This is a genomic window from Streptomyces sp. NA04227 (assembly GCF_013364195.1).
In the GTDB taxonomy this organism is placed as follows: Bacteria; Actinomycetota; Actinomycetes; order Streptomycetales; family Streptomycetaceae; genus Streptomyces.
In genome coordinates, this window is the sequence record NZ_CP054918.1 from 1506895 (window position 1) to 1564565 (window position 57671).

A 57671-nucleotide genomic window follows, 5' to 3' on the forward strand; every position below is an offset into this window, starting at 1 on the left:
TCGACGCGGCCCGCGAGACCGCGGCCGAGGCGGTCGGCTGCCGCCCGGACGAGCTGGTCTTCACCGGCTCGGGAACCCGTGCCGTGCACACGGCGGTCGCGGGCGCGCTGGCCGGGCGCCGCCGCACCGGATCCCACCTGATCGTGTCGGCGGTCGAACACTCGTCGGTGCTCCACAGTGCCGAGGCGCACGCGGGTGCGGGCGGTTCGGTGACCGAGGTGCCGGTCGAGCGGACCGGTGCCGTACTCCCCCGGTCCTTCGCCGAGGTGCTGCGCCCCGACACCGCGCTCGCCTGCCTCCAGTCGGCCAACCACGAGGTCGGCACCGTCCAGCCGGTGGCCGAGGTGGCGCGGCTGTGCCGGGAGGCCGGGGTGCCGCTCCTGGTGGACGCGGCGCAGTCGCTGCCGTGGGGTCCGGTGGACGCCGACTGGTCGCTGTTGACGGCGAGTTCACACAAATGGGGCGGGCCCGCGGGCGTGGGACTGCTCGCGGTGCGCAAGGGGACGCGCTTCGCGCCCCGGGGTCCCGCGGACGAGCGGGAGTCGGGGCGGGCCGCCGGTTTCGAGAACATCCCGGCGATCGTGGCCGCCGCCGCCTCGCTGCGCGCGGTACGGGCCGAGGCGGCCGAGGAGGCGGCACGGCTGCGGGTGCTCACCGGGCTGATCCGGGCGCGGGTGCCGGAGCTGGTCCCGGACGTGGAGGTGGCCGGTGACGCCCGGGAGCGGCTGCCGCACCTGGTCACCTTCTCCTGTCTCTATGTCGACGGGGAGACCCTGCTGCACGAGCTGGACCGCGCGGGCTTCTCGGTCTCCTCCGGTTCCTCGTGCACGAGTTCCACGCTCACCCCGAGCCACGTACTGCGGGCGATGGGGGTGCTCAGCGAGGGCAACATCCGCCTCTCGCTGCCGCGCGGCACCTCCCGGGAGGAGGTCGAGGAATTCCTCCGGGTGCTGCCGGGGGCGGTGGCCGGGGTACGCGAGAAGCTCGGGGCTCCGGTTGCGGCGGCGCCCGCCGGTGCGGCGGCGGAGCTGGTGGTGGACGCGCTCGGCAAGCGGTGCCCGATCCCGGTGATCGAACTGGCCAAGGTGATCGGCGAGGTCCCGGTGGGCGGCACGGTCACGGTGCTCTCCGACGACGCGGCCGCCCGCCTGGACATCCCGGCCTGGTGCGAGATGCGGGGCCAGGAGTACGTCGGCGAGGAGCCCGCCGAGCGGGGCAGCGCGTATGTGGTGCGGCGGGTGGACTGAGGCGCGGAGGCGCGGGCTGCCCGTACCACTGGGATGAGCGCGACGGGCCAGCCGTATCAGTCGAGATACACGCGGCGGGCCGCCCGTAACCCCCGGGATTCCGGGAGACGGGCGGCCCGCGACGCACGTGCGACGGTGCTCAGGCCAGGTGCTGCTGCACCTCGGCGGCGGCGTCGTGGCCGTACGCCTTGGTGAAGCGGTCCATGAAGTGGGTGCGGCGCAGCTCGTACTCCTGGGTGCCCATGGTCTCGATGACCAGGGTGGCCAGCATGCAGCCGACCTGGGCGGCGCGCTCCAGGCTGACGCCCCAGACGAGGCCGGAGAGGAAACCGGCCCGGAAGGCGTCGCCGACGCCGGTCGGGTCGACCTTGGCCTCCTCCTGCGGGACGCCGACCTCGATCGACTTCTCGCCGGCCCGGTCGATACGGACACCGGCGGCACCGAGGGTGGTGACGCGGTGGCCGACGCGGCCGAGGATCTGCTCGTCGCTCCAGCCCGTCTTGGACTCGATGAGGCCCTTCTCGTACTCGTTGGAGAAGAGGTACGTGGCGCCTTCGAGCAGGGCGCGGATCTCCTCGCCCCCCATGCGCGCGATCTGCTGCGAGAAGTCCGCGGCGAAGGGGATCGAGCGGGTACGGCACTCCTCGGTGTGCCGGAGCATCGCCTCGGGGTCGTCGGCGCCGATGGACACCAGGTCGAGGCCGCCCACGCGGTCGGCGACCTTCTTCAGCTCGATCAGCCGGGCCTCGCTCATGGCGCCGGTGTAGAAGGAGCCGATCTGGTTGTGGTCGGCGTCGGTGGTGCACACGAAGCGGGCGGTGTGCAGGACCTCGGAGATACGGACCGACTCGGTGTCCACGCCGTGCCGGTCGAGCCAGGCGCGGTACTCGTCGAAGTCGGCTCCGGCGGCGCCGACGAGGACCGGCGAGGTACCGAGCTGGCCCATCCCGAAGGCGATGTTGGCGCCCACGCCGCCCCTGCGCACCTCGAGGTTGTCCACGAGGAAGGAAAGGGAGACCGTGTGCAGCTGATCGGCCACCAGCTGGTCGCTGAATCGGCCGGGGAAGGACATCAGATGGTCGGTGGCGATGGAGCCGGTGACTGCGATTCGCACGGCTATGCGCTCCTGGACGGCGAGAGAGGCGAGAAGAAAGGTCGTCTCACGCTATCGGTTTACCCCGCCTCCGGCCGACCCGCCAAAACTACCCGATAGTAGGTCTTTCTTCGTCCTGTATCCGGTGCCTACCGTTCCGTTATGACGAACCCCAAGTCGCGGGAAACCGCCCCGCAGGATCTCGACTGCGGCTTCGACGCCCTGCGGGGCGACTGTGCCGAGATGGCCGACCGCTGGCCCGGCGCCCCGGCCGAGAAGAAGACCGGTCACGGCGAGAAGGCGCGGATCGAGAACATCGTGGTGCCGGAGCGCTCTGCGCACCTGGTCGAGGGCATGTCGGAGTACGGGGACTGACCGTCCCGGCACAACTTTCCCTCGCTCGCCCGAAGTCGGAGGGAACCGATCGTCCGCCTCTCCCGTCACACTGCTGTCCGCCGCGGAGGAACGCGGAGGTGAAACGCAGGCGATGGGAGCAATGCGGTGAACACCGACGAGAAGCGGAACGAAGCGACGGGCGAGCCGAAGCGCCGCACCTGGTTGGTCGCCGCCTCGGTGGCAGCGGCTGTCCTGGTGATCGGTGCGGGCGGCGGTATCGCCCTGCAGAACGCGGGAGACGACAAGGACTCGTCCTCCAGCGCCGACGGCAAGCAGGACAACCCGCCACCGCTCGCCCTGGAGGGCCTGGCGAAGGCCTCCGGGGACTCGGGCCGTGGCGGTCCCGGCATCGCTCCCGGTGAGCCGAACCCGAACGGCACGGTCTACCGCGCCGCCGGCGAGCTACCGAAGGGCCCGGACTCCGGCGCCGTCTACCGCACCAGCGGCAAGGTCGCGGCCGAGGACGTGACGCGGCTGGCGAAGACGCTCGGTCTGGAGGGCACGCCGCACCTGAACGGCAAGACCTGGCAGATCGGCGGCAACGACACCGACAGCCCGCGGCTCCAGGTGGCCCTGGAAGCGCCCGGCAGCTGGACCTTCCAGAAGTTCGCGCCGCCCGGTGGCGACAACTGCCCCAAGGGCAAGATGTGCGCGAGCACCGACTGGGGCAAGAACGATGTCGTACCCAACGAGGACCTCGCCAAGAAGAAGGCCGCGCCGGTGCTGAGGGCGGCCGGGGTCGGCAAGGCCCAGCTGGAGGCGAGCGAACTGACCGGCGCCTCCCGGGTGGTCAAGGCCAACCCCGAGATCGGCGGTCTGCCCACGCAGGGCTGGACCACCTCGGTCAACGTCGCCTTCGACGGCTCGATCACCGGCGGCCACGGCTATCTGAAGACGCCCGAGAAGGGCGACTCGTACCCGCTGCTCAGCGCCAAGCGGACGCTGGACGAGCTCAACCGCACGGGCGGTACGTACCGTTCGGGCAAGGGCGGGTGCGCGGAGCCGGTGCCGCTGGGCGCCGAGGAGGGCACCGACACCAAGGGCGGCGCGCGGCTGCCCCACGACGGCACCGACTCCAAGGACACCAAGGACTGCAAGCCCGCGAAGCCGCACACCTCGACCGTCAAGAAGGCCGTGTTCGGTCTCTCGGCGCAGTCCGAGAAGGGCCGCCAGATCCTGGTGCCGTCCTGGCACTACTCGGTCCGGCCCGAGGGCGCGACCAGTGACTTCACGGTGGTGCACCCGGCGATCGACCCGCGCTTCCTGGCCCAGCCCTCGACGGGTGCGCCCGCCGACCGGCCGAGCCCGCGGCCGACGGGGCCGAACGCCCCGCTGAAGGACGCGAAGATCGAGAAGTACACGGTCAAGGGCAAGGAACTGACCGTCCACTTCTACGGCAGCGTCTGCAAGAAGTACTCGGTCTCGGCGAAGGAAGAGGGCGGCAAGGTGACGGTGCGGGTGACCGAGCCCGCCGCCAAGCCCGGCAAGGTCTGCGTACAGATGGCCAAGAAGATGGACCTGTCCGTACAACTGGACAAGCCGCTTGCCGAGCGCGAGGTCGTCACCAAGCTCGGTGACGTGGTGGCGCCGAAGTAACCCGCGTCACCGAAAGGTAACGCGAGCGCCAGCACGAGCAGCGACCGAGAGCAGCACAATCGGCAGGACCGGCCGGGCCCGGAAGCGGGGCCCGGTACGCCAAAACCGTGCGGGTAGGCGTACCGGTGCAGCTGGACTCCCGGCCGGGTTTCCGCACCGCTCTTGTGGGGAGAGCGGTCCGGGAACCCGAAGGCGGCGGCCCCCCTTTCGCAGGGGGGCCGCCGCCTTGCGTTGCCCGGGTGCCGACAGACCGGGGGCCCGGCGCGGACGATGCCGCGCCGGGCCCCTGGTACGGCCGAAGCCGCTGGGCTCAGCTGAAGGAGTCGCCGCAGGCGCAGGAGCCGGTGGCGTTGGGGTTGTCGATGGTGAAGCCCTGCTTCTCGATGGAGTCGACGAAGTCGACCGTGGCGCCGCCGAGGTAGGGGGCGCTCATGCGGTCGGTGACGACCTTGACTCCGTCGAAGTCCTTGACGACGTCGCCGTCGAGCGAACGCTCGTCGAAGAAGAGCTGGTAGCGCAGGCCGGAGCAGCCACCGGGCTGGACGGCGACGCGCAGCGCGAGGTCGTCACGGCCTTCCTGGTCGAGCAGGGCCTTGACCTTGGCCGCGGCGGCGTCGGTCAGAACGATGCCGTCGGTGACGGTGGTGGTCTCGTCCGATACGGACATCTACATCTCTCCCGGGTTGTACGGAGACTGCTTGCCGACAGTGAGAACCGCCGGGGCCGCGGATTCATTCCGGGCCGAGCGCCGATGCCGACGCTGCGTTGTCCACCCATGCTCGCACATCGGTCCGGCACGGTCACGGGGCTGTGGACAGCACCACGGCCGCGACGCCCAGGCGTCCCCGGGGAGTCTCCGAAGTGGCGTTTTGGGTCCCGGGTGGTTGCCGTCGGGGAATGCGTCACATTGACATGAGGGCCATCGTCAAACTGACGTGAAGCAGTTATGATAGATAGCGTCAATTCGACGAGAACCCTCTTCACCGCTCCCCGAGAGGCCCATCACGGCCTCCGCGGCGCCACCGGAGAGGGCTCGGTCCGCGAGAAGAAAGGGTGCGTGCCGTGACCACCGCCCCAACCCGTCAGGAGCTCGACGTCCAGCCCACGCCGCTCGCTCTGCTCCTGCTCGGCCGGGAGGCCGACCCCAAGAGCGAGCGCGGCGTCGAGTGCCCCGGCGACCTGCCCTCCCCGTCCGACCCGGACCTGGTGGAGCGGGCTCGCGCGGCCAAGGAGAAGCTGGGCGAGAAGGTCTTCGTACTCGGCCACCACTACCAGCGCGACGAGGTCATCCAGTTCGCGGACGTCACCGGCGACTCCTTCAAGCTGGCCCGTGACGCGGCGGCCCGCCCCGAGGCCGAGTACATCGTCTTCTGCGGCGTGCACTTCATGGCCGAGTCCGCGGACATCCTCACCACCGACGACCAGCAGGTGATCCTGCCGGACCTGGCGGCGGGCTGCTCGATGGCCGACATGGCCACCGCCGAGCAGGTCGCCGAGTGCTGGGACGTACTGACCGAGGCGGGCATCGCCGAACAGGTCGTCCCGGTCTCGTACATGAACTCCTCCGCCGACATCAAGGCCTTCACCGGCAAGCACGGCGGCACCATCTGCACCTCGTCCAACGCGAAGCGCGCCCTGGACTGGGCCTTCGAACAGGGGGACCCCCAGCAGACAAAGGTCCTCTTCCTGCCCGACCAGCACCTGGGGCGCAACACCGCCGTACGCGACATGGGCATGTCCCTGGAGGACTGTGTCGTTTACAACCCGCACAAGCCGGGCGGCGGCCTGACCACCGACCAGCTGCGCGCGGCCAGGATGATCCTGTGGCGCGGCCACTGCTCGGTGCACGGCCGCTTCTCGCTGGACTCGGTGAACGACGTACGGGCCCGCATACCCGGCGTGAACGTCCTGGTGCACCCCGAGTGCAAGAACGAGGTCGTCGCGGCGGCGGACTACGTCGGCTCGACCGAGTACATCATCAAGACCCTGGAAGCGGCGCCCGCCGGTTCCAAGTGGGCCATCGGCACCGAACTGAACCTGGTCCGCAGGCTGGCGAACCGTTTCGCGGACGAGGGCAAGGAAGTCGTCTTCCTCGACAAGACGGTCTGCTTCTGCTCCACCATGAACCGCATCGACCTCCCCCACCTGGTCTGGGCCCTGGAGTCGCTGGCCGAGGGCAAGACGGTCAACCGCATCCAGGTCGACAAGGAGACGGAGAGCTTCGCGAAGCTGGCGTTGGAGCGGATGCTGGCGCTGCCGTAACCGGCCGCCGTATTACGGCGTTTCGCGGCATTACGAACGTTTCACGGTATTACGGAGGGGCGCCCGGTCGAACCGGGTGCCCCTTCGCCGTGCCGTAGGCAGTCAGTCCGGCCAGGCGGGCGGGCGTCCGGAGTAGGTGACGACGAGGAGGATGTCCTCGATCCGGTCCTCGCGGAGCCAGCGGGCGACCTGTTCCGTGTCGGGGAGAGCCAGTCGCCAGTCGCCCACGGGGGAAAGGTGGGCGAAGTCCGGCCAGACACCGCGCCGGGTGCTGATCAGACCGTCCAGGGTGGACGTGGCGGCGCCGTTCGCGCTCTGGCCGTCGGGGGTGGCCAGGTGGAGGCTCTTGACCGGGATCTCCTGGGTGAGGCCCTCCTTGCGGACGAAGTAGACAAGGACCTGTTCGATCCCGAGCTTGTCCAGGTGGGGCGCGAAGTGCCCGCGCTCGGTCCGCAGATGGACCACCATCCGCTCCTCGGGGGGCAGTTGGTCGGGGTTGTGCAGGTCGTACCAGGCGTCGGGGTACGCGTCGCGCACGCTGAAGGGTCGGTCCCAGGTGGCCTTGGGCAGCGACTCGATCACCTGCCGGCGGTAGTCGGGGCTGTCCAGTGCGGTGTAGTCGACGGTGAACAGCACATCGGTGATCGACTCGTAGGAGAAGGCGTTGGCCGGTTTGGGCATCCGCAGCTCCCAGCGCGTGTCCACGCCGACCCCCTCGAACGGCAGCAGCAACTCGCTCTTCTCCGGCTCCAGTTCGATCACCCCGCTGGACTCCATACCGGTGCTCAGCGCGACGGACTCCGGGGCGCGCTGAAGAACGGTGCTCTGCCCGGTCTGCGGGCTGATCACGACACGGGACAGGCCGAGGGTGCTGAGGGTGGCGCGGATGCCTTCGGTCGGCGGTACGAGGGCGACGACGGAGGTACGTACCTGCCGGATCAGCCGCATGTAGTGACCGGGGAAGTCGCGGTCGAACAGTTCCATGGGCGTGGGGAAGGTGAACACCCCGGTCTCCCTGAAGCGTTGGAACTCCAGCGGGTACAGCCGGGCCAGGGACAGCGTCCTGCGGATCTGCAGGCGGCGTCGGTCGGTGGCGAACGCGTGGTCGTCGAGCCGCTGGATGTCCTCGCTCAGCCGGGCGGCGCCGGTCAGCCCGCGCCGGTCGGGCGCCGCGCCCGCGAGGGGTTCCGCGACGGGCGACCAGTAGTCGTCACGGAGCTGGACGGGCGACACCTCCTGCCGTTCGAAGGCCAGTTGCTGCTGCGCGAGGCGGGCCGTGGTGGTGGCCTGCTGGAGGAAGAAGCGGTAGCTGGACTCCAGTTGCTGACTCATCCACTCGTACAGGGCGGCGTCGAGGTACTCGCCGCTGAGGAACTCCAAGGTGTCCCGTGCCTGGTCGGCGGCGCTCTTGGCGACCGAGCGCTCGGTGATGGCGACGTCGAGGTGGTCCTGGGCACGCCTGGTCTGCGCGGCGCCGATGGCGGCGTCCTGATCGGCCACCAGCTTCTCCAACTGCCACTGGTCCTTGCGGCGTTCGATGGCGGCGTAGAAGGAGTTGACCTGACCCGAGGTCCGGGCACCGATGGCGGCCACATTGGCGGCCGCGTGGCCGACCAGGCTGAGGGCGGTCACGGTGGCCAGGGTGAAGGCCGCAGCGTACATCATCGTGCTGGCCGCGGCGGCCTGGGTGAAGGTCTGAAGTGCCTGGACCTCCGCCTCCATCATCGCGGCGATGCTCGACGCGCTGCCCTCGGCGTAGTAACTGGACACGGTGGCCTGCTCCCACTGGTTCAGTCCCGCGTCCAGCCATCCCTGGTAGGTGGAGGACTGCAACTGGGCGCGGCGCTGCTGGAGTTCGGCCAGGGTGATGTCGTGACCGGCCTCGATCACCCGTGCGTCCAGTACGCGGACGTTGGCCACGGCCATCGCCAGTTCCTGCTCGGCCTTGAAGCGGGTGTACCGCTCGGTCTCGGCCGCCTCCATCGCGCGCAGCATGCCCGCTTCCAACTGGGCGGCCATGGCGGTGAGTTCCTTGGCACGCCGGATCAGACTGGAGTACCGGTACTGCGTGGGCTGGCGCCCGGAGGCGGTGGGGACGCTGATCGTGGTGCCGAGCGCGGTCGGCATCCCGCTGACGGCGTCGGTGGGCGCCGCGTAGGTGTCGACGGGCCGCTGCATCCCGGCGATGTTCCGGCAGGTGCGCAGCTTGTGCAGGCCGAGCCGGGCGCTGGTGCGCAGGGCGTCCACCGCGGGGTTGGGCGGTACGCAGAAGGCCACGGGGGCGTCGGGGACGAACACGGCCTCCAGCGGCGCCAGTATTTCCATCGCCAGGCCCGGATCGGCGGCGGCGACCGCGGCGAGTCCGGCGGAGGCCGGGGAACCGACCACCCGGCGGTCCGCGGGAGGTGCTTCTCCGGTGAGCAGGGGCAGGCCGTCGGGTTCCGGCGGGCGGTCTGGTTCCGGCGGGCGGTCTGGTTCCGGCGGGCGGTCGGGCGTTGGCGGACCGTCGGGGACCGGCAGGCCGTCGGGCGTCGGCGCACCGTCGGGGGTGGGCAGGCCGTCGGGGACGGGCGCGCCGTCGGCGACGAGCAGGCTGTCGGGAACGGGCGCGCCGGGCGGCGATGCCGTCGGCGTGCCGTCCGCACCGCCCACACTGCCCACGCCGCCCACGCTGCCCGCGCCGTCCGCGCCGCGCAGCCAGGGCAGTCGGGTCGCCGGGTCGTTGAGGCGGGCGACCGGAGTGCGGGTGATCTCGTAGACGGCGCGGTCGAAGGCGGTTTCCGCGGTCCGGGCGACGCGTTCCAGCGCGGTCTCCACGTCGGGCACGCTGGCGACAGCGCCGCGGGCCACCGTGGTGGCCGCCCTGCCGTCCGCCACGACGTCGCCGAGGACCGGTGCCCGGGTGGACTTGGCGCGGGCGGTGGCGATGATGTCCCTGGCCCGGGACAGACGTCGGGCCCAGGGAGTCCGTCCGGCGCCGTGCAGAGCCTTTCCGGCGGCGGCGACGGCGGTGCGCAGGGCGGCGGGGTCGACGATGTCGGCCGCGTCCGCCCGCAGCCCTTCGACCGCCCGGTGCACGACGACCGGCGCCTCGGACGCGACCCTGAGGGCGGCGATGATCCGTCCACAGGTGTCGTCGGCCTCGCCGAGACCGGCCGAGGCGAGGACTTCCAGTACGTCGGCGTAGGCGGTCCTGGCGCGAGGCAGCGATTCGGCGTTGTCCCGGGTGAACTCGGCGTTGCCCAGGTCGCACAGGCACTGGGCGATGGCGGTGACGGTGAAGCGCGTGTAGCAGTTCTTCCGGGTGGCCGCGATGCGGTGCGGGGCGAGCGGGTCCGCCAGCCAGCCGTCGGCGTGCCACTGCATCGTGTCGGCCCGCGTCTCCTCGATGCGCAGCAACGGGGCGATCTTCCGGTCGGCCTCGGCGGCGGTGTAGTCGTAGCAGATCCGGAACCAGTCGAGCGCGGCACGGTGCTCGCCGGATCGCGCCAGCGCCTGGGCGAGGGTCAGCGGGACGAGATAGGAGATCTCCTTGACGTAGCCCTTGTTGGGCACGGTGGTGTTGGCCTGTTCGATCGCGGTCAGGACCTGGCGGCGTGCCTGGAGGGCCGGAGCCTGCTGCGGTGCGGGGAAGTCGAAGGCTCCGGTGAAGGTCGGCACCGCGGGGACCGGTGTGTCGAGGGTGATCGCCGCGCCGGGGCCGCCGCGCTGTACGCGGCCGTAGAACTGCTGGTCCGGCTGGTTGTCGTCGGTGAACGCGAACCAGCTCTGAAACCCGTACTTGTCCCCGAACAGCAGGCCGGAGTTGGGCAGGATCCGGACCGAGGCGGGGACGGTGCTGCCGACGTCCGGGAAGGGGGCCTGAGCCCATCCGTCCGCTCCGCGTCGGAAGATGCGCGCCCGGGGCAGACCGTCGGGCCGTTTGGTCAGGATGTACAGCTCGTTGGTGATGAAGCCCTCCCCGGGGTAGGGGGCGACCAGGAGCAGGGCTCCCCGGAACTCCTCACCGGAGGCGAAGTCACCGCCTTTCCAGGTGTAGCGGTTCGGGGCGGTCAGTGTGCGCGGCGGCCAGCTCACGGCGGAGAGCTGGAGATAGGTCAGGTTGGTCCCTCGCCGGAAGACCGCGAAGAGGGCGTCGTTGCCCTGGTCGGCGACGGCCATCAGCTCGTCGGTGGCCGGCCAGCCCGTGGTGGAGAAGCCGTCGCGTTCCCAGCCGTCGCCGCTCTCCGCGAGCTGGCGTTCCATCCAGTCGCCGCTGAAGTTACCCACGACGTCCGCGACCCGGATGAACAGTTGGGGGGCGAAGGACCAGTTCCACGCCTTGGGTATCGCGCCCGCGTACACCTCGGCACGCGCCGTCAGCGCCGCGGTGAACTTGGTGGCCTGGGAGTCCGGGAGTTCCAGGTCCCTGGGCGGCTCCCAGGTGTGTGACTCCAGATCCATCCGGACGAAGGTCAGGGTCTCCACATTGCCGGGGAGCCTGCCCGGGCTCTGCTTGAGAAAGACGTACATGTACCGCTCGCCGGTGGGCAGTTGGTACGGGGTCGCGCCGATGACCTCCTTGACATGGCCCTCGCCGGTGGGGACCTGCTGCCAGTAACTCTGCGGTTGCCCGGCCGGATACGCGGCGTCCGCCAGCGACCAGTAGACGGCGCCGGACTTCTTGGAGCGGGCGAAGAGGAACTGCAGGCAGCTGTAACCGCCGGTGGGCACCGTGGTGAGCGCCGATGTCGAGCAGGCCACCTGAAGTGAGCAGACGTCCTCCAGATAGCGGCTGTACTGCGTCGCCGCGGCCCTGGCACTGTCCGGGGTGGCCGGACGGGATCCGAGCCGTCCGAGCAGAGCGGCGAAGGCGGGCGTCTGCGGGGTGTGCAGCCCGGGCAGCAGCAGGTTCTCCGGCCACAGATGCACGAACATGGCGGCGCGCCAGGTGGCGTAGGAGCCGATCCACTTCCACTCCGCGTCGAACTGCGGGGCGGCGAGGGACAGTTGGGGCGAGGCCCGGAACCGGTCGGCGCGGGCGGCGAGCAGCATCGACTGCAATGCCTCGATGGCATGTGCCGCCCTGGTCGTGCAGGCGCAGTCGGAGGTGCGGACGTCGACGAAGAGCTGCTGGGACAGCAGTTCGCCCCGCTCGGCCAGGAGCGCGTCCTCGGGGCGGGTGTCGCCGTCCGCCCCGCCGGCCAGCACCAGCGCGTCCCGCAGCGCGGGCATGGTCTCGCGCTCGGTCTCGCCCACCGCTTCGCCGACGCCCGTGATGGCGGTGGTCCGGTCGGCGATACGGGCGGCCAGTACGTCGGTCCATTCCGCGAGTGCGGTGGGTTCGGCACGCCACCGTGACGCGGGGGACTTCACGGTGCCCTCGGACCGGGGCGGGCGGAAGTGGTCGGGCGACAGGGTCACCCCCTGCTCCACCTCCTGGGTGTGCCAGGCGGGGAAGCGGGCGTGCTTCCAGGCGCGTACGAGAATGTCGAGCACCGATTCCCAGTCCTGCTCGTCGACGGTCTCCCCGGCCACCACCAGGGTGTGCACCCGCGCGAGTTCGTCGAGTCCGGCCTCGGTGAGAAAGAGTTCGGCCAGCTCGTCGGTGATGTCCTTGCCCTCCCCGCGGTCCTCGACCAAGGCGCGGATCGCCTGGCCGGAGACGGCGAAGGCGTCCTGCAACAGGGAGTTGAAGGTGGTGAGCGCCGGGGGCGGCGGAGTGGTGGCGACGATCTGCGCCAGGTGCGCGTACCGCTCCGCGAGCAGGTCCGTGCGCTCCTGCCAGAGGGTGGCGGCGGGCCCGGACACCGGGTCGGCGAGCAGCTCGGGCGGCACGACGTCCGGGTCGATCGCGGGTCCCGTGTACAGGCGTCCGGCTTCGTCCTGCGCGGCCCACACCGTACGCAGGAAGGCGAGCCGCCAGGCGGTGAACCGGGGAACGGCGACGATCTCCACGGGGGCGTCGGCCGAGATGTCGACGGTGTAGGCGATGACGAGCGAGCCGTGCAGTCCGCTGCCGCCGCTGGGCACCAGGGTGAGCGCCGCCGAGGGCGCGTCGGCCCGCCCGGAGGCCACCCGTGCCGTGCACGCCTTGTCCCGGAAGAGCTCGGCGACGACCTCCCCGGAGCCGGTGACCTCGGTGAGGGTGAGGTACACGGAGCCGTCGGGCGAGGTGTTGCGGCCCCATGCGACGTCCTCCAGCCGCCAGCGCGGCAGTTGTTCGTCGGTGTCGTCGAATTTCGCGCCACCGGACAGCCGGTCGCGTGTGGTGTCGGCGAGTCCGAACAGCGCCTCCAGGGCGGACTCCGTAAGTACCGTGCCGGTGGCGGTCGGGGTCAGGGCCAGGCAGAGCCGGCTGATCTCGTCGCCCTCGGCGGGTGCCGGTCTGGTGAGGGGGATCCCGAGCCGTTCGGCGAGCGCCGTGCGTGCGGCGGCCTGCTCCTCGCTCTGGCCGTCCTCCGAGGGGGCGAGCGTGCGCAGTTCCTCGTACGCGGTGCCCAGCCTGGTGAGCAGTGTCCGGTAGGCGGCGACGCGGTAGCGATGCTCGGCTTCGTCGAGTGCGCCCTGGTGGGCGGGCGTGGGCGCCGCGGTGCGCAGGTGGGCGCGTAGCGACTCGATGACCAGGCGCAGGGTGCGCACCTGCTGGTCGGCGGCCCGGCAGGAGACGGGCAGTTCCGAGAACGGCTGGTGGTGGGCGGCCTGGAGTGCGGCGGCGTCGACGGGGGCGCCGCTCGCGTCGCGGAGATGGCCGGTCGCGTAGTGCAGCAGGTCGGCGAGGTAGGCCAGCGGGCCGAGGGCGGAGGAGCACTCGTTGCAGGAGCAGCGCACGGGCAGCGAGGCTTCCAGTGCCTCCTCGGGTGACTCCCTTTCGAGCTCCGGAGTCTGAGGGTCCGCGGGGTCCCCGGGCTCGGCCGGTGCCTCGCCCGCCGGTGTCTCGCCCGCCAGCGCCTCGCCCGCGGCCGCTTCTCCGGCCGGTGCCTGAGGCTCCTCGGTGGGCGCCGGGGTGACGTTGTCGGCGGCCGAGGTGAGTTCGTCGGCCAGCACGCTGCTGAGAAATCGCTTCTGGGCCGCTGCCGTGTGGTGCAGCCGGGCAGCACGGAAATCTCCCAGAAGCTCGCCCGCGCGGCTGACGAACTCGGTGCGCGGGGCGTCGGCGATCGCGGTGACGGTGTCGTAGCCGAGTTCGATCAGACCCGTGCGCGCCGAGGCGTCGGGGACGGCACGGGCGAGGTCGGCATGAGACTCCAGCCTGGCCACGGCATCGCGGTCGACGGACAAGGGGACGTCGGGTTGCTCGTGCAGTCCGCGCTCCAGGTGCCGCAGCGAACTCAGGGTGGTCAGCCCCGAGGTGTACAGGTACAGCGCGAGGTCGTCCGCCACGTCGATGCCGTCGGCGGCCAGGGAGCGGTCGGCCGCGCCGACGGTGACGGACGACGGGCCCTGCCCCACCTCGGGCGCGATCTCCACGCTCAGATGCTCCGGGCGGGCCCCGGCGCCGGAGGGTTCGGGCGTGTGCGGGGACGGCGGCTCGACGATCAACTCCTCTACGTCCACCGGTTCGTCGGGGGCGGCGTCGGAGTTGGGGGCGGCGTCGGGTAGGGCCGGATCGGGAGGCGGATGCGGGTGCGGCGCGAACCCGGCGGGGGGCGGATGCGGCGCGGCCCCGGCGGGGGGTGGATGCGGCGCGAACCCGGGCTGCGAGTGTGCCGCGAACCCGGCGGGCGGTGAGGCCAGGGCGTGCCGCATGTCGTCCGCCGCTGTCGGCAAGCCGCCGTCGGCCGGTGGGAAGGGCGGTGTTCCCGCCGCGCCTGCCGGGCGGCCCCCGGGCCCGGATTCGATGTGAGCGACGGAGGTGACCACGATCGAGGCGGGTGCTCCGCGCGATCCGGCCGGGGCGGTGGCACCGGGGAAGGGGGTGAGCCGGATGCGGTGGGCGGCGTCGCCGGGCTGTGCCGAGTAGTTCAGGCGGGCGAGGCCGCGGTGGTCGGTGAGCACCGTGCCCAGGTCACCGCCGTCTCGGCCGCCGTCCAGGTCGGTCGCCCGGACCACGGTCTGCGCCAGAGGGCCGCCGGTGGTGCCGTCCCGCAGCCGTATCTCCACGCGTACGGTCTCCTCGGTGATCCGGCGCAACTCCCGTACCGCCTCGTCCACTCGGGGTTCGAGGTCCGAGCTGATGCTGCGTGCGGAGATGGCCTGGTGCAGCGCCTCGCTCAGGGTCTCGGAGTCCAGGGCGGCGAGCCGTGGGAGGTCCATGGGTTGACCGGTGCGGCCGAGTCCGTAGAACACCTCCGGCGCGATCCCCGAGTCGGCGGCGAGGCGGGCGGCCTGTTGGGCGAGCTCGATGAAGTGGGGGTCGATGCCGGTGCTGTTCGCGAGGAAGTCCACGTCCTCGGAGGTCAGGTTCTGCACGGCCACACCGCGCAGCGCAGGCCCGATCTCGGCGAGGACCGTCTCGAAGGCGTTGCGCTTTCGCGCACCGTCGGCGACGGTGAGGAACAGCTCGGTCACCGGTGGCGCGTCGAACACGACCCCGGTTCCGTCCAGTTCGCGCCCGTCGGCGACGACACTGCTGAGCGGCAGCTCACGGCGTCCGCTGAGGACCCGCGCCAGCAGGTTGGTGCCGTTCTGCCCGACGCCGGGCCGCAGAGGTGCGTCGTAGTCGAGGGCGAAGGCCCCGTCCTGCTCCGTACGGGCCTGCCCGAGCCTGCGTTCGTCGTGGGGGCGTCGGCTGGGCAGGCCCTTGTCGTAGGCGACGACGGTGGCACCGGGGACGGGCCGGCCGTCGGAGTCGCGCACCTGCCCCCGTACCGAGTGCCGCTCAGCCATCTGCTCGTCCTTTCTGTGCTCTGCCCTGTCCTTCTGTGCTCGGCCCCGTGCTCAACGCCCGTACGCGGAAACGCCCAGGAAGCGGAACAGGGATGGGTACTGGATCTCGTAGGTCGCGTACTCGACGGAGGGGTCCAGGCCCCACTCGCGCTCCGCGTGCTCGACCCAGGCCCGGTAGGTGGTGATCTCGATCTTCATACCCTTGTCGGGCCCGGTGGTGACCAGGAGGTCCGGCGCGGTCGTGAAGCGGCCTTGCGCATCGCGGGTCTGGCCGACGGAGACGATGCCGCGTTCCTTGCCCCAGTCCACGGCCGCGCGTTCCACGGCCTTGCCGAAGACCTTGCCGACCGACCGCGTCATTTCCGCCTTGGTCGAGTTGCCCGAGGAGAACTGAAAGGCCGCTCGTGACAGGTCGTTGAGCTCCTTGGCCGAGAGGTGTTCGGCGAGCTGAACGGGGTTGGCGTGGAACTGCCGTACCAGTTCGCTGACTTTGGCCTGCACCGTCTGCTGGGTGGTACGGATCTGCACCGTGCCCACGCGCGGAGCCCGGCTGAAGTCCATGCTCCGGTTCCGTGCCGCCGCGGTGCCCATACCCGCGACGCCTTGCGCGAACTGCTCCAGCGCCTGGCTGCCCTGGGCGAGGTTGCGCAGCTTTTCGGGATCCTTCTCCCCCATGACGATCTCCGTGCCCACGACCATCGAGGCGAGCGGCGACTGGGTCTGGATCTTCAGGGTCTCCAGCATGGCCCGGCCGCGTGCCTCGATCTCGGCATAGGGGATGCCGCCCGGATCCGGACCGGCCTGCGGCATGTTCTTGATGCCCCGGTCCGGTTCGAGACCGGGCATGGGCAGACACTGGTTGCCCACCGTGTTGGGCGCGGCGGTGCCCTGGGTGCCGGTCGTGTCCGTCGTCGACACGGGCCTGCCCCGGACGTAGGTGTAGGTGCCGGGCCCGTCGACCAGACCCGCCGGGTCCGGTGAGGTCCAACGGGCCAGCCACGGCGCGTAGTAGCGGGCTCCGTGGTAGGCCAGGCCGCTCTCCTCGTCGCGTTCCTTGGCGGTGAAGCGGTACCGCTTGCGTGCGAAGCTGCCGAAGCTGGTCTCCCCGTAGGGCGAGTACTCCTCGCGGTTCATGAACGCGCCGGAGGCCGCGTCCGCTCCGCCCGCCACGACCGCGCTGCTGCCCAGGTGGTCGTCGAAGTGGTACGTCACAGGGGCGTCGGACGCGCCGTCACCGGCGAACGCCGGTCCCACCCGGATCAGCGCGACCCTGCTGTCCCCGTCCGGGATGTGCAGCGTGTTGTTCTCGCCGCCGCCTCGTCGGTGATGCTCGAAGACACCGTCGACGTAGACGGTGGACTCGGGGCTGCCGCCGTTCTTGCGGACGAGCTTCTTCACACGTGTGCCGTCGGCGCCGTACAGGTGCACCGCTTCCACCGAGGCGGGCCCGTCGCCCGCCCGCACGCTGAACCCGGTCATCAGGTCGGCGTGGTTCCAGGTGAAGTGACGGGAGCCGTTCTCCCGCAGCAGATTGCCGTTGGCGTCGTAGAGGTAGTCGTCCTCCCGGGTCCCGGCGGCCACCTGCTCCAGCCGGTTGGCGCCGGCTTCGAGCCGGTACGTCCTGGTGAAGCTGCCGCTGTCGCCCGCGGCGTGCCGCAGCCGCTCCAGGTTGCCCACCGCGTCGTAGGCGAACGTCTGTTGGTAGGCGCGGGTGAGGGTGGCGTCGTGGTGCGGGGCGGTGACCGCCCAGGGCTGCGGGGGTCCGGGCCGGTCGGCCTCGCGGCCGGTGGCCGACAGCAGGCGGCCGATGGCGTCGTACTCGAAGAGCCGGTCCAGTGCGTCGGGTCGAGGCGGGATGCCGCAGCCGGGAGACCTCTCGCGCATCGCGGTGACGTTGCCGATCAGGTCGTAGGCGTAGCCGATGTCCTGCAGCGGCTTGGCCGCGTTCTCGGGGACGTGGGCGAGCGGCGTGGCCGGGTCCTCGCGCACCCGACCGGTCCACAGACGTTGTCGTCGCGCGGTGCGCGGATCGTGCGCGAGGGCGGTCATGACTCCGTTGCCGTGGATCACGAACGTGCGCTGCCCGCGGGCGTTGTAGGCCACTTCCCGTACGTAGGGCTGCCCGTCGAGGGTCAGCCGGGCCAGCGCTCCGGCCGCGGTGTACTCGGCCCTGAGCAGCCGTGTCGTGCCCTCGACGTCCTGCGGATAGCGCAGCGAGGTGATGCGGTTGAGGGCGTCGAAGGTGGTCGCCGTGCGGTAGCCGGAGCTCTCCAGCGACTCCTGCGCCTTTGGACGGTCCCAGTCGGTCCGCCAGCCGGGCGCGAGCACGCTGTCCTTGATGACACGGCGCGTGCAGGAGGTGACATTGCCCTTGAAGTCGTAGGCGTCGTAGGTGAGCAGTCCGGCCTCGTCGAAGTAGCGGTGCGGGCGGCCGAGCCGGTTCGCCAGGGCCTGGGCCCGGCGCTCGGCGGGCGGCTGGGCCGGGCTGCCGCCGTCGCCGTACTCGACGCGTTCGCGCAGCACCGTCGGTTCGCCGGACGTGTCGCGTGCCCAGAGCCCGGCCAGCCGGCCGAGCACGTCGCGCACGCTCAGGACCAGGGCGCCGCGCCCGTCGCGCTGTTCGACCGGACGGCCTTCCGCGTCGTAGACGGTCTGCCTGGTGCCGCTGTCGATGCTGTGCGAGCGCAGGCACTGTCCGGCCAGGTCGTAGACGTTCTCGACGGCCGTGCGGTCCAGGGCGTCGGTCACGGCCAGCGGGTTGCCGCGGATGTCGTACCGGGTGCGGGTGCGCATCTCCTGCACCGGCCCGCCCGGCTCCCGGCCCCGCTCGACCGTCTCGACGGTGCGTCCGAGGGCGTCCGTCACCACGCTGTGGGGGGTGTCGTGGTGGTGGCGGAAGCCGGCCGACGTATCGGGGTGGGTGCGCCCGGCGTTGTCGTTCGCGTCGTAGGTGAAGCTCTCCCACGGGCTGGGCTCGGCGGACTCGGGACGGTCGAGGGAGGCGGGCCTGCCCATCACGACGAACTGCTGTGATCCGTCGGGGTGCACGGTGCGCAGGAGACGGCCACAGGGGTCGTGGAGCGTACGGGTCCGGGGAGCGCCACCGGCCGGGTCGGGCCGCCGGTAGCTCCAGCCCGTGTCGAAGAACTGCTCGTAGGTGTCGAGGACGCGGCCCTTGTTGTCGTAGACGCGCAGACCGCTGACCACGACATGGGGCGGATCGCCGTCGGCCCGGCGTCTGCCTTCGACGGCGGCCGGACGCTCGGTCTGGTCCGCCGGGATCACGTGGTCGCCGGTGCGGTCGTCGCCGTAGCGCACGTCCTCGGCGCGCACCCGCAACTGCACGAGCCGTCCGAACCCGTCGGAGAACTCCCGGCTTTCCACCGTGTCGCTTCCGGCGGCCGGGTCGTGGTGGACCCGCCGGGTGGTGTGCACATGGACGGGCTCGGCGCGGTCGCGGAAGGAGCGGAAGTCGTAGTCGAGGACCTCGCTCGGCTGCTCCCGGTCGCCGCGCGGGGAGCCGTCCGCCGCGGTGCCGCTGATGGTGCTGGAGGCGAGCAGGCCGATCGGGGTGTACGTGTAGCGGGTGAGGGCCCCGTTGTGGTCGGTGATGGTCCGGGGCTGCAAAGTGCGGGGGTCGTAGGCGACTTCGACGGTCAGTCCGGCCGCGTCGGTGACCTTGGCGGGCAGCAGTCCGAGGGGCTCGTACGCGATCTCGGTGTCCCGCTCGTCGTCCGTGCCGAGCGGCCCTCGTTCGGCCGTCACCAGGCCCCGTACGGGTCGCCCCGGCTCCTGGAAGTCGTAGCGCAGCCGCCGGGTCCGGGCGAACCAGCCCTCGGTGGCCACACCGTCGGGACCGTGCCGGACCAGGCCGGCCCGGGGGGCCAGGAGCGCCCGGAAGCCCTCGGGGTAGTCGTCGCTCCAGCCGGGTGCCCCGTCGGTCAGATACGGGGGAAGCCGGTCTCCGTAGGCACGGCGGAGGATGTCGTCGGTGACGGTGAGCTGCTCGGTGCGCACCGGGGCGCCGAAGGTTCCGGCCCGGCCCAGCGGCAGGCCGGTGAACGCCTCCCCGTCGTAGTGGGTGAGGGTCTGCCCGATCAGATGGTGGTCGGCGGCCGAGTCGGGAAGGTCGAACAGCTCGCGCACGGTCATCGGCCGGGACGGCCTCAGTTCGTAGGTCGTGCGGGCGGCGACCCGGTCGGCCAGGTAGTGGCGCTCGATGTCGTCCGGGCGGGCGTGGTGGACGCGTTCGCGGACGGTCAGATAGGCGTCCGAGGTGTCGTCCATGGTGCGCCAGCCGCGCGGACAGCCGACCCTGACCCGCAGTACGGGCTCTCCATAGGCGTCGGGATCACCGGTGAACGTCAGCTCGGTGCGGGGATCGTCACCGCGCTCCCAGTACGTGGTGCGCTCCGCGCGCGGCCAGGTCACGTAGACCGGCCGCGGCCGGTCCCCCGCCGTGTCCTCGCTCTCGGCGCCGGGCCGAAGCCGGTTCAGCCGACGACGGGTGCCGTCGTCGCAGGTGACCCGGTCGTCCACGGCCCAGGCGCACTCGGTCACCGTGTAGGGGCGACCCTCGCGGGCGCTGCCGTCGAGGGCGTACAGCTCGGTGCGCAGCACCTTGCCGCGCAGCGCCCGCAGGGCGTCGCGCTTGGCGCGGCGGGAGCCGGGCCCGGCGGGCAGCGAGGCGAGGAACGCGGCCGTCGCCGGGCGGTGCCCGAGGAGATCGGTGTCCCCCGGCCAGTGGTCCGCGGTGTGATCGGCCTCCGCCCATGCGCCGTCCTCGTCGCCCACCGCGCCCTGGTGGAACCAGGTCTTGCGCAGCACCGGCGGAGCGAAGTCCGCCGGGTCGACCGGCCGGACCGGGGGCTGCCCTTCGTCGGCGCGGTGATAGTCCTCGAAGGTCTCGGTGTCCCGCTGCTCGACCATGCCGAATCCCCGGAACTCGCGTTCCGAGCCGTCCCAATAACCGTGGTGGTACGCGTACTCGGTGGTCAGCCTCGATCCCGACACCTGATCGGTGACCTCGACCTGGTGCACCACCTGGACGGGGAAGGGCAGCGGTGTGCGCCACCGGGTGGCCGGGGAAGCCCGGTCCCGCAGACAGAACAGGGTGGACGGCGCGTACCGCACCGTCGTCACGGCACCGAGGTTGTTGTCGGTGGAGGTCAGCAGATAGGGCTTACGGCCACCGGTCAGGTCGAGGAACCACATCCGGTCGCCCCCGGCCGCCGTGGCGTCGGCGGTCCAGAACACCCCGGCGGCTCCACTGCCGAGAACGTCCGTCATACGTACGGCATCGGCGTGGCCGACCCGCGGGGTACCGGTGATGACGTACGGGTCCTCGCTCCAGCCGTTGCCGCTCTGGTTGAGCCACACCAGGACCTTGCCGTCGCCCGCGTACACGAGGTCCGCCAGACCGTCACCGTCGACGTCGCCGAGGAGGACCCGGCGCGGGTCGAAGGAGGAGCCGACGTGCGCGGCGAAGTCGGGGCCCGGTCGCATCCGGATCCGGGGGCCCCAGTCCCCGCGTCCGAGCTGGGGCCAGTAGTCGAACGATCCCGAGTTGACCAGCGCGATGTCCTGGAGTCCGTCCCCGGTGAGGTCCGCCCACTTCACGCGCGGATCGTCGAAGTCGACGGCGGGAAAGCCGTCCAGGACGTCCCGGTCCACCACCCGGGTCGTGTCCCAGCCCTTGTCCGGGTCCTGGAAGAAGCACTCGAGCCGGGTGCCTGAGCGGATCGCGTCGGTGACTCCGTCGCCGTCGAGGTCGATCAGCCGGACGTTCGGATCCTTCAGTCCGAAGCTCGGGGCGTGGCTGTAGGAACGGAAGGCGCCGCCGTCCCAGAGACCACCGAACCGCATCGGGAAGTAGCCGGTCTGTCCGGGGCGGGCGACGAGCAGGTCGCTGCGTCCGTTGCCTTCCGCGTCCAGGAGCTGGACACCGTTGTCCGTGAGCGCGGTGCCCGAAGGGGCCGATGTGACCGTGGTGGGCAGGGCGAAGCTGCCGTCGCCGCGGTTGCGCCAGTAGCGGGAGACGGTGCTCAGTTCGACGATGTCCGGCAGACCGGTGCCGAAGAGGTCGACCAGTTCCAGGGAGGGGTCGGCCAGCGAGTGCGCGGGAAGGTTCTGCCCCCGCACAGGGGCGAAGCGGCGCCGCTCGGGGTCAAAGGGCAGATAGCCGAGCGACAGCGGGGGAAGCTCCTCGGCGCGGTCCCCGGCATCGTCGAAACCGGCCATCTGCACACTGCTGAGCAGGCTGACGCCGTTGCCCTCGGCGGCGCGGTACCCCAGCCCGTACTCGCGCCAGGGCCGCACGGCGTCGGAGTCGGTCTCGACGAGGATCCGGGAACACAGCCGACTGGTACGGATCTCGAAACCGGCCCGGTACTCGGAGAACGGGTCGGTCCGCGAGGTGTAGAAGAACGTGACGTGGACGGCGTAGCGGGTTTCGTCGCTCGCGTCCGCGTCCATGTCCGTGTCCGTGCCCTGCTGATCGGTGCCCCGCTGGTCGGCGTAGTCGATCCCGGTGAGCAGGGGCTGGTCCCAGGAGTGGGGCGCGTCGGCGGCCGACCCGGCGTCGCGCTGCTCGTAGCGATAGCGCACCGTGTTACCGAACGGATCGGTCGTCCGGCTGGGATGCCAGGCGAACACGCGCTCCGCCCCGGTGCCGGGCCGGCGCGTCACCGCCGGATCCTTCCAGCCCGCCGGCGCGCCTGCGGGGCGCCGCGTCCCGTACCTGGTGACCGTGCCGTCCTTGGCCCGCACCTCCCAGTAGTCCTGTGCCCCGTCCTTGAACCGTTCGATCCGGCTGAACTCCTCCTCGGTTCGCGGGCGGTACGTCACGGGCCCCGGCCCGTTGCCCGCGACCGGCGTCAGATCCTCCGCCCCGGAAAGGACGAAAACGTCATCGCCCCGGTACCTCGGCACTCCCCGAGAAGTCTTCCGGCTGATCCCGGGCACCGTGAGTTTCCACCCCATACCGAACAGACCGTTGCCGTGCCCGGTGCTGTAGACGAGGCTCACCTGCGGCTGGAAGCCACCGCGCCCCGGCGGCAGCGAGAGCGGAAGCGTGAAGTTGGCGGTTCCGGTGTGGAGATCCGCGCTGAACTTCTCCCCGATGCCGTGCAGAGCGCCCCCGCCCGTGGGGCGGCCGACGATGGACTCGGGCGCCCGCGTGGTGTCGCCCATGCCATGTCACCTGCTAATAGGGAAGCACGCCCCGTGCGGGGCCTATGGCTCTTTCAGGCTCTCTCCGCCTTCGCGGGGCTGCAACCGGGCGGTTTTCTGCCGGGGCCGGCGGTGTGTGCGGCGTGGGTGTGACTACGGCCGGTCACTCCTGGGAAGCCGAGCCGGGCAAGGCAGTTCGGGCAGGGCGCGGTTCCCGAATGTCCGGCCCGATCCTGGCGAAAGTCACACAGGACTCTCCGCCGGGATGGGCATTCCCGCCGCAGGCTTTCGAGAACTCGGCTCCCTCGATGGGGAGTTCATGCCTCGAGACCTGAAAGACCCGCAGTGCCCGCAGCGCCGAGCCCAGAGCCGACTTGTTCACTCGCCGTACTCTGCCCACCAATCGGCGAACGGCACAGCATGCGCCAGGGCTTTGTCACGGTAGGCCAGAAATGTCACCAACTCCTCCTCGCCTAGGAACTCGGCGTTGAGGAACTTTCCGTGCCCGTCGTAGATCATCGTCCCAATGATCTGTTCGTCGAACAGCCAGAAGTCCGGGGCTTCCGGGATCGGATTCTCCTGATCGGTGGTGTCGAGGATGAAGAACTCCTCCCCGGCCTTCATGTTCCGGATGTACCCCCAGCCGAGTTCGAACCGCAGATAGTCGTTCAGCGGACGGGCCAGGATGTGGACGCGATACATGCGCTTCCCGGACTTGATCGCGTCTCCGACCGTCGTCATCCACGGATTGTCCGTGAAACCTTCCGGCTTCGGCTTTCCCGCGAGGAAGGCCTGGTACGCGTCCACACCTCCGGACTGGCTGTAGTCGTCCATGGTTTCCAAACGGAACGCTTCGCGGTTGAACTCCTCGAAGCAGCCCCCCAACGACCTAGGTTTCACGGCATCATCCTCTCCGGTCGCCACGTCTCTTGATCGATCCTTCCGGACGGGGACCCACAGTGACAAGCCGCTCACGTTTCCGTTACTGGAAACCGGACAAGGACGGTCACAACACTTCGGCCCGTCCCCGCACATGACGCATCGCAGGGACGGGCCGAAGCCACTGGACCAACTCGAATCTGGCTCAAACCTGAGCCGTATCAGCCCCCTTGGCCGTCTCCCCCTGCTCCGAGTCGAGCGAGTCGGTCGAATCCGACGGCGCCGACTCCCCCGCCTTCCGCGCCCGCTTGGCCGCCTTCTTCTTCACTCGCCGTTCCTTCCTCAACTCCACCGCCGTATAAAGCGTCGGTACGAGCAACAGCGTCAGCAGCGTCGAGCTGATCAGGCCGCCGATCACCACCACCGCGAGCGGCTGGGCGATGAAGCCGCCCTCGCCGGTGATGCCGAGGGCCATCGGCAGCAGGGCGAAGACGGTGGCGAGGGCCGTCATCAGGATCGGGCGGAGGCGGTGGCGGCCGCCTTCGATCACCGCGTCGACCGTGCTGTAGCCCTGTTCGCGGTACTGGTTGATCAGGTCGATGAGGACGATGGCGTTGGTGACCACGATACCGATGAGCATCAGCATGCCGATCAGCGCCGGGACGCCCATCGGGGTGCCGGTGGCGAGCAGCAGGCCGATCGCGCCGGTGGCCGCGAAGGGGATGGACACCAGCAGGATCAGGGGCTGGATCAGGGAACGGAACGTCGCCACCAGGAGCATGAAGACGATCGCGATCGCGGCCAGCATGGCGAGGCCGAGTTGGGCGAAGGCCTCGTCCTGGTCCTCGGAGACGCCGCCGATGGAGGCGGTGGCGCCCTCGGGGAGGTCGAGTCCGTTCATCGTCGAGTTGAGGTCCGCGCTGACCGCGCCGGTGTTGTCGGCGGTCGGGCGGGCCTTGATGGTCGCGGCGCGCTGGCCGTCGATCCGGGTCATCGAGACCGGGCCGTCGACGAGCTTGACCTCGGCGATGTCGCCGAGCTTCACCGCTCCGAGCCTCAGCTTCTTCAACTCGTCCGCCGTACGGGCCTGTTGGGCCGAGCGGATCACCACATCGCGCTCGGTGTCGTCGAGTACGGCCTTGGCGCTGGGTACGCCGTGCACCGCGCTGGCGACCGCCTGGCCGAGGGTCGCTTCGTTGTAACCGGCCGCTGCCGCCTTGGCGTTGGGCTTCACGGAGATACGCGGGACCGACTCGGCCAGGTCGCTGGTGACGTCGGTGACGTCGTCGAGTCCGGCCACCGCCTTGCGTACCTGCTCGGAGGCCTTGGCGAGGACGGCGGGGTCGGCGGCCTTCACCTCGACGCTCAGGTCCTGGGCGCCGAAGCCGTCGCCGGGGGTGATGTTGGTGGTGCCGACGCCGTCGATCTTCTCCAGGCCCGCCTCGATGTCGTCCTGGACGTCCTCGAAGTGGGCGTCGTCGGCGATGGTCACCTGGTACGAGGCCTGGTTGGTGTCCATGCCGCCGCCGAAGGCCGCCATGAAACCGGAGGAGCCGATGGTGACCTGGTAGTCCTCCACGCCGTCGACGCCGTCCAGCAGTTTCTCCACCTCGCGGGCCGAGGCGTCGGTCGCGGCCAGGCTCGTGCCGGGCTTCAGGCGCTGCTTGACGGTGAGGACTTCCTGTTCGCCCTGGTCGAAGAAGTTGGTCTTCAGCAGGGGTGCCATGGCGAAGGTGCCGACCAGGACCACGGCCGCGATCGCGATGCTGGTCAGACGGCGCCGGGTGGCGAACCGCAGGACCGGTACGTACCAGCGCTGGAGCCTGCTGCGGGCCTCCTTCTCCTCGGCGAGGCGTCGCACCTCGTCGGGGTCGGTGTCCCGCGTCTGCTCGGGGGCGCGCAGGAACCAGTACGAGAGGACCGGTACCACCGTCAGGGAGACGAGGAGCGAGGCGAGCAGGGCCGCGGTGACGGTGAGCGAGAAGCCGCCGAAGAGTTCGCCGATCATGCCGCCGACCAGGCCGATCGGCAGGAACACGGCGACGGTGGTCAGCGTGGACGAGGTGACCGCGCCGGCCACTTCCTTGACCGCGACGAGGATCGCGTCCTCGCGCTTCTCGCCGTAGCCGAGGTGCCGCTTGATGTTCTCAAGGACCACGATCGAGTCGTCGACCACGCGGCCGACGGCGATGGTCAGGGCGCCGAGCGTGAGCATGTTCAGGGAGAGGTCGCGGGTCCACAGCACGAGCAGCGCAAGGACGACCGACAGCGGGATGGAGACCGCGGTGACCAGGGTGGAGCGGATGGAGGCGAGGAAGACCAGGATCACCACGACGGCGAAGACCAGGCCGAGGGCGCCCTCGGTGGTCAGGCCCTCGATGGACTTCTGTACGGCCGGGCCCTGGTCGCTGACGACGGTCAGCTTGGCGCCGGGGCCGAGGTCGCCGCGCATGTCGTCGAGCTTGTCCTCGACCGCGTTGGAGATGGCGACCGCGCTGCCGTCCTGGTCCATGGTGACCGTGATCGCGAGGCTGGGCTTGCCGTTGGTACGGGTCAGCGACTCGGCCTTCGCGGGCCGCTGTTCGACCTTCGCCACATCACCGAGGCGTACGGGCTTCTTGACGCCCTCGCCCGTGATCATCAGGTTCTCGATCTGGCGCAGCGTGGTGAAGCCGCCGCCGACCTGGACGGTGCGGTTCTTGCCATCTTCGTCGAAGGATCCGGCGGGGACGGTGGCCCCGCCCGCTTCGAGCGCCGGGCCGAGCTGGGCGGGGAGCAGGCCCGCGGCGGCCAGCTTGCGGTCGTCGGGGGTGACGGCCACTTCCAGGTCGCGTACGCCGTCGACGGTGACCTGGGCGACGCCGTCGATGTCCTTCAGCTCGGGGACGACAGTGCGTTCGAGGCGGTCGTTCAGGGCCTGCTGGTCCTCGCGGGAAGAGGCGGCGAGGACGACGGTGGGGATGTCGTCGGTGGAGCCGTTGACCACCTCGGGGTCGACGCCGGAGGGCAGTTCGGGGCGGGCGCGGTTCACGGCCTGCTGCACGTCGGCGACGAGTTGCTCGGAGTCGGTGCCGTAGTCGAACTGGGCCAGGATCAGGGCGTTGCCCTCGCTGGCCGTGGCGGTGACGCCGGTGATGCCGTCGACCGCGTCGAGGTTGTTCTCGATCGGCTCGACCACCTGCTTCTCGACCACGTCGGGCGAGGCACCTTCGTACGGGGCGAGGACCGAGACCACCGGCAGCTCGATGCTGGGCAGCAGTTGCTGTTTGAGTTGGGGTATCGCCACGGTGCCGAAGGCGATCGCGATGATCGACATCAGCCCGACGAGGGCGCGCTGGCGCAGGCTGAACCGGGACAGCCAGGACATGAAACGGGTCTCTCTTCTGTGGCGTGCGCGGCAGGAGCAGGGCACGCCCCGGACCGTGTCACGGATCGTCCCGGGGTCACGCGGAGAAAGAACCGGAACCGGCGCGGCGGCGCACCGGTGCCGCGGCACCCACTCGGCAACCCGCGAAGAACCCGTGGCGGAAAGGCCCTTGGGTGCCCGCCTCATACCCTGTGGCATGCCCACACCGGAATCCGTCCGCCCTCGGTCCAAATCCTGCGGGGCGACTACTGCGACGGCAGTATCCGGGCGGGGTGCTCAGTCCAACCGAGGGCGTACCAGGCCGGACTCGTAGGCGATGACGACCAGGCCCGCGCGGTCGCGGGCACCGAGTTTCGCCATCGCGCGGTTGACGTGGGTCTTCACGGTGAGCGGGCTGACGTCGAGGCGTACGGCGATCTCGTCGTTGGACTGGCCGCCCGCGACCTGGACCAGGACCTCGCGTTCGCGGCTGGTCAGGGCCTGGAGGCGTTCGGTGTGGATCTTCTCGCCGTCCGGTGAACTATCGCCCTGGGCAAGGAACTTGGCGATGAGGCCCTTGGTGGCCGCCGGTGAGAGCAGGGCCTCGCCCGCGGCGGCGACCCGGATCGCGGTGAGCAGTTCCTCGGGTTCGGAGCCCTTGCCGAGGAAGCCCGCGGCGCCCGCGCGCAGGGACTCGACCACGTACTCGTCGACCTCGAAGGTGGTCAGTATCACCACGCGTACGCCGCCGAGTTCGGGGTCGGCGCTGATGGCACGGGTGGCGGCGAGGCCGTCGGTGCCGGGCATCCGGATGTCCATCAGGACGACGTCGGCGGACTCGGAGCGGGCGAGCCGGACGGCCTCGGCGCCGTCGGAGGCCTCGCCGACCACGGTCATGTCCGGCTCGGAGTCCACGAGCACCCGGAACGCGCTGCGCAACAGCGCCTGGTCGTCGGCCAGGACCACCTTGATCGTCACGCGCCGCCTCCCGCGGTCACCCGGGCCGGCTCCGCACCGGCCGTGAACGGCAGGATCGCATGGACCCGGAAGCCGCCGCCGTAGCGGGGCCCCGCCGTGCAGCTGCCGCCGAGCGCGGTGACGCGCTCACGCATGCCGAGCAGCCCGTGCCCGCCGCCGTTGACGGCCCCGTCCTGCCCCGGGTGCACGAACTCGCCGTGCCCGCCCGGGCGTTCAGGGCCGTCCTGCCCGTTGCGGCCGGTGCCGGTACCGCCCGTGGCGCGGGCGCCCGCGCCGTCGTCCAGGACGGTGACCTCCAGGTGCTCGCCCACCCGGATCACGCTGACCTGCGCCTCGGCGCCCGTGCCCGCGTGCTTCTGCACGTTGGTCAGCGCCTCCTGGATGATCCGGTACGCGGCCAGGTCCACGGCGGCGGGCAGCGGGCAGCGCACGGTCCCGTCCCGGCCGGGCTCACCGCGCCCCTCGACGCCCTGGCCCTCACCGCCCTGATCCTCGCCGTCCTGGTAGGAGCGGGCGATGTCGACGGGCAGGCCAGCGTGGCGGAAGGTGTCGACCAGTTCGTCGAGCCGGTAGAGCCCGGGCGCGGGTTCGGTGGGCGCCTGCGGGTCGCCGGACTGACGCAACAGGCCCACGGTGGCGCGCAGTTCGTTCAGTGCGGAGCGGCTGGCCTCGCGTACGTGCGCGAGCGCCTCCTTGGCCTGGTCCGGCCTGCGGTCCATGACATGGGCGGCGACCCCGGCCTGGACGTTGACCAGGGCGATGTGGTGGGCGACCACGTCGTGCAGATCGCGCGCGATGCGCAGCCGCTCCTCGGCGACCCGCCTGCGCGCCTCCTCCTCGCGGGTGCGTTCGGCTCGCTCGGCCCGCTCGCGCATCGCGTCCACGAAGGCCCGACGACTGCGTACCGCGTCACCGGCCGCCGCCGCCATGCCCGTCCAGGCGAAGACGGCGATGTTCTCCTGTGCGTACCAGGGCAGCGGCCCGACCAGCATCGCGGCGGCGGTGAGCACGGTCATGGTGAGCAGGCCGACCCGCCAGGTGGTGGGCCGGTCGGTACTGGAGGCGACGGTGTACAGCGCGACCACCGCGCACATCGCGACCGGCGCCCGCGGGTCCCCGGTGACCAGTTCGACGAAGGAGACCGTGACCGTCACCGCGAGGACCGCCATCGGGGTCCGCCGGCGGAAGACCAGCGCGAAGGCGCCGATCACGGTCAGGACCAGGCTCGGTATGTGCGGGACCCGGGTGAACCACTCGGGTCCGTGGGGCCCGTGCGGGTCGGCGAAGGAACCCACGACCACACAGGCCAGTACGCCTGCGGCAAGGGCGGCGTCCATGACCAGCGGGTGCGCCTGGAGCCGGCGCCGGGCTCGCTGGAAAGTACTCACCAGCCAACGGTACGGGGCCCGGTGTGCGCGCGGAACGTTCCTGCGGGTGGCCCGTCCCACCCCGAGGGCCGGGCTCGCGGGTCCGGCCGGAAGAACAACGGGCGCAGTGAGGGCGCGCGAAGGATCCTGCGGCCCGGTCACGTCCGTCCGCCCCGGCGCTCAGCCCGGGAGGAGTCCGTCGTCCTTCAGCAGGTCGCGGACTTCCTCCAGGGTGGCGTCCGGCGCTGGGAGGATCAGTTCGGAGGGCTCCAGGGAGTCGTCCGGGAGAGGTTCGCCGAGGTCGCGCACCTTGTCCAGGAGGGCGTGCAGCGTGCGCCGGAAGCCGGAGCCGTCGCCGCTGCGCAACTCCTCGGCGAGCTCGTCGTCGAGCTTGTTCAGTTCGGTGAGGTGGCCCTCGGCCAGCCTCACCTGCCCCTCCCCCATGATCCGTACGATCATGTCGCCCTCCTCGGACGCGCGGTGTGGCTCCTGACTGGCTACTGCTTGGCTACTGCTTGTCGAAGCGCGGAGTGTCCTGCGGCTGGTTCTGCGCCCGCTCGCCCCGGTCGCCGCCCTCGATGGCCTGCTGGTTGTTGCTTCCGCCCGCCAACTCGGCCTTCATACGCTGGAGTTCGATCTCCACGTCGGTGCCGCCGGAGAGCCGGTCGAGCTCGGCCTGGAGGTCGTCCTTCTGCATACCGGACTGGTCGTCGAGCGCGCCGGAGGCGAGCAGCTCGTCGATCGCGCCCGCCCTGGCCTGGAGCTGGGCGGTCTTGTCCTCGGCGCGCTGGATGGCCAGACCCACGTCGCCCATCTCCTCGGAGATCCCGGAGAAGGCCTCGCCGATCCGGGTCTGCGCCTGGGCGGCGGTGTAGGTGGCCTTGATGGTCTCCTTCTTCGTACGGAAGGCGTCCACCTTGGCCTGGAGGCGCTGCGCGGCCAGCGTCAGCTTCTCCTCCTCGCCCTGCAGCGTCTGGTGCTGGACCTCCAGGTCGGACACCTGCTGCTGGAGCGCGGACCGGCGGGACAGCGCCTCGCGGGCGAGGTCCTCACGGCCGAGCGCGAGCGCCTTGCGGCCCTGGTCCTCCAGCTTCCCGGACTGCTTCTGGAGCTGGCCGAGCTGGAGCTCGAGCCGCTTGCGGGAGGTCGCGACGTCGGCGACCCCGCGACGCACCTTCTGCAGCAGTTCGAGCTGCTTCTGGTACGAGTAGTCGAGCGTCTCGCGCGGGTCCTCGGCCCGGTCCAGGGCCTTGTTCGCCTTCGCGCGGAAGATCATCCCCATACGCTTCATGACACCGCTCATGGGCTTCGCGCGCCCCCTTCTTGACGGACTCCGCCTACACCACACCAACAGAACCCACACTACGGGCCCTGGTTCCATTACCGCACTGTCCCGGGACGGATGGGCTCCTCCCCAAGGACGACTGCCGCACACCTCGCTCCCGCGCAGGGAGGAGTTCGTTCCCCACGGGGCTCGCGCAGGAAGGCACGCTTTTGCGCCCGCTCCGGTTCCGGCCCCGGGCGCACACGTACCGGAACGGCCTGCGCGCCGGGGGTGAGCGGCACGGTTTGTTCCGGCTCGTGCACGTATATCGCTGACAGTCGCTGCCGGATTGTTCCCTCAGGAAGGGGGTTCACACCTGGGAACCCCGTACCCTTGGGTTTTGTGTTCCGTAGCCGTTCCAAGGAAGAGAAGGCCCCCGCCGAGCAGGCGCCCGAGGCCGACTCCACGCAGCCCCGTGACCCGCAGGCCCCCAAGGGCCGCCCGACGCCCAAGCGCAGCGAGGCACAGTCCCAGCGCCGCAGCGTGATGGCCCCGACCTCGCGCAAGGAGGCCGCCAAGCGCCAGCGCGAGGAGCGCCGCACCCAGCTGGAGAAGCAGCGCCAGGCGCTGGCCACCGGCGACGAGCGCTATCTGCCCACCCGCGACAAGGGCCCGGTGCGCCGCTACGCCCGCGACTTCGTCGACTCACGCCTGTGCGTGGCCGAGTTCTTCCTGCCGCTCGCCGTGGTCATCCTCGTCCTGAGCCTGGTCCAGGTGCCGCAGCTGCAGAACTCCGCGCTCCTGCTGTGGCTCGTCGTGATCGTGCTGATCGTGCTCGACTCGATCTGGCTCGCGGTCAGGCTGCGCAAGCGCCTCGCCGAGCGCTTCCCGGACCAGCCGCGCCGCGGAGCCGTCGCGTACGCCCTGATGCGCACCCTTCAGATGCGCCGCCTGCGGATGCCCAAGCCGCAGGTCAAGCGCGGAGAGAAGCCCTGAGCGAGGAGTCCGGCAACAGGGTTGGCGCGGAGCTCGGCGGGAAGTCCGGCGAAAGGCCCGGCGGGGAATCCTCGGCTGCCTCAGCGGTGGCCTGGCGGGACTCCGGCACGGCTGCCCAGCGGTGGCTGCGCGGGCTCGGTGGGCTGCGCAACGCCGTACGGCAGGAACTTGTCGCCCGGCAGGTCGAGGAACAGATCGGCCGGCTCTTCCCGCTCGGTCGTCGCCTTCGGGTGCTCGACGTCGGGATGGGCCAGGGCACCCAGGCCCTGCGGCTCGCCCGCGCCGGGCACACGGTCACCGGCCTGGAACGCGACCCGGCCATGCTGGAGGCGGCCAGTGTCGCACTGACCGCCGAGCCCGAGGGCATCCGGGAGCGGATGCGCCTGGTGTGCGGCGACGGCCGGGACACCGGCGCACAGTTCCGTCCCGGCAGCTTCGACGTGGTGCTCTGCCACGGCGTCCTGATGTACGTCGACGAGCCGGACCCCCTGCTCGCCGGCCTGGCCCGGATGCTCGCCCCCGGCGGCCTGCTCTCGCTCCTGGTACGCAACGGCGACGCACTCGCCCTGCGCCCCGGCCTCGCGGGCGACTGGGCGGGCGCCCTTGCCGCCCTCGACCCGGACGCGACGAGCTACGTCAACCGCCTCGGAGTACCGGCCCGCGCGGACCGGCTGGCCGCGCTCACCGAGCATCTGGCGGGGATCGGGGCGCCGCTGAGTTGTTGGTACGGGGTGCGGGTGTTCACGGACCAGGTGAGCGACGAGACAACGGCGGCGGATGTCGGGGGCGACTGGGAGGCCCTGCTCGCGGCGGAGGAACGGGCGGGGCGGACGGATCCTTATCGGCGGGTGGCGGCGTTGCTGCATTTGTGCGGGGTTCGGGGCGGGTGAGGGGAGGGGGTGGGGTGGGGCGGCGATGCCTCCGCACGGGGGCCTGTCCATCCTCAGCCGGGCCTCCGCGCGAGCGTAAGTGGCTGTCCACCCCGACGGTCCGGCACGGCCGCGGGCGCATCATCTGCCATTGTTGCCAATTACTGCCCCCACTCGAGCAAGGCCCCGCCAGGAGACGCCTAGCGGGGCCTCGGATGTACCGCTGCTTTCTACTGAGAGGGCTGTACAGCCTCAATCAATCGCTCAAGCAGCACGTGGAGCTGTTCGATACTTCCGACCTCATGATGCTCGTTAACCGCAGGCCCGGACTCATCACCCACCATGTATTCCGCCTCACCTGTCGACCAAATCATCAACTCTCCAAGTCGCCCTTGGAATTCAAGCTCGACCCACGCCGAATGCTTGGTCCGGCCATCTCGCGTGCGGTCGAATGTGATCTCAAGGTCAGCGCTATGGGCCTCCTGGACCTTGCGCTGACACCAGGCAGCGAGAATCTCCGTGAAGTCTACTTTCGGCATACCAGAACTATACAGGTGGCCGGCGGCATCGAGAGCGGGGGCGGACCAAACATCTTTGTCGTGATATTTGGCCCGGGAATTACGGCCCATTCCGGCTTACTTGCCGGCTTCAAAAAAGACGACGGCACTTTGAATCTCACAAATATAGTACCTGCAGGAGTGACCTTATAGTCTTCCGGATCTCCGGTCCGAACAACGAAAGTCCTACCACCGGCTCCCTCTTGAACGCGAGCAGAATTTTTCATTTTCGCGAACTCATCATCGTCCATCCAGCGCCCGACCTCAGTGAGATCGTCACCGTCGTCCTTCTTCGGCCGCCCGGCCTTTATCGACAGCCCATTGGATCTGAAGCTTCCCAAGCCGATGCCTGAAACTGTTGATGATCCAGCGAAGCGCTTAAAGAACTCCTTTTCCCAAGGACAACCGACTTCATCGCAGGCGGTTGTGAGCTCGCGCCGGATATCGGTATCGACATACGCAGCGTCACCGTGGTCGGCGAAGTGATCGAAACCGTAGTGACTTAGACCCTTCAAGTTAGAGTAGAACTTATTGATGAGCTTGCGGGCGTCGTAGCCCGTGTCTGGCACTGACAGGCCGGGGAAGAAGGAAATACGCCCGTCGTTGTCGTAGTCCCTGCCGGCGCTTCCCTCGGCCTGCCACGTAGAGACCGGGTTCCTGCACGACTCCCAGGAACAGCCCATGCGTTCGCGCTCGGGATGATAGGTCGAATCGCTGTCCGGCACACCATTCGTGCACCCCTGCATGACCCCGGACATGCAGTCCGCGTTACCGAGGCCGCCCGGGTCGGTATATGTGAGCGGGTTGTTGTGGCTGTAGCTGTAGCCGTTCAGCGTCTGCGGTTTGCCGGTTTCCAGGAGCGGGTCGACGCTGACGAACTGCCCCAGGGAGCTGTCGTACTCCCGTGCCCCGAGATGCGTCAGGCCGGTGCTCGGGCCATCGTTCGTGCCGCCGACGAAGCCCCTTGTACCCGGCCAGTTGGTGGGCGTGGTCACACGGATGCCGCCGAAGGGGAGGGTCCTTCGCTGGGTCAGTTTCTGCGTGGCCGCGTCGACGGCGAGTTGGGCGGTGCCGTGGTGGTCGGCCAGGGTGATCGACACCGTGCCGTCGTCCTTGGCCACCGCCTGGTGGCCGCCGCCGAGGTCGATGTAGCGAGTCGCGCGCGGTGTGGTCGAGCCCTTGGGGAGGACGACTTCGGTGTGTCCGAGGTAGAGCGTGGTCTCCGTGGGGGTGCGGCCGATGAGGCGGTTGCCGTCGGCGTCGTAGAGGTATTCGGTGGTCTTCTGGCCACCCGAGCCGTCCGGCTCGGTCACCTTGGCGAGGTGGCCCTCGGGGTCCCAGGTGAGGGTCTGGGTCTTGTCGCCCTGCGGACGGGAGGTGGTGTTGCCCGTAGCGTCGTAGGCGTAGGAGCAGTACGCCGACGAGTGGGACGTGCTGCTCGCGGCGGAGGAGCGGGCGGGGCGGATGGATCCTTATCGGAGAGTGGCGGCGTTGTTGCATTTGTGTGGGGTTCGGGGTTAGAAGGCGCGGGGCACAGCCCATCGACCCGCCCCTCGAACTCCTCACAGGCGTCGTGTTCGAACCGGACAGTCCCATCGAAAGGCGACGACGAGTTCGCGCATACGCCGTAATCCGACCCCATCGCTCCGGAAAGCGGAATCCAGAAACGACATCCGCCGCACTGATCTGCCGAACTGCTGTTGATGAGGCTCCGCCTCCAACGCCAAGCCATCGAGCCCCTCAACAACGCCCTCAATCAGAGCAACGACGAACCCGACGACCCAACCGCCGCAGCCGTCGTCCGCTGACGTTGTGCCGTCATAGTTGCCGTCAAAACGGCCAGATGCCCTCCGGAACGTCCGACAGGGCATCCGCCATCCACTACTCAGATGCCCTCACCAGGCGTCTGGCGATATGTCGAGTTCGCTGATTTGCCCATTTAGCGGTGGACAATTCTCGAAGGAGCTCAAAATGTTCCCGCGAGATACCCCTATCGAGCATCCAGTGGACCGCTCGCTCCGCCCAGTGACTACTTCGACTCCTGATCGCCACCATTAGCACATCTTCGACGGGAACCAGATTCTGAACGTTTTCGGGCGACAGTCCGAACCGTTCAGCAGCAGCGTCCAACCCTGCTCGAAGTGACCTCTCGTCTGCGTCCAGGATCGTCACCCAAGCAGAGGGCAAACTCCCCGCCGAAGATTCGACTGCACCTTCGAGCCTTCCCAGCGTCCACACTCCTTTCCGGTCGAACCCCAACCAAATCCCCGTTGCGCTGATCTGCACCAGCGGTAGCCATGCAACGGCTCCGGCCTGATCCGGATAGGAAGAGGCGATCCAATAGCTCTCGGGCACAGCCGAGAGCTCGACCATCAGATCACTTACTGTCACCACGCCTGCCTCATGAGGAGGATCTGTCAGGGATGCCACTTTACCTACCAATGCATACCTGGGGTGTGGCTAACGGTTATCCCGTGTTGACGCATGAAGTCCTGGAACGTCTTCCTTGCCGAGTCATTCCAGTTCATTCCATAATGCCCTGACCACTGATAGGCACCATCGACCGAACAGGCATCAGTCTCGCACCTGACCGTTGACGCCCGAGCGCGGTCCTCGCCCTAGATAGACGTACATAAACCTGACCTGCGTAGCGGCTTCCCACCGCCGCACACCGGCCCCCGCACCCACCTAAACGCCGTGGCACGGTTTACTCCGACTACCCGCGCAGCACCCGAGACGCTGTCATTCTCCCGGTCCAGCGCCTCGAAATACCTCGCATGCAACTTCTTAGAACCACGATCCCGGCAACTCCCTGAACTCCTGGGTGTTGCCGGGATCGCTGAAGCCCACCAGGCCTTATTGGACCATCCGCGTCAGGCCGTATTCCCATCAAACGCCTACGGCATCCTCTTACGGAGCCAAGCGGAATTCTATGAGGAATCCTGAATGCTTTCCTCAGCGATCAACTCGACATCAGAGGAGACGTCCAAGCGATTGAAAACCATCTATACCGCTCGAACCCTCTCTCGCAGGCAAGGTTCACCCGCGGGAAGAGAGACTTTGATCTCAACATCCCCCTCTTCATCGAAGCGTGAAATCTCAACTTGAACCGAGACCCGCCCGACCAGTGGGTAATCGAACCAGGTATCCCCCTGATCCGATAGCTCCAGGCCAGCTTGAAAAGCACCCCAATCCGAGCTGCCGAAGCGATATTCGACCATTTCCGAGACCATAAGCAGGAAACCTTTCAGGTTGTCCCGCTCCAGCCATCCTTCGAGCCGTTCCACCTGGTTCACCTACCTAGGGTTCGGGGGGCGACGGGGAGCGCGGCGCACACGCGAGGGCGGCCACCGGATACCCGGCGACCGCCCCTTTCGTCCGCTACCGTCCGCCGCCCGATTCGACCCCGGGCCACGCCGGCCTAACGCCCGACCGCACCACTCAAACCTCCGGCTCGTCCTCCGGGTCGTCCTGATGCAGGCTCATCGGCCCGTAGATCTTGGTGCCGTCCTCGAAGAGGGTGACCTGGTCGGTGCCGCCCTCGGCGAGTTCCTTGAAGAACTCACCGATCCACGATTCGGCGTCGCCCTGGGTCGTGAACTCGTCGGGCTGCAGGGACGGTTCGACCTCCGTCCCGTCGGCCTTCTCGAACCGCCACGTCCATGCCGCCATGCCGCCTCCCAGAGGTCGCGAGCTGCCTCACCACGCCAGGTCGTGTCCGCGAAGTCGCGCCTGCCCTGCGGGCAAACGACTCGACTTTGCGCACACGACCCAGTGCCCCGACGGGCCACGTTCGCCCTGCCGGGGCACTAGAAGCCTAGCCGGGCGAGCGGCCCGAGCAAGGACACGGGAGGATCTTCCCTGTGGAAGTGACTCTGCTCGGCACCGGCGGCCCCGAGGGACTGCCCCGACCCGGCTGCCCCTGCGCCGCCTGCGCGACGGCGCTCGGCGAGTGGACCCGGGCGGCGACCGCCCTCCTCGTGGACGACGCGCTGCTCCTGGACCTGACTCCGGGCGCGGCACTGGCCGCTGCCCGCGCGGGCCATTCCCTGGCGGGAGTACGGCAGGTCCTGCTGTCGCATCCGCACGACGGGCCCGCCCTGGAGGTCCCGGCCGGACTGCCGCGCCCGGGCCGGGTCCCCGACGGCCGCGAACTCGCCCTGCTCACCGGCCACCGGGTGCGGGCCGTCGCGCTCGACGCCCCCGGCACCGGATACGCCGTCACCGGCCCGGACGGCGAACGGCTCCTGTACCTGCCGCCGGGCACCGCACCGGCCGGAGCCTCCGACGAGGGCCCGTACGACATGGTGCTCGCCGACGTGGCGGGGCGGCCGGACGCGCTGGCCCGGCTCCGGGCGGCGGGTGCCCTCGGCCCGACCACGGATGTGATCGCCGTGCACCTGGACCACGACGTACCGCCCGGGCCCGAGGCCGACCGCAGGCTCGCGGCGGCCGGGGCACGGGCCGTTCCCGACGGCGCCACGCTCGATGTCGGCGCCTACCGGGACGTGCCCGACCTGCCACGCAGAACGTTCGTCCTCGGCGGCGCGCGCTCGGGCAAGTCGGTCGAGGCCGAGCGGCGCCTGGAGGCGTTTCCCGATGTGGTGTACGTGGCGACGGGCGGCAGCCGTAATGGGGACAGCGAGTGGGCGGAGCGCGTCCACCTGCACCGCGAGCGCCGCCCTGGTTCGTGGCGCACCGAGGAGACCTGCGATCTGCTCCCGCTGCTCAACGACGACGGTCCGCCCCTGCTCATCGACTGTCTCTCGCTCTGGCTCACCCATGTCATGGACGAGACCGGCGCCTGGGACGAGGCCGAGTGGGCGGGCGGCGGCGAACGCGAACTGCGGCGCAAGGTCAGGGAGTTGACGAAGGCGGTACGGGCGACCCGGCGCACCGTGGTCGCGGTCTCCAACGAGGTCGGCTCGGGCATCGTCCCGGCCACCGCCTCCGGCCGCCGCTACCGGGACGAACTCGGGCGCCTGAACGCCGCGTTCGCCGCCGAGTGCGAGCAGGTACTGCTGGTGGTGGCCGGGCAGACGATGGTGTTGCGGGGGTAGGGCCCCGGCCGCCCCGGGGGGAAGTCACACCCTGCCGTCTTACGCCCCCTCTTACGCCCCGTCACGCGCCCCGGCGGGCCACGATCCGGTAGCTGTTGGCGAACGGGGTGCGGGCGAGGAGCGGGGCCAGCAGGTGGTCGGCGCACCGGGCCAGTGAGATCAGTGGGGCGGTGGCCGCCAACAGGGCCTTGCGCAGGCGTAGTTGGGCGCGGCTCGGGATCCAGCGGCGCCAGGGTGCCCGGTCCCGGGGCAGCAGCGGGGCCAGGGCGAGTGCGAGGGCGGCGGCGAGGTCGCAGGGGATGTGGGCCTCTCGGCGCCCGGTGGCCAGCACGGTGAACCCGAGCGTTTCGAGCTCGGCGCACAGGGCGGCCGCGGGCAGCAACCGCTGCCGCCGGGGCTGGAGATGAGCCGCCCACCACCGGCCGAGCAGCCGCCCGGACAGACTCGCCGGGTCCGCGCACTCGATCACCAGATGCCCGCCGGGCCTCAACACCGTGCGGGCGGCGCGCAGTTCGGCGCGCGGGTCGGGGCACTGTTCCAGGTGGTGGAACATGCTCAGGGCGTCGTAGCGGCCCGCCAGCCCCGGGGCCAACGCGGGCAGCCGCCCACGGAATCCGGCATCGATACGCCCGCTCGCCAGGGCGGCCCGGATCCCGGCGACGCCCACACCGTCCAGGGCCGTGTACGGAAACACCTCGCGCGCCGCCACCGGCAGCCGGGCGGTGCCCGTCTCGACGTCGAGCCACGCCTCAGGTTCCCCGTACGGGAGCAGGCTCCGGGCGCGCGAGCGGAGCGTACCGGCGGGGGTCAGAAGCCGCCCGAAGCGGTCCGCCTCGGGGCCCCGTACGGGGAAGTCGCGCACGTAGAAGTCCCAACCGGACCGCGCGAGCGGCGGGTTGAGGAAGCGGTGCCCGCACGCCGCGCAGTCGTCCAGGGCGAAGCGGCCAGGGCGGCGGCCGAGCAGGTCTCCGGTACGGAGCCGGGTACGCAGCCGGGTGCCGCCGCACCACGGGCAGGCGGTACGCCGCTCGGCGCGCAAGTGGTCGGTACCGAAGGCGAGTTGGGCCAGGCACTCCGTGCGGCGCGCGGCAGCGGAGCGGGACGGGGCGCCGGTGGGGGCGGGGAGTGCGGAGGGTGCGGGGCGGCCTGGTCGGACGCTCGGCGGTGCAGTGGGGTTCTGCGTGGGGGCGTTGGGCCCGGAGGAGTTGGGCCTGGAGGAGTTGGACGTGGAGGGGTAGGGCGCAGAGGCGCTCCGCCCGATCACGTCCGGCCCGATGGAGTCAGGCCCGATGGAGTCAGGCCCGATGACATCCGGCCCGGTAACGCGGCCCCCCGGGATCGACGGGACCGGCCCGGCCGTTCGGCGTGGGGCCGGTCGACGTGGGGGTTTTCGGCCTGGGGGCGTTCGGCCTGGGGGCGTGTGGTCCGGTGTCGGCTGGCTCGATGTCGGCTGGCTCGGTGGCATGGCACCCTCCTGAGGTCCGGCCGGGGGCGGCTGCCGTGCCGGGGGTCGGGCGCCCGGTCGGGGCCGGGACCCGCCGCGGCGGAGGAGCACGGCATTCCACTGCAAAGTGGAACGTAAGGGATCGCCGTACCGGCTTCAATGACGCCATGCGACAACAGGCTCACCTCGGGTGACACTCCGCCCGGTCGGGCCGACGGACCGTCAGCCGGGCGCCCCTCGGCTGCCGGTACGCTTCCGCCAATGAGCACGCTGAATCTCGACGACTTCTCCGATCTGATCGAGCGGCCCGACGGCGGCGTGCGCCGCGACGCCGAGGAGCGCCGCGCCCGTCTGATCGTTCCGCAGGGCGCCCTGGGCCGCCTGGACGAGCTGGGCGAATGGCTGGCTCCCGCACAGGGCTCGGTGCCGATCCGCCCGATCTCGCAGCCGCGCCTGGTGCTGTTCGCGGGCGACCACGGTGTCGCCTCGCTCGGTGTCTCACGGCGCCCCGCGGGCGGGGCGACCGATCTGGTACGGGCCGTCCTCGCGGGCGAGAGTCCCGCCGCCATCCTCGCGCGACGGCTCGAAGTTCCGGTCCGTGTGGTCGACATGGCGCTCGACTGCGATCCGGAGACGCTGCCCGCCGAGGTGGTACGCCACCGGGTTCGGCGCGGCAGCGGACGTATCGACATCGAGGACGCGCTCACCGCCGAGGAGGCCGAGGCCGCGTTCCGCGCCGGGATGGCCGTCGCCGACGAGGAGGCGGACCGGGGTACCGACCTGGTGGTACTCGGCGATGTGAGCGTGGGCGGTACGACCGCGGCGGCCGTGCTCATCGCCGCCCTGTGCGGCACCGATGCCTCCGTGGTCACCGGCCGCGGCGGCGAGGCCATCGACGACCTGGCCTGGATGCGCAAGTGCGCCGCGGTGCGCGACGCGCTGCGCCGGGCCCGCCCGGTCCTCGGCGACCAGCTCGCGCTGCTCGCCACGGTCGGCGGCGCCGACCTCACCGCGATGACCGGCTTCCTGCTGCAGAGCGCGGTCCGGCACACCCCCGTACTGCTCGACGGCGTCGTCACCTCGGCCGCCGCCCTGGTCGCCCAGCGGGTGGCCTTCCGGGCGCCCGACTGGTGGCTCGCCGGACACGACAGCGGCGAACCCGGCCAGGCCAAGGCCCTTGACCGGATGGCCGTCGAGCCCCTGATCGACCACGGCGTCAAGGTCGGCGAAGGCACCGGCGCCCTGCTCTCCCTGCCCCTCGTCCAGGCCTCGGCCGCCCTCCTCGGCGACCTCCCGGAACGGCCGCGTCCGACGCACGCGGTGCCGGAGGAGTAGAGCCGACGGGCAGGGAGGTCGAGCGGGGCGGGTGGCCCGGCTCCCGCGACTTCCCGGCCCGCCACGTTCGTACGCGCCACCCGGGCGCAGACCACCGTCGGCCGACGGTGGGGCCACCGTCGGCGGACGCAGGTGGTGGCGCCCGGGACCCGGTGCCCGTGAGCGGTACTCTGCGCCGATGGCCGAGAGTTCACCATCGTCGTCCGAGGCGGATGACGGGTCCGAGGGCGCCGGGTCCAAAGAATCGAGTGCCGAGGAAACGAGCGCCGAGGAAGCCCTTCCTCGGGGCGCCGCTTCCGGGGCCCAAGCCGACCCCGAGCCGGATTCCGCCGCTTCTCGCTCCGGTTCTCGCTCCGGCTCTCCTTCCGCCCCACCCTCCGGTTCGCCTGCCGCCACCGATTCCGTTCCCGTTTCCGGTGACAACTCCCCTTCCACTTCCGGTGACGGCTCCCCGTCCACGCCCGGTGGCGACTCCCCTCCCCCGCCCTCTCCCGGCGCGGGCCCCGGAGCCGAATCGGGTTCCGACGCCGGCTCCGGCTCCGGCTCCAGTACCGACTCCGCGACGGCCCCCGACTCCGGCCGTCCCGCCCGCGCCGAGGACGGACTCCGGTTCGCCTTCGGCACCTTGACCGTGTTCCCGGTCCAAGTCGCGCGGTGGGACCGGGAGGCCGCGCGGGCCGGGATGTTGTGGGCGCCGGTGGCGGGTCTTGTCGTCGGGCTGTGGGCGGCGCTGGCGGGCGGGGTGCTGCTCCTTTTCGGTACGGGGCCGATGGCGGCCGCCGTCGCCACCGTCGCCGTGGGGGCCGTACTGACCCGGGGTCTGCACCTGGACGGGCTCGCGGACGTCGCCGACGGGCTCGGCAGCGGGAAGCCGCGGGCCGAGGCGCTGCGGATCATGAAGCAGTCCGACATCGGGCCGTTCGGCGTGATCACGCTGCTGTTGGTGCTCCTGGCCCAAGTCGCCCTGCTGGCACGGCTGTACGACGGCTCGTGGGCGAAGGGCGCGCTGGCCGCCGCGGTCTCGGCGACCGTGGCGCGGCTCGCGCTGACCCTGGCCGCTCGGGAAGGGGTGCCCGCCGCGCGGCCCGAGGGGCTGGGCGCGGCGGTGGCGGGGACGGTGCCGGTGCGTGGAGCGCTGTTCGTGGCCGGGACGGTTCTGGTACTGGCGACGGCGCTCGGCTCGGTGGTCTGGGGGTTCGGAGCCTTGCGGTGTGCGCTGGCCGTGGCGGCGGGCTGCGGGGCGGCCGAACTCCTGCTGAGGCACTGCCGGTTGCGCTTCGGCGGGGTGACGGGGGACGTGTTCGGAGGCCTTGCCGAAACCGCCGCGACCGCGTCACTTCTGGTACTCGCGGTGGCCTCCGGCTGAACAACTCCCCCACACCGGCGGGACTTGCGCACTTCACTGAGCGTAGGCTCCGTACCGGCACACTTCCGGCAGGCCGGATGAGTGCACGCGAGAACCCGACCGCAGTGACGCGGCGGGGTGCCGCGAGCACTCATCCGGCTCTCGCGCCGGCCCGTCCGGCGGGCCGCGCACGGGGCCCGGCGGACCTTGGACAACTCCGGCTGAGGAGGGCCCGAAGGGACGACTTAGGCTTCCGGGAGGGTCCGGCCGACCCCACAGATTCGGCCAGGAACTTCACATAGGGAGATCTCACCACCGTGACTGCTCTGACTCTCAGTACCTCCGCCGCGGCGGGGCTGCGCGCCGACGCCGTAGTCGTGGGCGTCGCCAAGGGCGCCAAGGGCCCCGTCCTCGCGTCCGGCGCCGAGGCCGTCGACGAGGCCTACGAGGGCAAGCTCGCCGCCATCCTGGAGACGCTCGGCGCCAGCGGTGCCGAGGGCGAGGTGACCAAGCTTCCCGCGCCGGCCGGATACAAGTCCCCGGTCGTGGTGGCGGTGGGCCTCGGCGAGGTCCCCGAGAAGGACGCCGACCACGCTGCGGAGACGCTGCGCCGCGCCGCCGGTGTCGCCGCCCGTGCGCTGTCCGGTGCCAAGAAGGCCGGGTTCGCCTTCCCGCTGGCCGGGCCCGGCGCCGTGGCCGCGGTCGCCGAGGGCATCCTCCTCGGTGCGTACGCGTTCGACGCCTACAAGGCAGGCAACGGCGACGCGAAGGGCGCGAAGGCCCCGCTCGCCGAGGCCGCGCTGCTCGGCGGGAAGCCGCGCGACAAGGCGCACAAGGCCGCCGTCGAGCGCGCCCTGGCCGTGAGCGAGGAGCTCAACCGCGCCCGCGACCTGGTCAACACCCCGCCGAACGACCTCAACCCGGAGGCCTTCGCCGCGATCGCCAGTGCGGCCGCGAAGGAGAACGGCATCAAGGTGCAGGTCCTCGACGAGAAGGCGCTCGCCAAGGGCGGCTTCGGCGGCATCCTCGGCGTCGGTGCCGGTTCCGCCTCCCCGCCGCGCCTGGTGAAGCTCTCCTACACGCACGCCAAGGCCAAGCGGCACCTCGCGTTCGTCGGCAAGGGCATCACGTACGACTCGGGCGGTATCTCGCTCAAGCCCGCCGGGCACAACGAGACGATGAAGTGCGACATGGCGGGTGCCGCGGCCGTGTTCGCGGCGGTCGTCGCCGCGGCCCGCCTGGGCCTGGAGGTCAACGTCACCGGCTGGCTGGCGCTGGCCGAGAACATGCCGTCGGGCAGCGCCACCCGCCCCGGCGACGTGCTGCGGATGTACAGCGGCAAGACGGTCGAGGTGCTCAACACCGACGCCGAGGGCCGTCTCGTACTCGCCGACGCGCTGACCAAGGCGGGCGAGGAGAAGCCGGACGTCATCGTGGACGTGGCCACCCTGACCGGCGCCATGATGCTGGCCCTCGGTCTGCGCACCTTCGGGATCATGTCCAACGACGACGCGCTGCGGGCCACCGTGCACGAGCTGGCCGAGCAGGCGGGCGAGCCGTCCTGGCCGATGCCGCTGCCGTCCCACCTCCGCAAGGGCATGGACACCCCGACCGCAGACATCGCCAACATGGGCGAGCGGGCGGGCGGCGGCCTGGTCGCCGGTCTGTTCCTGAAGGAGTTCGTCGCCGAGGGCATCAGCTGGGCGCACCTGGACATCGCGGGCCCCGCGTACAACGAGCAGGCGCCGTTCGGTTACACGCCCAAGGGCGGTACCGGTACCGCGGTGCGCACCCTGGTCGCGCTCGCGGAGCGGGCCGCGGCGGGCGACCTGGACTGAGCGGACTGAGCGGAACCGAGTCACGGCGGTGCCCCGGCCCGCGCGCGCCCCTCACAGGGGGCTCGCGAGGGTCGGGGCACCGCTCGTTGTGCGGGTGCGCGCCCGGACACGAGCCGGCGTGCACCCACGAGATCCGGCGTGAACGGTCCTCCGGCCACCGTCAGGATTCAGCTCTCGACGAAATCCGCGAGGCCCTGCGCGGCGATGACCCGCCGGGACGCGGGGGCCGGGGTGCCCGGGCAAGGGCCGCCGTCCCGGTCCGTCGCGACAAGTGCGAAGATGGGTTCTCGGCAGGACAGGGCCCCACCACAGGGCCGAAGAAGAGCGGCCGAACACCAGCCGAGCGGCCGGCGGACATCCCGCACAGCGGGACCCGGCGTTACGGCGCACATGCATGGAGGACGTGACGTGGCGAACGACGCCAGCACCGTTTTCGACCTAGTGATCCTCGGCGGTGGCAGCGGCGGATACGCCGCGGCCCTGCGTGGCGCCCAGCTCGGGCTCGACGTCGCCCTCATCGAGAAGGGCAAGGTCGGCGGTACCTGCCTGCACAACGGCTGCATCCCCACGAAGGCCCTGCTGCACGCCGGTGAGATCGCCGACCAGGCGCGCGAGGCCGACCAGTTCGGCGTCAAGGCGACCTTCGAGGGCATCGACATCAAGGCCGTCCACAAGTACAAGGACGACGTGATCTCGGGCCTCTACAAGGGCCTTCAGGGACTCGTCGCCTCGCGCAAGGTCCACTACATCGAGGGCGAGGGACGGCTCTCCTCGCCGACCTCGGTCGACGTCAACGGCCAGCGCGTCGAGGGCCGCCACGTCCTGCTCGCGACCGGCTCGGTGCCCAAGTCCCTGCCGGGCCTGGAGATCGACGGCAACCGGATCATCTCCTCCGACCACGCGCTGCACCTGGACCGGGTGCCCGAGTCCGCGATCATCCTCGGCGGCGGCGTGATCGGCGTCGAGTTCGCCTCGGCGTGGAAGTCCTTCGGTACCGACGTCACGGTCATCGAGGGCCTCAAGCACCTCGTCCCGGCCGAGGACGAGAACAGCTCCAAGCTCCTGGAGCGCGCCTTCCGCAAGCGCGGGATCAAGTTCAACCTGGGCACCTTCTTCGAGAAGGCCGAGTACACCCAGGACGGCGTCCGCGTCACCCTCGCCGACGGCAAGACCTTCGAGGCCGAGGTGCTGCTCGTCGCCATCGGCCGCGGCCCGGTCTCGCAGGGTCTGGGCTACGAAGAGGCCGGGGTCGCCCTCGACCGCGGCTACGTCGTCGTCGACGAGTACATGCGCACCAACGTGCCGACCATCTCCGCGGTGGGCGACCTGGTGCCGACCCTCCAGCTCGCGCACGTCGGCTTCGCCGAGGGCATCCTCGTCGCCGAGCGGCTCGCGGGCCTGACCCCGGTGCCGATCGACTACGACGGTGTGCCCCGGGTGACCTACTGCCACCCCGAGGTCGCCTCCGTCGGCATCACCGAGGCCCGCGCCAAGGAGCTCTACGGTGCGGACAAGGTCGTGGCGCTGAAGTACAACCTCGCGGGCAACGGCCGCAGCAAGATCCTCAAGACCGCGGGCGAGATCAAGCTCGTCCAGGTCAAGGACGGCGCCGTGGTCGGCGTCCACATGGTGGGCGACCGAATGGGCGAGCAGGTCGGCGAAGCCCAGCTGATCTACAACTGGGAGGCGCTGCCCGCCGAGGTCGCCCAGCTCATCCACGCCCACCCGACGCAGAACGAGGCCCTCGGCGAGGCGCACCTGGCGCTGGCCGGCAAGCCGCTGCACGCCCACGACTGATCCGTAGCCCGGACGGCCGGTGCCACCGAAGGCACCGGCCCGGGTCCGGCCGGACGCCGACACCACAGACTTCCGCACTTCCCCGAGCCCCGTCGACACCTCCCGCCGCACACCGCGGCCGCCCGGATTCCCGGCCTACGGGTATCCGGCTCCCGCGCTCTCGAGTTCTCCACTTGGCTCGAGCTGAGGGAGACTCCATTGGGCAGGGAAGGCCCCATCTCTAAGGAGCAACCGAAACCATGGCGGTTTCCGTAACCCTTCCGGCGCTCGGCGAGAGCGTCACCGAGGGCACCGTCACCCGCTGGCTGAAGGCCGAGGGTGAGCGTGTCGAGGCCGACGAGCCGCTGCTCGAGGTCTCGACCGACAAGGTCGACACCGAGATCCCCTCGCCCGCCTCGGGCACGCTGTCCTCCATCAAGGTCGCCGAGGACGAGACCGTCGAGGTGGGCGCCGAGCTCGCCGTCATCGACGACGGCTCCGGCGCCCCGGCCGCGGCCCCGGCCCCGGCCGCCGCCGAGGCCCCCGCTCCGGCGGCCGAGCAGCCCGCGCCCGCGCAGGCCGCTCCCGCCCAGGAGCCCGCCCCTGCCCCTGCCGCCGCGCCCGCCGGTGGCGCCGAGGGCACCGACGTGGTGCTTCCGGCGCTCGGTGAGTCGGTGACCGAGGGCACCGTCACCCGGTGGCTGAAGGCCGTCGGCGACAGTGTCGAGGCCGACGAGCCGCTGCTCGAGGTGTCCACCGACAAGGTCGACACCGAGATCCCGGCCCCGGTCAGCGGCACGCTCCTCGAGATCAGCGTGGCCGAGGACGAGACCGCCGAGGTCGGCGCCAAGCTCGCCGTCATCGGTGCCGCGGGTGCCGCTCCGGCCGCCGCCCCGGCTCCCGCTGCTCCGGCTCCCGCCGCCGCGGCTCCGGCTCCGGCCCCGGCTCCGGCTCCGGCTCAGCCCGCCGCTCCGGCGCCCGCCCCGGCCGCACCGGCGCCCGCTCCGGCGGCTCCGGCCCAGCCCGCCGCCCAGGCTCCGGCTCCGGCCGCGCCCGCCCCGGCGGCTGCCGCTCCGGCTCCCGCCCGTGGCGACGACGGCGCGTACGTCACCCCGCTGGTGCGCAAGCTCGCCGCCGAGAACGGCGTCGACCTGGCGGCCGTCAAGGGCAGTGGCGTCGGCGGCCGTATCCGCAAGCAGGACGTGCTCGCCGCCGCCGAGGCCGCCAAGGCCCCGGCTCCGGCCGCCGCTCCCGCCGCCTCGGCGCCGAAGGCTCCGGCTCTGGAGGTCTCGCCGCTGCGCGGCCAGACCGTGAAGATGACCCGGATGCGCAAGGTCATCGGCGACAACATGATGCGGGCCCTGCACGAGCAGGCCCAGCTCACCTCGGTCGTCGAGGTGGACATCACCAAGCTGATGAAGCTGCGCGCCCGGGCCAAGGACGCCTTCGCCGCCCGTGAGGGCGTCAAGCTGTCCCCGATGCCGTTCTTCGTCAAGGCCGCCGCCCAGGCGCTGAAGGCCTACCCGGTCGTCAACGCCCGGATCAACGAGTCCGAGGGCACCATCACCTACTTCGACGCCGAGAACATCGGTATCGCGGTGGACTCCGAGAAGGGCCTGATGACCCCGGTCATCAAGCGTGCGGGCGACCTCAACCTCGCCGGTATCGCCAAGGCCACCGCGGAGCTGGCGGGCAAGGTCCGCGACAGCAGGATCACCCCGGACGAGCTGTCCGGCGCGACCTTCACCATCTCCAACACCGGTTCGCGCGGCGCCCTGTTCGACACGATCATCGTGCCGCCGAACCAGGTCGCCATCCTGGGCATCGGTGCCACCGTGCGCCGTCCGGTCGTCGTCAACCACCCGGACCTCGGCGAGACCATCGCCATCCGGGACATGACGTACGTCGCCCTGTCCTACGACCACCGTCTGGTGGACGGCGCCGACGCCGCCCGCTACCTGACCGCGGTCAAGGCGATCCTGGAAGCCGGCGAGTTCGAGGTCGAGCTCGGCCTCTGAGCCCACCGCTCCCCCGCCCCGCCCCACCGGCGGCCGATGTCCGACATCTGCCACCTGGGGCGGTGAGCTGGGGTGTAAGGCTCGTCTCACCTGCGTAAAGCGCCCCCGTCCGGAGTCTTCCGGACGGGGGCGCGGCCGTATTGTCTAAAGGTCACCCCCTTCCGGTCACGACCGGAAGTCCCCCCTCCGAGCCGCACCCGCGGCAGAAGGAGCAGCCGTCATGACCGCGACTGTCGTCACCTCACTGCGTGAGCAGATCCGCGAGTACATCGTCGACGGCATCGTCAGCGGACGCTGGAAGCCGGGCGAGCGGATCGTGGAGCGCCGTATCGCCACCGAGCTCGAGGTCAGCCAGACGCCGGTTCGCGAGGCGCTGCGGGAGCTGGAGTCGCTGCGGCTGATCGAGTCGGCGCCCAACAAGGGCGTACGGGTCCGCAACCTCACGGCCGCCGACCTGGAGGAGAGCTACCCGGTACGCGCCGGCCTGGAGCAGATCGCGGCCGAGCTGGCGGCGCCGCGCCTGGCCGAGGACTGCTCGGCCCTCGAACCCCATGTCGCCGCCCTGTACGAGGCGGACCGGGAGAGCGACGGCACCGCGCAGGTGCGGCACACGGTGGGCTTCCACCGCGAACTGGTGCGCGCCGCGGGCAACAGCGTGCTGCTGCACACCTGGGAGGGCCTGGGCATCGAGGTCTTCACCGCACTGTCGATCCGGTGGCTGGGCACGGTCCAGCAGTCCTACGCCGAGGAGCACCAGGCCCTGGTGGACGCCTTCCGCAGCCGGGACCCGCGCATCGCGGAACTGGTCAAGGCCCACGTGCTGGGATGCGCGCCGCGCAACGCCTGAGCCGTAGCGCGGGGTGCGGGGCGCGCCGGACCTGAGCCGCGGCACGCGGAGAAGGCCGCACGCCGACCCCGCACCCGACCGCCCGTGCACTCCTGACTGGCCCCTTCACGCCACCCGGCGCTCTCGCGCCCCGCCCCGTGCTCCTGCGCGCCCCCTCACCCAGCGCGCACGCCCTTTCGCTCCGCGCGCACAACTGCCGCACCAGCCCCCAGAGGGCGCTCGCCCACCCGGCTCCGGACCCCTTCCCCACCGTCCGCGAACCCCTGCGCTCATCCTTGCCACCCCTCGCTCATCAGCGCTCCCACCTGCGAAAACGCCCGAAATTTCTGGCACTCGGTGCCCGTTTTCGCGGCACTCCATGCCGACTTTCGGCTTGTCGGCAGATTTTGCCCAGGAATCTTTGATCGATCATCGATCGGGGTTTTACAGTCGGTCCCGGTGTTCCCGATCGGGGCGCCACCGCCCTGTCCTGCCAAAGACCTGGGGCGCACCCCTACCCCCCTTTCGACCGGAAGGCGGCGTCGTGACCGACACCATCCGCATCCCGCGCAGCGCGCTGGACCAGCTCCCCGACCGTGATCCGGAGGAGACCGCCGAATGGCAGGCCTCCCTCGACGCCGTCACCGAGGCGGCGGGCCCACACCGTGCCGCGTACCTGATGCGCCGCACGCTGGAGCGTGCGGAGGGCGCCGGACTCGCGCTGCCGAAGCTGCTCGAGACCGAGTACGTCAACACCATCCCGACCGACGCGGAGCCCGCGATCGACGGTGACGAGGCGCTGGAGCGCCGGATCACCGCCTGGAACCGCTGGAACGCCGCCGCGATGGTCACCCGCGGCTCGAAGTACGGCGTCGGCGGGCACATCGCCACCTTCGCCTCCGCGGCCTGGCTCTACGAGACCGGCTTCAACCACTTCTTCAAGGGCAAGGAAGGCCGGGGCGGCGAGGGCGGTGCCGCCTCCGGCGACCAGCTCTACATCCAGGGCCACGCCTCCCCCGGCATCTACGCCCGCGCCTTCCTGGACGGCCGCCTCACCGAGGCCCACCTGGACAACTTCCGCCGGGAGTCGGGCGGCGAGGGTCTGCCCTCGTACCCGCACCCGCGGCGGCTGCCCTGGCTCTGGGAGTTCCCGACCGTCTCGATGGGCCTCGGCCCGCTGTCGGCGATCTATCAGGCCCGTTTCAACCGCTACCTGACCAGCCGCGGCATCAAGGACGTCTCGGACTCGCACGTCTGGGCCTTCCTCGGCGACGGCGAGATGGACGAGCCCGAGTCGACGGCCGCCCTCGCGCTCGCCGCCCGCGAGGGTCTGGACAACCTGACCTTCGTCATCAACTGCAACCTCCAGCGCCTCGACGGCCCGGTGCGCGCCAACTTCAAGATCGTGCAGGAGCTGGAGGCCCAGTTCCGCGGCGCGGGCTGGAACGTCGTCAAGTCGCTGTGGGGCAGCGCCTGGGACGAGCTGCTGCGCCTGGACACCACCGGCGCCCTGCTCCGCCGTCTGCGCGAGGTACCGGACGCGCAGGTGCAGACGTACCAGACGCGCGACGCCGCCTACATCCGCCAGGACTTCTTCGGCGCCGAGCCCGCGCTCGCCGAGATGGCGAAGCTGCTGAGCGACGACAAGATCCTGGAGTGTTTCCACTTCTCGCGCGGCGGTCACGAGCCCCGCAAGGTGTACGCGGCGTACAAGGCGGCGCTCGCCCACAAGGGCGCGCCGACCGTGATCCTGGCGCAGACCGTCAAGGGCCACACCCTCGGCGAGGGCTTCGCCTCGAAGAACGCCAACCACCAGATGAAGAAGCTGACGGTGGACGAGTTCAAGCGGATGCGTGACGTCCTCGAACTCCCCATCGCCGACAGCGCGTTCGTCGACGGCCAGGTGCCGTACGCGCACCCGGGCACCGACTCCCCCGAGGTCCGCTACCTCCAGGAGCGCCGCGCCGCGCTCGGCGGCCCCGCCCCGGCCCGCCGGGTGCACCCCGTCGCCCCGCTACCCGCCCCCGCGGACAAGGCCTTCGCCGCCTTCGACAAGGGATCCGGCAGCCAGTCGGTGGCGACCACGATGGCCTTCGTACGCCTGGTCAAGGACCTGATCCGGGACAAGGAGACGGGCCGCCGCTGGGTGCCGATCGTCCCGGACGAGGCGCGCACCTTCGGCATGGAGTCGCTGTTCCCCTCGCTCGGCATCTACTCGCCCAAGGGCCAGACGTACGAGCCGGTCGACCGCGACCAGCTGATGTACTACCGCGAGGCGGCCGACGGCCAGATCCTCAACGAGGGCATCACCGAGGCCGGTTCGATGGCCGACTTCATCGCCGCGTCGACCGCGTACTCCACGCACGGCGAGCCGATGATCCCGTTCTACATCTTCTACTCGATGTTCGGCTGGCAGCGGACCGCCGACCAGATGTGGCAGCTCGGCGACCAGCTCGGCCGCGGTTTCCTGATCGGCGCCACGGCCGGTCGCACCACGCTGACCGGTGAGGGACTCCAGCACGCCGACGGCCACTCGCCGGTGATCGCGGCGACCAACCCGGCGGCGCTGACGTACGACCCGGCGTTCGCGTACGAGGTCGCGGCGATCGTGAAGGACGGGCTGCGCCGGATGTACGGCGAGGCCGCGCCGGGCGAGGACCAGGACGTCTTCTATTACCTGACCGTCTACAACGAGCCGATGCCGCAGCCCGCCAAGCCGTCCGGCGTGGACGAGGGCATCGTGCGCGGCCTGTACCGCTTCAATACCGCCGAGTCGGCCGGCCTGACCCTCCCGGCGAACGCCGCGCGCATCCAGCTGCTCGGCTCCGGTACGGCGATCCACTGGGCCCTGAAGGCGCAGCGGATGCTGGCCGAGGAGTGGGGCGTGGCCGCGGACGTGTGGTCGGCGACCTCGTGGAGCGAGCTGCGGCGCGACGCGCTGGAGTGCGACGAGGCGCTGCTGCGCGGCGAGGTACGGGTGCCGTATCTGAAGCAGGCCCTGGAGGGTGCGCGCGGCCCGGTGCTCGCGGTCAGCGACTACATGCGCCAGGTGCCCGACCAGATCGCCCAGTGGGTGGACCAGGACTACAGCTCGCTCGGGGCGGACGGCTTCGGCCTGTCCGACACCCGGGACGCGGCCCGCCGCCACTTCGGGGTGGACGCGGAGTCGATCACGGCGGCGGCGCTCGCCCAGCTGGCCCGCAGCGGCGAGGTACGTGCCACGGCCGTGAAGGAGGCCCGGGAGCGCTACGGACTGTAGGTCCGGGGGCGCCATGGGCCACGGGGGCCGTGCGGACGAGCGGGTTCGCACGGCCCCTGTCCGTATGCCCCCGTCCGTACATCCCTGTCCGTACGCCCCCGTCCGTATGTCCTGTCGGCATGCCCCGGTCACGGCCCGGCCGAGGAGTGCCGGACGGCGGTAGTGCCGGAACGCGGTCGGACGATCAGGCGTGCTGCGGCACCTCGTCCTTCAGGGACTCACGGATCTGCTTCCTCAGATCCAGACTGTCGGCGTGCGAGTGCACGGAGACCGCGTGCTCGGCGGCCGCGCGGACGACCTCTTCCTCTTCACCGGTGATGGTGAGCGTGCAGTTCATCTCGCTGGGGAATTCTCGACAGTCGGCTACTTTGCGCATGATGAACTCCCTCTTTCCTGTTCATCTCTTTACGACTGCTCATGAGCGCCTGTGAGTACCCGGGACCCCTCACGCTCATTTGTTCCATTTCAGGCTATACCCAGCAGTTGATCACTCCGAGGCGAGAGTTCCGAGTGCGCGGCACCCCGCCAGGGACGATGCTGGTGCCGTGATGGAAGAGCAGGAGTTCTGGGAGATCGTGGACAGCACCCGCGAGGACGCCGAGGGCGACCCCGAGGACCAGGCCGACCTGCTCGTCGACCGGCTGCTCGGGCTGGACCCGGAGGCCGTGCTCGACTTCTCCCGTCACTTCGAGTCCCGCTACAACCGCGCCTACCGCTGGGACCTGTGGGGCGCCGCCGCGGTACTCCTCGACGGCGCGGGCGACGACACCTTCGACTTCTTCCGCTGCTGGCTGATCGGCCAGGGCCGGGAGGTCCTGGAGGGCGCGCTGCACGACCCGGACTCCCTCGCCGTCCACCTGGACACCTTCGACGAGGACGTGGACGGCGACGGCGAGGAACTCGGCTACGCCGCCGACGAGGCCTACGAGCAGCTCACCGGCACCGTCGCCCCCGACCTCGGCCTGCCGCCGCCCCCGCCGGAGCCGGAGGGCACCCCTCTCGACATGGAGAACGACGACGCGCTGGCGGCGGCGTACCCGAAGCTGTGGGAGCGGTTCCGGGGCTGAGGGCGGTCGGGGGCCCGGTGGTGCGGCGGTGACCGTCGACATGTCTGTCCGCAGGCTGGCTCTCCGCGGTCTGGCTGCCCTCAGGGCGCGGCTCAGAGCAGGCTGCGCCCCATGAGTACGTCGTCCACGTACTGGCCGTCGAGGAAGACCTCTTCCGGCAGTACGCCCTCGACCACGAAGCCCTCGGAGGCGTACAGCGCACGCGCGGGAGCGTTGTATCCGAGGACGCGCAGCGTGATCCGGCGTGCGCCCCGCTCGCGAGCGAGATCGCACGCGGCGCGCAGCAGGGCGCGGGCCACTCCCGTCCCCCGCGCCCAGTCCGCGACGAGCAGTCCCTGGATCTGCTGGACGTGCGCGTTGCAGGGATGCGAGGACGCGACCAGCCGGATGTACCCGGCGACCCGGCCGCCCGCCCGGCCGCCCGCCCGGCCCTCGCGCTTGCGCCACAACCGGCGCCGCGCCTCGCGCTCCGGCTCCTGCCCGGCCGGCGCGTCGATCTCGGCCACCAACACGTCCTGAACCGGGGTCCGTTCGGTGAAGAACGCGTGGTGCGGGGAGTCGGGGCGGGCCATCACGGAGTGCAGCGGGGACCACAACTCGTAGTCCAGCGCGGCGAGTTGCGCACCGTCGGCGATCCGGGCGGGACGGATGAGGGGCTCGGGCATCCGGTCACTATGCCAGCGGGGGACGGCGCCGGACCAGCGGCTTTCCGCTCCCGCGCAGGCGCCCTGCTCACCCCTCGCCACTCGCTCCTGGCTACTCGCCCGAGTCCTCGGAACCCTCAGAGCCCTCGGAACCCTCTGAGCCCTCTGAGCCCTCTGAGCCCTCTGAGCCCTCTGAGCCCTCGGCGCCAGTGTCTTCCTCGGAGCCTTCGCCGCCCGCGTCCTCCTCGGTGTCGTACCGGTAGAACCGTGTGTGGTCGAGCATGTCGGCCGGGGTGACGTTGTCCCAGGGCCGCATCGGCTCGTTGAGGCTGACCACATCGCGTGTGCGGCGGGTGGGCAGGTAGCCGGAGTCGGGGTGCAGAGCCTGCCACTCGACCCAGAGCTTGTCGATGAAGCAGTGGTGCAGCCAGAAGACCGGGTCGTTCGGCGAGGCGCCGGTGGCCATGTGGCCGTCCACCCAGGTGTGCACCCTGTTGTGCAGGTTGACCCCGCGCCAGCCCTCCATGTGGTTGCGGAATCCCTCGGACCGGCTGTTCCAGGGCGCCTCGTCGTAGACGGGCATCGCGAGTACCCGGTCGACCTCGGCGCGGGTGGGCAGTCGCCGGTTCCGGCCGCCGCCGCCGAGCGAACGGCGCAGGAAGTCCCGCGAGTCCACCCGGACGTTCATCTGCCAGCGGCCGCCGCCGAAGGCGAAGGGGCCGGTCTCGACCTGGCTGTCATCGGACCGCCCGGTGCCGCCCATGAAGTCGTCCGCCCACAGGCTGGAGTCGATGTCGCGGTCTGCCGTCCAGTCCCAGTACGGCAGTTCCACGCTCGGCTCTATCCGCTGCAGTTCCCCCTCGAACTCCAGGAGGAACTGACGGTGCCAGGGCATGAACGACGGGCCGCGGTGGGCGTACCGGGGTCCGCCGTCCCTGTCGCCCATCACGAATTCCTGGTGCGTGTCGATGAAGCAGTGGTGCAGCCAGAAGACCGGGTCGTTCGGCGAGGCGCCGGTGGCCATGTGGCCGTCCACCCAGGTGTGCACCCTGTTGTGCAGGTTGACCCCGCGCCAGCCCTCCATGTGGTTGCGGAATCCCTCGGACCGGCTGTTCCAGGGCGCCTCGTCGTAGACGGGCATCGCGAGTACCCGGTCGACCTCGGCGCGGGTGGGCAGTCGCCGGTTCCGGCCGCCGCCGCCGAGCGAACGGCGCAGGAAGTCCCGCGAGTCCACCCGGACGTTCATCTGCCAGCGGCCGCCGCCGAAGGCGAAGGGGCCGGTCTCGACCTGGCTGTCATCGGACCGCCCGGTGCCGCCCATGAAGTCGTCCGCCCACAGGCTGGAGTCGATGTCGCGGTCTGCCGTCCAGTCCCAGTACGGCAGTTCCACGCTCGGCTCTATCCGCTGCAGTTCCCCCTCGAACTCCAGGAGGAACTGACGGTGCCAGGGCATGAACGACGGGCCGCGGTGGGCGTACCGGGGTCCGCCGTCCCTGTCGCCCATCACGAATTCCTGGTGCGTCCGGACGAACCTGTCGTAGCCCCCCGCTTGCTTGAGCTCCAGCAGGGCCTCGACGAAGTTGCTCTTCTCCGTGGCGGTGAGTGTCGCCTGGTTCTTGCGCATGCGCGTCCTCTTCGTTGTCGCTCGGTGTCGCTCGTTGCGGGCCGGTCAGCCGAGGGGTATGAGCTTGGCTCCGTCGAGCTCGTCGACGGCGGCGCGGGCGACATCCCGCAGGTCGTCGAAGACCTGGTAGTGGTTCAGGACGCTGACCCAGGTCCCGTCCGCGTTCCGCATCACGTGCAGTTCCTTGCCGTCGACCGTGATCCGGACGCCCGGGTCGCCGTGCCCGGCGTGTCCGCCGTGACCGTGGTGTCCCTGCCCCTGGCCGGGGCCGTGGGCCTCACCCGTCCCCACGGTCTTGCGGCCCTCGATGCGGCGGCCCTTGTACATCTCGTCGAACAGGAGGGTCCCGTCCGCGTCCTTGCCGACCGGTTCCGCATCCTCGGGCAGCACGGCCAGGGCCACGGGCGTGAGCGCCGCGGCGCCCACGAGCGCGACGGCGGAGCCGAGCAGGATGCGGCGGCGGGTCCGGTCCGCGGTGCGGTGCTTGGAGGGTTGTCCGGTCATGTCGTCGTGGTCCCTTTCACAGCCGAATATGCCAAGACCATGATCTGGAGGCATACATGAGGATTTGCTGAAGTAGCCGACGTAGGGGACCTCCGGGAACAGGACGCATCTCACGCCGGGAAGCCGGAACCGTGCCACAAGGCCGCCCTGTCCCTCCGTACGGGGACCAACTCCATTTCCTGGTCCAGGAGTTGACCTTCGAGGGAACTCGTCCGGGTCCCACCGGACCAGCCTCGTGGCCACCCCTGGGCCGATGCGAGAGGATGCCCGCCATGCGTATCGCGGTCGCCGGTTCGTCCGGACTCATCGGCAGTGCACTCGTCCGCTCACTGAAGGCCGACGGGCACCAGGTGCTCCGGCTGGTACGGCGGGAACCGAGCGGTGGTGACGAGGTCCGCTGGGATCCGGAACGCCAGCAGGTGGACACGGACGGGCTCCTGGGCTGCGAGGCGGTGGTCAATCTCGCCGGGGCGGGCGTCGGCGACCGTCGCTGGACCGAGGAGTACAAGCGGGTGATCCGCGACAGCCGGGTGCTCGGCACGGCCACCCTCGCCACGGCCGTCGCCGCCCTCGACCCGGCGCCGCGGGTCTTCGTCTGCGGCAGCGCGGTCGGGTACTACGGCGACACCGGCGAGCAAGTCGTCGACGAGGACGCGCCCGCGGGCGAGGGGTTCCTGCCGGGTGTCTGCGTGGAGTGGGAGCAGGCGACGGCTCCGGCGCGGGAGGCGGGCGTACGAACCGTTCTGCCGCGCACCGGACTTGTGGTGGCCCGCGAGGGCGGCGCCTGGCAGCGGCTCTTCCCGCTGTTCCGGGCGGGACTCGGCGGGCGGCTCGGCAACGGGCGGCAGTACTGGAGCTTCATCTCCCTGACCGACGAGATCGCCGCCCTCAGGCATCTCATCGCCACCGAGGAGTTGTCAGGACCGGTGAACCTGACGGCACCGCACCCGGTGACCAACCGCGAGGCGACGGCGACCATGGGCCGGGTGCTGCGGCGGCCGACACCGTTTCCGGTTCCGGCTCCCGCGCTGCGCCTGGTACTCGGCGAGATGGCGGCCGACGTGCTCGGCAGCACCCGGGCCCGGCCCACCCGGCTCACCGCGTCCGGATTCCGCTTCACCCACCCGCAGTTCGAGGACGCGATCCGGGCGGCGCTGAACAAGTCGAGCTGAACAAGTCGACGTGAGGGATACGCCGACGAGCAGGGAGCACCAACAGGGCGCCGACGGGGACCAGTAGGGACCCACAGGAAAAGAAACCGCAAAACCGGTCGGTGCACCCTGCAAACCCCAAGGCGCTCGAAGGGCGCGCACCCTGTGAAAACGCCCCCTTGCACGCCGTACGAGCCCCCTTGTGCCACCGTGCCCCGGTCGGTGCGCGACCCCAAGCGGACGGAGCGGTTCCTACCCTCGTAGGCCAACTCGGGTATTGGGCTGCTCTGTTGGGGGCATGAGGTTCCCACCAGCCACCCGACCTCGGGGAGGGGCACGTGCGGGAGCCTGTGCGTCGTGCGGATGTCGTCGTCGTGGGAGCCGGGATCGCGGGACTGAACGCCGCCCATCGGCTGACCGAGGCGGGGCTGGACGTCCTCGTCCTGGAGGCGGGGCCCACGGTCGGCGGCCGAATGTCCACCGAGGACGTGGACGGCTTCCGGCTCGACCGGATCGGGCAGTTGATGTCCGGCGCGTATCCCGAACTGCATCGCAGCACCACCCTGGCCAAGCTGCCACTGCGCCCCTTCGCCCCGGGTGTCCTGCTGCACAGCGACGGCCGCCACCACCGGGCCGGTGAGGTCGCCGGGCCGCGGCGCACCTGGGGCGCACTCACGGCAGCGCGCGCCCTCGCGCACGCTCCCCGGGTGCCACGGCCACGGACCGGCCACGGCTTCGCCCCCCTCGGCGGACCGATCGACCAGGCACGCCTGGGAGCCGCCCTCGCCCGGCTCGCGAGCACCCCGCCACGTCGGCTGCTCGCCCGTCCGGAGGCCACGGCCGCCGAGGCGCTCGCGGCACGCGGGCTCCCGGCCCGGACCCTGGAGGGCTTCGTACGGCCGCTGCTCGCCGCGCTGCTCTGCGACCCGGAACTGACCAGTTCGAGCCGGGC

34 protein-coding genes and 4 pseudogenes (2 of these 38 only partly in view) are annotated in these 57671 nt (G+C 70.8%); 18 read left to right on the plus strand and 20 right to left on the minus strand.

Annotation, left to right across the window (positions count from 1 at the left end; translation table 11 throughout):
• On the plus strand, positions 1 to 1247 hold the 3' portion of the coding sequence (locus HUT18_RS06235; protein ID WP_176098550.1) for a cysteine desulfurase/sulfurtransferase TusA family protein. Its footprint begins 133 nt before the window's first position; only the last 1247 of its 1380 coding nucleotides appear in the window; its start codon lies off the left edge, out of view; the stop codon is at positions 1245 to 1247.
• 139 nt (positions 1248 to 1386) lie between these two features.
• On the opposite strand, the gene HUT18_RS06240 is transcribed toward HUT18_RS06235, so the two are convergent.
• A complete protein-coding gene (locus HUT18_RS06240; protein WP_176098552.1) occupies positions 1387 to 2361 on the minus strand; it encodes a carbohydrate kinase family protein in 975 nt (324 codons plus the stop codon).
• 141 nt (positions 2362 to 2502) lie between these two features.
• Between HUT18_RS06240 and HUT18_RS06245 the strand changes: the two genes are divergently transcribed.
• Both HUT18_RS06245 and HUT18_RS06250 read left to right on the plus strand, forming a co-directional pair.
• The gene (locus tag HUT18_RS06245) at positions 2503 to 2715 is read left to right on the plus strand and encodes a hypothetical protein (protein WP_176098553.1); all 213 of its coding nucleotides are present in this window, start codon (positions 2503 to 2505) and stop codon (positions 2713 to 2715) included.
• 126 nt (positions 2716 to 2841) lie between these two features.
• Positions 2842 to 4332, plus strand: a complete 1491-nt coding sequence (locus tag HUT18_RS06250; protein ID WP_176098555.1) for a hypothetical protein — start codon at positions 2842 to 2844, stop codon at positions 4330 to 4332.
• A 310-nt stretch (positions 4333 to 4642) separates the two neighbouring features.
• Here the strand turns inward: HUT18_RS06250 and erpA are convergent, their stop codons facing one another.
• Entirely contained in the window at positions 4643 to 4999 is a 357-nt protein-coding gene (erpA, locus tag HUT18_RS06255; RefSeq protein WP_176098557.1) for an iron-sulfur cluster insertion protein ErpA, read from the minus strand.
• 386 nt (positions 5000 to 5385) lie between these two features.
• Between erpA and nadA the strand changes: the two genes are divergently transcribed.
• On the plus strand, positions 5386 to 6594 hold the full coding sequence (gene nadA / locus HUT18_RS06260) for a quinolinate synthase NadA (RefSeq protein ID WP_176098558.1): 1209 nt from the start codon (positions 5386 to 5388) through the stop codon (positions 6592 to 6594).
• A gap of 102 nt (positions 6595 to 6696) precedes the next feature.
• Here nadA and HUT18_RS06265 read toward each other — a convergent pair whose 3' ends face one another.
• From HUT18_RS06265 to HUT18_RS06300, 8 genes are all read right to left on the minus strand, one after another.
• Complete coding sequence (locus HUT18_RS06265) at positions 6697 to 15402, minus strand: neuraminidase-like domain-containing protein (RefSeq protein ID WP_176098560.1); 8706 nt, start codon at positions 15400 to 15402, stop codon at positions 6697 to 6699.
• 51 nt (positions 15403 to 15453) lie between these two features.
• The gene (locus HUT18_RS06270; RefSeq protein ID WP_176098562.1) at positions 15454 to 22593 is read right to left on the minus strand and encodes a SpvB/TcaC N-terminal domain-containing protein; all 7140 of its coding nucleotides are present in this window, start codon (positions 22591 to 22593) and stop codon (positions 15454 to 15456) included.
• Between the two features lie 357 nt (positions 22594 to 22950).
• Positions 22951 to 23496, minus strand: coding sequence for a DUF6879 family protein (locus HUT18_RS06275; RefSeq protein WP_254878451.1), 546 nt, complete (start codon positions 23494 to 23496; stop codon positions 22951 to 22953).
• Positions 23497 to 23656: 160 nt separating this feature from the next.
• The gene (locus HUT18_RS06280) at positions 23657 to 26818 is read right to left on the minus strand and encodes an efflux RND transporter permease subunit (RefSeq protein ID WP_176098564.1); all 3162 of its coding nucleotides are present in this window, start codon (positions 26816 to 26818) and stop codon (positions 23657 to 23659) included.
• Positions 26819 to 27094: 276 nt separating this feature from the next.
• Positions 27095 to 27775 carry a response regulator transcription factor gene (locus HUT18_RS06285; protein WP_176098566.1) on the minus strand — a complete coding sequence of 227 codons (681 nt, stop codon included), beginning with the start codon at positions 27773 to 27775 and terminating at the stop codon, positions 27095 to 27097.
• Positions 27772 to 29163: a sensor histidine kinase gene (locus HUT18_RS06290; protein WP_176098568.1), complete on the minus strand. Its 1392-nt coding sequence runs from the start codon at positions 29161 to 29163 to the stop codon at positions 27772 to 27774. Before HUT18_RS06290 ends, HUT18_RS06285 begins: the two co-directional genes overlap by 4 nt.
• Positions 29164 to 29322: 159 nt before the next feature.
• Positions 29323 to 29601 carry a hypothetical protein gene (locus tag HUT18_RS06295; RefSeq protein ID WP_176098570.1) on the minus strand — a complete coding sequence of 93 codons (279 nt, stop codon included), beginning with the start codon at positions 29599 to 29601 and terminating at the stop codon, positions 29323 to 29325.
• Positions 29602 to 29650: 49 nt separating this feature from the next.
• Entirely contained in the window at positions 29651 to 30445 is a 795-nt protein-coding gene (locus tag HUT18_RS06300) for a PspA/IM30 family protein (RefSeq protein ID WP_176098572.1), read from the minus strand.
• 288 nt (positions 30446 to 30733) lie between these two features.
• Between HUT18_RS06300 and HUT18_RS06305 the strand changes: the two genes are divergently transcribed.
• The gene (locus HUT18_RS06305; RefSeq protein WP_176104319.1) at positions 30734 to 31402 is read left to right on the plus strand and encodes a DUF3043 domain-containing protein; all 669 of its coding nucleotides are present in this window, start codon (positions 30734 to 30736) and stop codon (positions 31400 to 31402) included.
• 143 nt (positions 31403 to 31545) lie between these two features.
• Entirely contained in the window at positions 31546 to 32292 is a 747-nt protein-coding gene (locus HUT18_RS06310; RefSeq protein ID WP_254878937.1) for a bifunctional 2-polyprenyl-6-hydroxyphenol methylase/3-demethylubiquinol 3-O-methyltransferase UbiG, read from the plus strand.
• 209 nt (positions 32293 to 32501) lie between these two features.
• On the opposite strand, the gene HUT18_RS06315 is transcribed toward HUT18_RS06310, so the two are convergent.
• Entirely contained in the window at positions 32502 to 32810 is a 309-nt protein-coding gene (locus tag HUT18_RS06315) for a hypothetical protein (RefSeq protein WP_176098574.1), read from the minus strand.
• 791 nt (positions 32811 to 33601) lie between these two features.
• A pseudogene (locus HUT18_RS33530) lies at positions 33602 to 34237 on the minus strand (RHS repeat-associated core domain-containing protein); the annotation flags it as partial.
• Between the two features lie 7 nt (positions 34238 to 34244).
• Between HUT18_RS33530 and HUT18_RS33535 the strand changes: the two are divergent.
• Positions 34245 to 34349 (plus strand): annotated as a pseudogene (locus HUT18_RS33535) (SAM-dependent methyltransferase); the annotation flags it as partial.
• 112 nt (positions 34350 to 34461) lie between these two features.
• Here the strand turns inward: HUT18_RS33535 and HUT18_RS33540 are convergent.
• The 3 genes and pseudogenes from HUT18_RS33540 to HUT18_RS06335 all read right to left on the minus strand — a co-directional run.
• Positions 34462 to 34560, minus strand: a pseudogene (locus HUT18_RS33540) (hypothetical protein); the annotation flags it as partial.
• A 1273-nt stretch (positions 34561 to 35833) separates the two neighbouring features.
• The gene (locus tag HUT18_RS06330) at positions 35834 to 36124 is read right to left on the minus strand and encodes a hypothetical protein (RefSeq protein WP_176098576.1); all 291 of its coding nucleotides are present in this window, start codon (positions 36122 to 36124) and stop codon (positions 35834 to 35836) included.
• A gap of 145 nt (positions 36125 to 36269) precedes the next feature.
• Entirely contained in the window at positions 36270 to 36500 is a 231-nt protein-coding gene (locus HUT18_RS06335; protein ID WP_176098578.1) for a hypothetical protein, read from the minus strand.
• 191 nt (positions 36501 to 36691) lie between these two features.
• Between HUT18_RS06335 and HUT18_RS06340 the strand changes: the two genes are divergently transcribed.
• Positions 36692 to 37888: a bifunctional adenosylcobinamide kinase/adenosylcobinamide-phosphate guanylyltransferase gene (locus tag HUT18_RS06340; RefSeq protein WP_176098579.1), complete on the plus strand. Its 1197-nt coding sequence runs from the start codon at positions 36692 to 36694 to the stop codon at positions 37886 to 37888.
• Between the two features lie 61 nt (positions 37889 to 37949).
• Here HUT18_RS06340 and HUT18_RS06345 read toward each other — a convergent pair whose 3' ends face one another.
• Positions 37950 to 39152, minus strand: coding sequence for a class I SAM-dependent methyltransferase (locus HUT18_RS06345; protein WP_254878452.1), 1203 nt, complete (start codon positions 39150 to 39152; stop codon positions 37950 to 37952).
• 441 nt (positions 39153 to 39593) lie between these two features.
• Between HUT18_RS06345 and cobT the strand changes: the two genes are divergently transcribed.
• From cobT to aceE, 7 genes are all read left to right on the plus strand, one after another.
• The gene (gene cobT / locus HUT18_RS06350; RefSeq protein ID WP_176098583.1) at positions 39594 to 40667 is read left to right on the plus strand and encodes a nicotinate-nucleotide--dimethylbenzimidazole phosphoribosyltransferase; all 1074 of its coding nucleotides are present in this window, start codon (positions 39594 to 39596) and stop codon (positions 40665 to 40667) included.
• A 625-nt stretch (positions 40668 to 41292) separates the two neighbouring features.
• Positions 41293 to 42033 carry an adenosylcobinamide-GDP ribazoletransferase gene (locus HUT18_RS33545; protein ID WP_254878453.1) on the plus strand — a complete coding sequence of 247 codons (741 nt, stop codon included), beginning with the start codon at positions 41293 to 41295 and terminating at the stop codon, positions 42031 to 42033.
• A gap of 296 nt (positions 42034 to 42329) precedes the next feature.
• Positions 42330 to 43850: a leucyl aminopeptidase gene (locus HUT18_RS06360; protein ID WP_176098587.1), complete on the plus strand. Its 1521-nt coding sequence runs from the start codon at positions 42330 to 42332 to the stop codon at positions 43848 to 43850.
• A 408-nt stretch (positions 43851 to 44258) separates the two neighbouring features.
• Positions 44259 to 45647, plus strand: a complete 1389-nt coding sequence (gene lpdA, locus HUT18_RS06365) for a dihydrolipoyl dehydrogenase (RefSeq protein WP_176098589.1) — start codon at positions 44259 to 44261, stop codon at positions 45645 to 45647.
• A gap of 239 nt (positions 45648 to 45886) precedes the next feature.
• Positions 45887 to 47644, plus strand: coding sequence for a 2-oxoglutarate dehydrogenase, E2 component, dihydrolipoamide succinyltransferase (gene sucB, locus HUT18_RS06370; RefSeq protein ID WP_176098591.1), 1758 nt, complete (start codon positions 45887 to 45889; stop codon positions 47642 to 47644).
• A 220-nt stretch (positions 47645 to 47864) separates the two neighbouring features.
• Positions 47865 to 48491, plus strand: a complete 627-nt coding sequence (locus HUT18_RS06375) for a GntR family transcriptional regulator (protein WP_176098593.1) — start codon at positions 47865 to 47867, stop codon at positions 48489 to 48491.
• Positions 48492 to 49014: 523 nt separating this feature from the next.
• On the plus strand, positions 49015 to 51729 hold the full coding sequence (gene aceE, locus HUT18_RS06380) for a pyruvate dehydrogenase (acetyl-transferring), homodimeric type (protein ID WP_176098595.1): 2715 nt from the start codon (positions 49015 to 49017) through the stop codon (positions 51727 to 51729).
• Positions 51730 to 51913: 184 nt separating this feature from the next.
• On the opposite strand, the gene HUT18_RS06385 is transcribed toward aceE, so the two are convergent.
• Positions 51914 to 52105, minus strand: a complete 192-nt coding sequence (locus tag HUT18_RS06385) for a DUF1059 domain-containing protein (RefSeq protein WP_176098596.1) — start codon at positions 52103 to 52105, stop codon at positions 51914 to 51916.
• A 172-nt stretch (positions 52106 to 52277) separates the two neighbouring features.
• Here HUT18_RS06385 and HUT18_RS06390 point away from each other — a divergent pair, with 172 nt between their 5' ends.
• Positions 52278 to 52796, plus strand: coding sequence for a DUF4240 domain-containing protein (locus HUT18_RS06390; RefSeq protein WP_176104322.1), 519 nt, complete (start codon positions 52278 to 52280; stop codon positions 52794 to 52796).
• A gap of 92 nt (positions 52797 to 52888) precedes the next feature.
• Here the strand turns inward: HUT18_RS06390 and HUT18_RS06395 are convergent, their stop codons facing one another.
• The 3 genes and pseudogenes from HUT18_RS06395 to HUT18_RS06405 all read right to left on the minus strand — a co-directional run bounded on the left by HUT18_RS06395 (position 52889) and on the right by HUT18_RS06405 (position 55568).
• A complete protein-coding gene (locus tag HUT18_RS06395) occupies positions 52889 to 53461 on the minus strand; it encodes a GNAT family N-acetyltransferase (protein WP_176098598.1) in 573 nt (190 codons plus the stop codon).
• 226 nt (positions 53462 to 53687) lie between these two features.
• A pseudogene (locus tag HUT18_RS34140) lies at positions 53688 to 55064 on the minus strand (tyrosinase family protein); the annotation flags it as partial.
• 45 nt (positions 55065 to 55109) lie between these two features.
• A complete protein-coding gene (locus tag HUT18_RS06405) occupies positions 55110 to 55568 on the minus strand; it encodes a tyrosinase family oxidase copper chaperone (RefSeq protein WP_176098600.1) in 459 nt (152 codons plus the stop codon).
• Positions 55569 to 55831: 263 nt separating this feature from the next.
• Between HUT18_RS06405 and HUT18_RS06410 the strand changes: the two genes are divergently transcribed.
• Positions 55832 to 56740: a TIGR01777 family oxidoreductase gene (locus HUT18_RS06410; RefSeq protein ID WP_176098602.1), complete on the plus strand. Its 909-nt coding sequence runs from the start codon at positions 55832 to 55834 to the stop codon at positions 56738 to 56740.
• A gap of 317 nt (positions 56741 to 57057) precedes the next feature.
• Positions 57058 to 57671: the start of an NAD(P)/FAD-dependent oxidoreductase gene (locus tag HUT18_RS06415; protein WP_176098604.1), read on the plus strand. Its footprint extends 730 nt past the window's final position; the window shows 614 of its 1344 coding nt (coding positions 1-614); the start codon lies at positions 57058 to 57060; its stop codon lies off the right edge, out of view.

What these genes read in the sequence shown, in the direction of transcription:
- HUT18_RS06245 (WP_176098553.1), top strand. Translation starts at nt 2,503, where the DNA reads ATGACGAACCCCAAGTCGCGGGAAACCGCCCCGCAGGATCTCGACTGC.
- erpA (WP_176098557.1), bottom strand. Translation starts at nt 4,999, where the DNA reads ATGTCCGTATCGGACGAGACCACCACCGTCACCGACGGCATCGTTCTG.
- HUT18_RS06280 (WP_176098564.1), bottom strand. Translation starts at nt 26,818, where the DNA reads ATGTCCTGGCTGTCCCGGTTCAGCCTGCGCCAGCGCGCCCTCGTCGGG.
- HUT18_RS06295 (WP_176098570.1), bottom strand. Translation starts at nt 29,601, where the DNA reads ATGATCGTACGGATCATGGGGGAGGGGCAGGTGAGGCTGGCCGAGGGC.
- HUT18_RS06265 (WP_176098560.1), bottom strand. Translation starts at nt 15,402, where the DNA reads ATGGCTGAGCGGCACTCGGTACGGGGGCAGGTGCGCGACTCCGACGGC.
- HUT18_RS06300 (WP_176098572.1), bottom strand. Translation starts at nt 30,445, where the DNA reads ATGAGCGGTGTCATGAAGCGTATGGGGATGATCTTCCGCGCGAAGGCG.
- HUT18_RS06375 (WP_176098593.1), top strand. Translation starts at nt 47,865, where the DNA reads ATGACCGCGACTGTCGTCACCTCACTGCGTGAGCAGATCCGCGAGTAC.
- HUT18_RS06410 (WP_176098602.1), top strand. Translation starts at nt 55,832, where the DNA reads ATGCCCGCCATGCGTATCGCGGTCGCCGGTTCGTCCGGACTCATCGGC.
- HUT18_RS06395 (WP_176098598.1), bottom strand. Translation starts at nt 53,461, where the DNA reads ATGCCCGAGCCCCTCATCCGTCCCGCCCGGATCGCCGACGGTGCGCAA.
- HUT18_RS06385 (WP_176098596.1), bottom strand. Translation starts at nt 52,105, where the DNA reads ATGCGCAAAGTAGCCGACTGTCGAGAATTCCCCAGCGAGATGAACTGC.
- sucB (WP_176098591.1), top strand. Translation starts at nt 45,887, where the DNA reads ATGGCGGTTTCCGTAACCCTTCCGGCGCTCGGCGAGAGCGTCACCGAG.
- cobT (WP_176098583.1), top strand. Translation starts at nt 39,594, where the DNA reads ATGAGCACGCTGAATCTCGACGACTTCTCCGATCTGATCGAGCGGCCC.
- HUT18_RS06335 (WP_176098578.1), bottom strand. Translation starts at nt 36,500, where the DNA reads ATGGCGGCATGGACGTGGCGGTTCGAGAAGGCCGACGGGACGGAGGTC.
- HUT18_RS06405 (WP_176098600.1), bottom strand. Translation starts at nt 55,568, where the DNA reads ATGACCGGACAACCCTCCAAGCACCGCACCGCGGACCGGACCCGCCGC.
- HUT18_RS06390 (WP_176104322.1), top strand. Translation starts at nt 52,278, where the DNA reads ATGGAAGAGCAGGAGTTCTGGGAGATCGTGGACAGCACCCGCGAGGAC.
- HUT18_RS06270 (WP_176098562.1), bottom strand. Translation starts at nt 22,593, where the DNA reads ATGGGCGACACCACGCGGGCGCCCGAGTCCATCGTCGGCCGCCCCACG.
- HUT18_RS06315 (WP_176098574.1), bottom strand. Translation starts at nt 32,810, where the DNA reads ATGCCGAAAGTAGACTTCACGGAGATTCTCGCTGCCTGGTGTCAGCGC.